Here is a 54,052-nt window from a genome sequence, read left to right as displayed (position 1 = left end):
ATTTTTCAGCGAAAATCCGCGCTATCTGCGGGAAATAATTGCGCAGCTAACGGTAAAATAATCTTTACCCCAGGCAAACAGTAAATGAAACAAATACCTATAAGTTTTCAAGTATTGAATCGATAATTAAAAGGGTTTCACGCAGATTTCGCAGATCTACACAGTATTTTTCAGCGAAAATCCGCGCTATCTGCGGGAAATAATTGCGCAGCTAACGGTAAAAATATCTTTACCCCAGGCAAACAGTAAATGAAACAAATACCTATAAGTTTTCAAGTATTGAATCGATAATTAAAAGGGTTTCACGCAGATTTCGCAGATGTACGCAGAATTTTTCAGCGGAAATTAGCGCAATCCCGAAAAGCCGGGACAAGTTCTGCGGGATACCAACCGTTGACTTGACATCAGAGCGAAACCATCTAAGTGATTTTTTGCTTTTTTTTACATCATGTAGCGAAAACATTTCAAAATCCTGCTTTTTCGATCCCTATCCTGGGGCAAACCTTTCAAAAACTGATACCGAATTGAGATCTCGTGCGCCCCGTGAGTTTCCATACCCAAACGTGAAATCATATAGTCGAAACTGTAACCTATCAATAAACCACTTTCAAGGCTTACTCCTACCAATGCGATAATTGAATCTCGGTTTGGAAGATCCCCAGAGCTCGGTATTCCCCTAAAACCTACACCCATAACCAGCGAATTGTAAATCAACTGGGTTGACAAGTCCAGTTGCCGGAATGGACCCTGTTGCTTATAATTCGCAGCTAAAAATACCAGGTTATCCCCGTCACCCTCATAAACCGAAAGCCCGGATCGAAAGGGCAACTGAAGTCCTGCGTGGGCATTCCATTTCACCGCTATCCGGTCACCGGAGGCGCTGCTATAAAAACTCAAATTCGGCCTGTTTACATGATATGCACTTGCTCCAAGCCAGTAATTTTCTCCGGTAAATATAGTCCCAAATCCAAGATCCAAAAAGCTATAGGGCTCAAAAGGAGGGAGGTCCTCTAGGGTAACAGGAGCCACAGTTTTGGAAAAAACATCTATCTGATCGCCCAGTAAAAGATGGTCCATGGCAGAACTCCTCCTTCCAATCCCAGCTTGGACGCCAAACCTCAAGCTGTGGGTTTCAGAAAGGAATAACTGGTAGGAATAATACCCCGAAAAGTCCATAAGTTTTAGGCCCAAGTTAGACTCTTCAAAAGCATTGAGGGAAATTCCAAATCCACTTTTCAGATCAAAGCTATAATGATCCAAAAAGGCTGAATATCCCTGAAAATCATAATTTAGGCCTGGCCACTGTTTGCGGTAATTGAAGCCCATTCGGGTTAATTCCGTCATTCCTGTCAGTGCGGGGTTTAGGTAGAGGGGCGCAGCGTAAAATTGGGAGTACTGTAGGTCCTGGGCAGAAGACGTTTTAATTAGTGCAAATAAAACCAGAAACAAGATCGCTTTTTTCATCTGATTATAGTTTGTTTTTCAGTGGTCAGATGGAATCTCACATGGTTTATAATCATCCCAGTTTTTGCCGCTTGCATTATGCTCGATTTCATATCATCTAATCAAAACGAAAACATTTGTTTCTTCTTTGACTCTACCATCCGGAGTCGTATATCTCAGTTTATATACATAGTTTCCGGCAGGCGCCATATCTCCCCTAAATGTACCGTCCCAACCTGGACCATTTCGGTCGGAACTGTGATAGATGGCCTCTCCCCATTTATTGAAAACCCATAATTCCAATTCGGTTATATAGTTAAACCTTGGAAAAAAATGATCATTCATTCCATTTGCATTTGGGGTAAATCCGTTTGGCATAAGGATAAATGCCTCTTCGATGTTGATGTCATAAACCTGGCTCAATTGGCAACCATGAACATCAGTAATAGTAAGTTGCACGGGGTATACACCCTCTTCTGTAAAGGTATGAGTAGGGCGCTGTTCTTGGCTACTTTCCCCGTCTCCAAAACTCCATTCGTAAGCAATTACATCGCCGACGGTGATAGGCGTAAATTGAATCGCATAATTTACCAGGTTGGATGAATATTCCGAAAAAGAAGCAGATACAAATTCGAAATCCACATCCAAAGGGCTTGGATTAACAATCTCAGTAGAGGTTGCGAGACAGCCGTCACTATCTGTTACCTGCACGACATATTCACCAGGAATGGAAGTAACCATCACCGAGCCGTTTTGCTCTTCTTTTCCTCCACTCCAAGATATCCCGTAGGGTGGAAATCCACCGGATACTTCAACAAAAAATGTGGTTTTCAGACCTCTAGTCCCGCAAGTAACTTCTTCGGTGCGTGAAACCGATAGAGTTAAAGGTAATTGTTCTTCCAGTTCATACACTTCACTTGCCACGCAGCCATTCCTGTCAGTGACAAAAACGGTATAGGTGCCTGCAGATACGTTTTCCAAGATAGACTGCGATGGACCATGCTCCCACCTGTAAGTAAAGGGTGCTTCCCCGCCCACGGGGATAACCTCAATTCTCCCTGAATTGGCTACCTGGCAATCAACCGCATTGGAGGTGCTGCCTGTCAAATAATAGGGATCGGGCGAATTAATGGAAAAGGAAACCTCTTCCATACATCCGTTGGCATCTTTTACCTCGGCCACATATTCTCCGGGAGAAAGGTTGTTAAAGACAATATCTCTAACGTCTTGCGTTATTGATATGACCCCAGATAGAGCTCCGACATCATTCTGCTGAAATAGATTGCCGGTAAGAGGCAATAACCCGCCTGCTACATCAATGACATAAACACCATCGGACTGTCCAAAACAGGAAATTGCAAGAGAACTTCTGCCAGGATTTGGATTTAAAACAAGAAGTTCGGGTTCATCCACTGTGACCTCTGCACTTGCTTGGCAGCCTTTGGAATCCGTCACAGTAACGCTGTAAGTACCCGGAGCGAGATTTTCCAAAGTTTCTATAGTGCTATTATTCTCATCATCCCAACGTATTGAGTATGGGGGATTGTTACTGATAATCTCCACCGACACTGAAGCATCAGCAGCTCCAAAGCATGAGATAGCGGCACCGTTATAATTTGACGTAACCGATGCGGTAATGGTAATTGGTTCGTGGTTAATCGAAAATTTTTGAAAACAATCATTTTCTCCCCGTAATACCGCAAAGTAATCTGTCTTACCATCTAACACAGGTATAGGGTTTCTGGCCGTATATTCAACACTAGTGAATGTAATAGGAAACTCATTGAAAAAGCGGGTATCGGGAGGAAATACAGCTGATATCTCTTCAATCGGCAGGAAGGGTTCCTCATAATTGCAAAAATCAAACACCTGTGCAGTTTCCTCTTCAATACAATCTTCTATGGAAAGTGCTTCTGGGTCTATGGTAAAGAGATAGGGATCTATTATCGGGCTGCTGCTACATTCAGAGGTATTCAAATAGCCCTGAATAATTTTTATTCCGGAAAAAGGAGCTTGTGTTTGGAAATTTATACCACTAATCTCCCCTGCTAGACTCACGGTTGGGTCACAGGAAAAACCGGAGAATGCAGCACAATTTTCAACGGCATTCAAGGTATATTCCATCTTTGCAAGGAGGAGTTCAGGGTCTTGGCTAATGGGAAGGTCACCAATCTCCCAAACTATTGAACCCCCCGCCCCCAAAGTTTCGTCGTAGTAAGGCTGATTTACATTATTAGGCGTAAAAAATGCCTCCATGGTTACCTCTTCAAAAGTAGCTGCTAGGGGAATGGGTATTACTACTTTACCCGCTGTGATACCTTCACTTCCTTTATTTCTGATTTCCAGCGTAAACTTCAATTCCTCACCGGGAGAAATAAAAAAGGTCGTTTCGTCTTCGGACAATGGATGAGAGCTTTCCAGTTGGTGCAAGCCCTCCACCATAGGGCGATCCGCATCTATGGCAAAGGTAATATTAAAAATCGCATAGGTATCAATCGTCGCCCCATACTTAAACCGGGTGGACGTTTGCCCGTTACCTATGACACTGTTATCAGGATTAGGTACCGTAAACATGGCTAAATCAATCCCCGTGTTATTTTCTAAAAATGGATCTCTATCATTTCCGGCTGTATTAATGCTTGCATTAAAGAAATTGTCCGGCTGATTTAGGGTGTGGGATAATCGCAAAAAATCATTTGTCATTACACCTCTTTCAATCTCAAAGTAATCACCGACACCCCCCCGATCTCCTTCCCCCGCCATAATTCCCATTTTGAGATTTACATTTCCGGCTTCCATGGCGGAAAAACCGTCAAGTGATAGAAAGTATTCTTCGTCGAGATATGAGGCAACAAATGCAAAGCCATCGAAAACCACTACATCCCTTTGTTTCATCAGGTAATTTTCATAGACGACTACCATTCCCCATCCCCCATAATAACCGACAGGACCGCCTTGTCCCTCCGTTAAAGCAATATCTGCTATAGTGTAGGAACCTGGCCCGGAAGCTTTTACATAATCAGTTATTTCAACAAACCCGGCAAACATGCCATATTGGTCCTCCATTGTGGTGGGATACCAAATGTCATTGGGAGAAGCTCTCAACTGTAGATACTCCGTCTGTCCCGGGCCTTTTATTTTTACTTCCTGTTTATGAAAAGTCTTAGTGATACCATCCTTTTCCACTTCAAAAGACTGCTCAGCGAACGACCTCCCACTCCAGTATAATCCGGCAAACAAAATATTGGTACAGGCGGGTTCAGCACTGTTTTCAGTTGAAAATTCCAATGTGGCTGATGAAGAATTAAAGGTAGTTGGGTCATCATCAATATCCACATAAATCATGGGCATGTTGTTTTGAAGATCCAGGGAATAATTTTCCAGGACTAGGCTAGTGTTTCCCAACATGGTAAAGTCCCCGTTGATATTATAAATCAACCTATTAGGAGAATTGGCCGACGATTTGGGAACAAAGGGCCTAAGTACCTGCCCGGATACCTGTGTAAAAAAAGTACCTGTAACAAGTAGTAGTAAAAGAATTGTTTTCCTGTAATCCCTCATCGAAGTCTTATACGAGAAAAACAAAGCAAGTAACATGATTTGACAATAAGTTCTTTCAACATTAGGAAAAATATCTTAATTTTCTACTATCAAATTTGAAGTTTATGGTCGGCAAATTGCTTTTTAACAAAATTTAGCCACCTATTAACTGCAAGTTCTGATATCTTTACCATTTATTTTCTAAGAGCTTTTATTTCACTTTTTGGCAGGGCTTTAATGATCCTACCCCCTTTACCACTCATATCCTCAGCGGCAAACAAAGCATTGATTATTGCCTCCTCAGTTGCCTCTATTGTAGCCAGAAAAAGCGCGGACATGTCGTCATTAGGTAAAGGTCTCTCCGATTGTGAAGTTTTGTCTGAGTTTTTGTGGGAAACACGCATCGCATCATGAGTTGAGAATGAAATTACATAATCACCACTACCGTTAGACGCTATTCCGCCAGTCTTGGCCAAGCCCATCATAGCCCGCTTTGCGATGCGTTCCAGATTACGGGCATCCAACGGAGCATCCGTCGCCACTACCATCATGCAGGATCCATCTACAGATTCTAGATTCTGTCGGAAACTATATTGATTCAATATCTTTCCAATAGGAAGACCGTCTATTTGAAGAACTCCGCCGAAATTTGCCTGTACTAGCACTCCCACAGTGTATCCGCCTAGAGATTCGGGAAGAACGCGAGAAGCTGTTCCAATTCCTGCCTTAAACCCAAAGGCTACTGTTCCGGTACCGGCACCGACATTTCCTTCATCCACTTCTCCAGAGGCTGCGTTTTGAATAGCCTCTAGTACATGTGCTGCCTTTACATGACGACCTCGGATATCATTTAAACCACCGTCGTTAGTTTCCCCTACTATTGCATTTACAGATTGCACATTGGCATTTTCAGGAAATAGAAACGTGTAGTCGATGATACCTTCGATTCCGGCAGCCACACTCAATGTGTTTGTCAGTATGATGGGACTTTCAATATTTCCCAATTCGATCACTTGTGTACTTCCCACCAACTTGCCGAAACCATTTCCGACATAAATGGCCCCCGAAACTTTATCCTGAAAAATATTTCCATCGTGGGGCAGGATTGCCGTGACGCCGGTTCGTATATCCGTCCCTTCGATTAAGGTTAGGTGGCCAACTTTTACACCGGATACATCCGTGATTGCATTCCATTTTCCCGTGGACAAGACCCCGAAAATGAAACCATATTCTCTGGCTCTCTCCTGTGCGTGTAGACTACCAACTAGGCAGATGCACAGTAAACCGGCAAATATTCTCTTCATTATTATTGATTGTTAGTGGTTTGAGATTGTGTTATCCTTCTGGAAAAAGAATTTTCTCCAAATTAGCAGGGGAATAATCGATTGATTTCAAGGTTTTCCGGTCGTCTTTTCTATATACCAAGTATTTGTTTCCATCCTTTTCGTAAAAGCATTCAACGCCTTGTCTTTGGTAATGGGCGACGGTTTTTTCTGCCTCGGTGAGATCCTCACATGCTTTGCTCATGTTGGATCGCTGCACTTCATCGAAGAGTGCTTTGAAGTGCCCTCCCAAACCAAATTCTAATATCGCTCCGGAGAGTACATATTGGAGATCGCAGAATGCATCTGCTATTTCCACCATATCCCCGTCAGCTATAGCCTGCTCGAGTTCTTTAAGTTCCTCTGTCAAGAGAGAAAGCCTTAATGAGGCCCGTTTTGCTGGTGGTATCGTAGGTTTATCAAGTATTGGGTGTTTGAACGTCTCGTGAAATTCGGCGACGGACGATAAGCTTTTGGGATCAGTCATTCTAGTTTCTTAAAGGCAATAAAACATATAAATTTCAAGACAAAAAATATCAAAAATGGCCCGGAGTAACCCCGAGCCATTGTTTTTTTCCAATTCAATTTTTAAAATCAGCTTTTAATAGTGTCGTATCGCTCCGACACTTTCGCCCAATCAAGCACATTCCACCAGCTTGAAATGTATCGTGGCCGTTCATTTTGATATTTGAGGTAATAGGCGTGTTCCCATACATCTATACCCATGAGCGGAGATCCTTTTAGGTCTGAAATATCCATAAGCGGGTTATCCTGATTGGGAGTTGAGCCTACTTTAAGGGTATTACCATCTAACACCAACCACGCCCATCCTGATCCAAACCTTGTTTTGGCGGCAGTTTCGAATTCTTCAACGAAAGCATCATAACTACCGAAATCATTGTTTATAGCATCTGCCAATGCACCTGAAGGTTGTCCGCCACCTTCTGCAGACATGATACTCCAAAATAACTCATGGTTGTAGTGGCCGCCGGCATTGTTTCTCATTTTAGTAGAATATTTGGAAATATTTCCAAGTACCTCTTCCAGCGGATTGCTTGTATCAACATCTTCTTCTCCTGCCGCTTCGGTCACGTTGTTAGCGTACCCCGCAGCGTGCTTGGTGTAATGGATTTCCATTGTCCTCGCATCAATATGCGGCTCTAAGGCAGAATAATCGTATGGCAAGGGTTTTTGAGAAAACCCGGTGATGATTGGTTCCTTTTTGGTTTCTTCGGTTGCACATGAGGACAATAAAGCCGAGCCTATCAAGCTGCCTCCAAATCCTACGGAAAGGGATACTTTGGTGCTTTGTGTAAGAAATGTTCTTCTAGATCTATTAAGAGTTGGTTTTTTCATCGTATTGGTTAAATTTAGTGTGTTTTTTTTTAGCTAACTGAATATTAAATAGCTAGCGCAATGCTAAATTAGCCAATAAATCCCTAAATCGTATAGCCAACCACAGAATAAGTAGTCAAAAATAATTTTCACATTACCTATTCCGTATTTTATCTGCTTATTATTTGGATTGTCTTTAATTATACTTGCTATTGCCACTTTTAAAAAGGCTGTGGTCTATAACCAAAGGGCGAATAGGCCTAATTATTGTTAATAATAGCGGTAGGGTAGCAGGTATTAATACAGGTTTAGGCCATATATTCAGCCAAGTTGCTTATTTTTGTGGATCGGGCACCATTTAACCCTGGACCGATTGTCTTCAAACGAACAAATAAATGGAAAATGACTACATCCTTCTATAAATATCAAGGCACAGGAAATGACTTTGTCATGATTGATGATAGGAGTCTTTCCTTCGAAGCTGACAATTTGTCCTTAATTCAGGCCCTTTGTCACCGAAGACTGGGGGTGGGTTCAGATGGATTAATACTTCTCAGAACACGGGAAGGCTACGATTTCGAAATGGTATATTTCAACGCGGACGGTTCCCAAAGCATGTGCGGTAACGGTGCCCGATGTGCCGTTTCATTTGCGGCATTTTTGGGCATGTGTAAGAACGAATGCCATTTTATGGCAGTAGACGGACCCCACAAAGCGTCCATCAGAGGCAATATAGTTGAATTAGAGATGGGTCCCGTACGGGAATTTCTCCAAATAGATGAAGATCATTTTATAAACACCGGTGCTCCCCATCACATCCGTTTTGTGGAAAACCTCATCCATTATCCCGTCGTCACGGAGGGAGCCAAAGTCAGATATAACAAAGAGCTGTACCCGCAGGGAACAAATGTAAATTTTGTGACGGAACTCCGTGAGGGTACACTTCAGGTGCGAACCTACGAGCGGGGCGTGGAAGACGAAACGCTTTCCTGTGGAACTGGTGTTACAGCTTGCGCGCTTTTATACGGCAAGCTGAAAGAATTGGAAGAAGTTTCCGTTGAGACAAAAGGCGGTAGGTTGAAAGTTCGTTTCAATTCAGATGGAAATGGGGGCTATACCAATATCCGATTAATAGGGCCTGCCGAGCAGGTTTTTCAGGGAATCATACACATACCTCAAGAAGCTTTAGCTTCAAATTGAACGTTAAATAAAGACAATTATTCATTCTATTTATGTTAGATTTTATTGCAAAAGGACTATCGAAGGTATTTGGTACCAAATCAGATAGAGATATTAAGCTGCTAAACCCCATGGTGGATAGCATTAAGGAAGCGTACGCAAAACTTCAGGTTTTGACTGACGATGAATTAAGGCTGCAGACCCAACAAATAAAGGACATTATCGATTCCGACTTAAAAAGTTTTGATGATAAAATCCTTGAAATAAAAGCGAAAATCGAAGGTCTTTCTCCAGTGGAAGTTCAAGCTAAGGATGCGCTTTTCAATGAAATCGACATTACTGAAAAAGCGCGTAACGAGGAGTTGGAAAAAACCTTGGAAAAAGTCCTTCCTCAGGCATTTGCTGTAGTAAAAGAGACAGCTAGACGGCTAAAGGAGAACGGAAAACTTGAAGTCACTGCCAATATAAGAGACATGGAATTGGCGGCGGTGAAGAGTTATGTCACCATTAACGAAGATACCGCTACTTGGGGAAATACTTGGAATGCGGCCGGGGTAGAAGTTACCTGGGACATGTTGCACTATGATGTTCAGTTGCTAGGTGGTGTTGCCTTGCATAAAGGAAATATAGCTGAAATGACTACGGGTGAAGGTAAAACGCTGGTTTCTACTTTGCCTGCCTATCTGAATGCCTTATCCGGCCGGGGTGTACATATCGTAACGGTAAATGATTATCTTGCTAAACGGGATTCCGAATGGAACGCACCTCTTTTTGAGTTTCACGGCTTAAAAGTTGATTGTATCGACAAATATCCGCCAAATTCAGAAGCTAGAAGAAATGCATATGCCTGTGACATCGTCTATGGCACAAACAATGAATTTGGATTTGACTACCTCCGGGATAATATGGCCCGTGATTCGCGGGATTTAGTCCAGGGTAAGCACCATTTTGCCATGATCGATGAAGTCGATTCAGTACTGATAGATGATGCACGTACCCCATTGATTATTTCGGGTCCTATTCCCAAAGGAGATGTACATGAATTTTATGATATGAAACCTCGGGTTTCTACATTGGTAGATGAGCAGCGCAAATTGGTGCAAGGCTATCTAACCGACGCCAAAAGACTTCTCAAAGAAGGGAATGATAAAGAAGGGGGACTTGCACTCTTTAGGGTGTTCCGAGGACTTCCGAAATACAAACCATTAATCAAATATCTTTCCGAACCAGGAATCAGGGTTATTTTGCAAAAAACAGAAAATTTTTACCTGCAGGATAATAAACGCATGATGCCTGAAGCTGATGAGCCGCTTCTTTTTACGATTGATGAAAAAACAAACTCCGTAGACCTAACGGACAATGGCATCGAGACCATTACCCGCAAAAACGAGAATCCGGACTTTTTTATCCTACCTGATATAGGGATGGAGATTGCGGATATGGAAAAGACCGTCGAACTGGATGACAAGGAAAAGCTAATCCGGAAAGAAGAGCTAATTAAGGATTACGGGGTAAAAGCCCAGCGTATACATACGGTAAACCAATTGCTCAAAGCCTATTGCATGTTCGAAAAAGACACCGAATACATCCTGGTAGACGGTAAAGTAAAAATAGTGGATGAGCAAACTGGACGGGTGATGGAAGGGCGAAGGTATTCGGATGGACTTCATCAGGCCATAGAAGCTAAGGAAAACGTAAAAGTAGAAGATGCTACTCAGACATACGCTACCATTACGCTACAGAATTATTTCAGAATGTACCATAAGCTCGCCGGTATGACTGGTACGGCAGAAACCGAGGCTGGGGAATTTTGGGAAATATATAAGCTAGATGTAATCGTTATTCCCACAAACAAACCCATACAACGGGCCGACCGGGAGGACATGGTTTTTAAGACAGTCAGGGAAAAATTCAATGCGGTCGTGGATGAAATCAACGCCCTTACCGAAGCTAACCGTCCTGTCTTAGTAGGTACTACTTCTGTGGAGATTTCCGAATTGCTAAGTAGAATGCTTACTTTAAGGAAAATAAAACATCAGGTATTGAATGCCAAACAACATGCCCGTGAAGCAGACGTGATAGCCGAGGCAGGTAAACCTAAAACGGTAACTATCGCCACCAACATGGCTGGTAGAGGTACGGATATTAAACTTACGCCCGAATCAAAAGCGGCGGGAGGATTGGCTATAATCGGTACCGAAAGACATGAATCCCGTCGTGTGGACAGACAGCTAAGAGGTAGATCCGGCCGACAGGGTGATCCCGGTTCTTCCCAGTTTTTCGTTTCCTTGGAAGATAACCTGATGCGTCTCTTCGGTTCAGAAAGGATCGCTAAATTGATGGACCGAATGGGTCTTGAAGAGGGCGAGGTAATCCAACATTCCATGATTACCAAATCTATCGAACGGGCACAAAGAAAAGTGGAAGAAAACAACTTCGGCGTGCGTAAGCGACTTCTCGAATATGATGATGTCATGAACAGTCAACGGGAAGTGGTCTATCGACGAAGAAAAAATGCTCTACTTGGAGACCGTTTGGAGCTGGATATTTTAAATATTCTCTACGATGTATCGGAGGGAATCATCGAGATGGCCAAGAGTACGGAAGATATAGAAAATCTACGGATGAATATCTTTAGCTCTTTGGGAATCGATTATACTATATCTGCTACGGATCTTAAAGAGAAAGATACTACAGTACTTACTAGGCAACTGTTTGACGCCGCGTATAAAAACTATGTCAGCAAAAATAACGGCATTCTTCAAAAAGCGATGCCCATTTTACACGATGTCTATAAAAAACGCGGTGCCACGGTAAAAGAAATCATGGTGCCCATTTCTGATGGCATCAAACAAATTGGTGTGGTTATCAATTTGGAGTCTACCATCGAGAATGAGGGACGGGATTTGATTCGGGCTGTTGAAAAAACGGTGACACTTGCCATTATTGACCAGAACTGGAAAGAGCACCTTAGGGACATGGATGATCTGAAACAATCCGTGCAAAATGCGGTCTATGAACAAAAAGATCCGCTCCTGATTTACAAATTTGAAGCGTTTGAGATGTTCAAACGATTTGTGGGTAGATTGAATGATGACGTTAGCACATTCATTTCCAAATCTGATCTTCCCAAGCAGGATCCAGATCAAGTTAAAGCAGCCCAATCCACCAAGTCCGCTGAACCTACCGGCACGGCTACCAAAGAAGAAGTTGGTAGTACGCTGGGAGGAAATTCATCCGGACAACGAGCTGCTGCTGCGCAACAAACCAGAGTCAGCAGAGAACCTGTACAGCCCAGAAAGTCAGATAAGGTCTATGGACGAAATGATCGGGTAACTGTACAATATGTAGACGGTAAGCTGGTAAAAGACGTCAAATATAAAAGTGTGGAGCAGGATATTGAAAGTGCCAAATGCGTGGTAATCGACAGTTAAATACAAAGAAACCATGATAAAACGGATTTTGTTTGCCTCAGTATGGCTCGCCATAACTTCAAGCTGCGGCTTTATAAGTGTGAGTAAGACCGGTGGATCCGCTGAAAGGTATAGTGGGTATACTGAAAACCTGGAAAACACCCTACCGCCCTTCGAAGCTTTTCCGGCCTCCGCTGTTTCAGTGCGTAGTAAAGAAACGGTAAAACCGGTTGATGATGATCTTTCCATTGCAGTACAACGTCTGATCTCAAAGAATGAAGAGGAAATGTATATCAGTGGATTTACTATTCTAGTATATAGTGGAGTAGATCGGGAAGAGGCCTTCAAAACTAGGAATACTCTCTATTCTGAATACCCTGATGTCCTCACGTTCATGCAGTACCAACAACCCCGATATCTCGTTAAAGTAGGTCGGTATATCAACCGGATAGAAGCTTTGGCATGGTATGAGAAAATTAATGATGAATTTCCTTCCGCAAGGATCATTCAAGATCGGTTCGAACGGTCAAGGTTTAGTGAAAAGTCAGATACAATAGAGGATGCTCAAGAATAAAATAAAAAAACTTGCACTGGAAATTAAAGCAGAGGCAATAGAAAATCGCAGATACCTACATCAAAATCCGGAACTATCCTTTGAAGAATACAAAACTGTAGCTTTTGTTGAAAGTAGATTACGCCAGATTGGTATCGAAAAAATCGAAAAAAAAGCCGTCACTGGGCTTACTGCTCTAATAGAAGGTAGAAATCCTGAAAAGAAAGTTATTGCCCTTCGTGCCGATATGGATGCATTGCCCATTTTCGAGCAAAACGACGTGCCCTACAAATCCACCAAAGAAGGTGTAATGCATGCCTGTGGTCACGATGTCCATACATCTTCCCTATTGGGTACTGCCAAAATTCTGCATCAGTTAAAGAATGAATTTGAAGGAACTGTCAAGCTTATCTTCCAGCCAGGCGAAGAAAAGGCACCCGGGGGGGCCTCATTTATGATCAAGGACAAAGCGTTGGAAAATCCAAAACCGAAGGCAATTTTTGGCCAACATGTGATGCCCTTGATACCTGTAGGCAAGATAGGCTTCAGGTCTGGGATGTATATGGCAAGTGCTGATGAGATTTACTTGACTGTAAAAGGTAAAGGAGGGCACGGAGCCATGCCAGAAACGTTAATTGACCCCGTTCTTATTGCCTCCCATATTATTGTCGCACTTCAGCAAATAATCAGTAGAAATTCAGATCCCAAAATTCCTTCTGTGCTTTCGTTTGGAAAGGTGATCGCAAACGGAGCTACCAATGTAATTCCCAATGAGGTAACGCTTGAAGGAACTTTTAGAACGTTAGATGAAACTTGGAGGCAGAAAGCCAAAGAACTGATAGCCAAAATGGCGACAGGCATAGCCGAGGCAATGGGTGGCTCGGTAGACGTGAATATAATGCACGGCTACCCCTTTTTGAAGAATGATCCTGACTTGACAAGTAGAGCCTCCGTTGCCGCTAAGGAGTATATGGGGGAGGAAAACGTTGTCGATCTGGATTTATGGATGGCTGCGGAAGATTTTTCATATTACACCCACGAGATGGCCGGGTGCTTTTATCGGTTAGGAACTAGAAACGAGCAGAGAGGAATTACTTCAGGAGTACATACGCCCACCTTTGATATTGATGAGGATGCGTTGGAAATTGGTTCAGGTCTTATGGCTTGGCTCGCTTTAAAGGAACTTGAAACAGTCACTATCCAAAATTGATTTCATTATGAAAAAGTTGTTTTCAGTTTTGTTTATTTATCAGCTGGTTGTTATTCAATCCTTTGGGTGGGGACTTACCGGTCATCGGGTAGTAGGTCAATTGGCCGAATGGCATCTAAATAAGAAAGCCAAAAAACAGATAGAGAGGATTTTAGGACCTGAGTCGCTGGCCATGGTTGCTAACTGGATGGATGATGTAAGATCAGACGGAAACTATGATCATCTAAATACGTGGCACTACCTGACGATAGAAGATGGCAAAACCTTCGACCCAATAATACAGGAAGCAGAAGGTGACGCTTTCAGCAAAACGAAAATGATTATAGCACTCTTGAAAAAAGGGGGGCTGAGTGTACTAGAGGAACAGGAATACCTTAAAATGTTGGTTCATCTCGTTGGTGACCTACATCAACCACTCCATGTAGGAAGGGGAGATGATAGGGGAGGCAATGATGTACAGGTCACTTTTTTCAACCAGAATACTAATCTACATCGGGTATGGGATAGCCAAATCATTGATGGAAAACAGCTTAGTTATACTGAAATGGCCACTTATCTACATCGAAGGGCAGATGAACAAGCAATCAAAAAGCTCCAAAGTGGCGGATTAGAAAAATGGTTAGCTGATGCAATAGATCTTCGATCTGTAATTTATGATTTACCTGATGACAAACGGTTATCCTATCCATATGTTTACAAGACATTTCCTTTGATTGAAGATCAACTCTTGGCTGGCGGTATCAGATTGGCTGGCATCCTTAACGAAATCTACGGTTAAGCCTTTCCTGCGGCGATAACAGCTAAATCTAGTCTATCTGGATTGGCGGTATGGATCACATTCGCACAGGCGGCTAACGTAGCTCCCGTTGTCATTACATCATCTACCAGTAAAATGCGCCTACCGTTAATGGACGTAGCTTCCATCAGCTCAAATACGTCTGACACGTTTTCCCAACGCTGAATACGTGATTTGCGGGTTTGTGTTGATGTATTGGTGTTTCTCCTTAACGCATATATTTGCGGAATAGATAGAGATTCAGCTATTCCCTCTGCGAAACACTCACTTTGATTGTACCCTCTTCTCCGTAGTTTTTCCCGGTGTAATGGGACCGCAATGATCCCCTGCCAGCGGTCCTTATAGCCGTTTTCAGCGAGCAGCCTACCATATAGACGGCCCAATACCTTACCTAATCCCGGCTTATTTTTATATTTCAACTGGTGCAATAGAATTTGACTAACTCCCTTTTTGGAGTACTTTAGATAGGCCATTACATTATCCACTTCCGCCAGACCCAAAATTTTTGTTTTTAAGTCGTTCGATTCAGGAATTAGGTGGTAGGAGGTGACAGGTAAGTTTGCCTCACATTTACGGCACAGATGATCTTCAAACGCATACAGACTACGTTTGCAAACAGCACAGGTGAGAGGAAAAACCAGTGCCAAAAAATCTTCTAATAGATTGAAACGCATATCGAAAAAGGGTTGTTAGGTATCTAGTACGCTTAAAACTGTTATATTTGTCGGTGGCAGTAACAATATCAAAGTAATTTAGAATAATTTAGCCAAACGGTCAACTATGTTTAAAAAAGACTTGGACTTGGAAATTCGGTGGGGGAAGCTATTGGCGGGTTTGACCGGGTTGTTTCAAAAAAAACCTGCTGACCTAAACGCCGTATTATTCATCATTGGCGTGCAAGAATTGGGAAAAGGTATCTGCGTATTTAGCAAGGAAGAAAAGCAGGACCTGATGCACATTGCGGTTTGCAAAGTCCTAAGTCTTTCTGGGTTTTATGAGCTGGATTTTATCGATCAAGATGGCTGGCCCCATTGGAAATTAACAAAGGAACTTCCGCATTTGAATGCCGCTGAACAAGAAAAAATGTTAAAATTACATGTTTTGGAATATTTTGAAAAAGAGTTTGAAACACAGATAGATTAAATGATTTTAGTTTCCTATAATGTAAATGGTATCCGGGCAGCGCTTAAAAAAGATTTCATCGGGTGGCTTAAAGCCTGCAATCCTGACGTAGTAGGACTGCAAGAAGTAAAGGCTTCACCCTCACAGGTTGATCTGAGCATGTTTGAAGATTTGGGATATGAGGTTTATTGGCATGAGGCGGTAAAAAAAGGATACAGCGGGGTAGCAACATTAACTAAACAAAAACCTAATGCGATCCACTATGGTATGGATATGCAAAAATACGACGATGAAGGACGAATCCTTCGTTTGGATTTTGATGGTTTTTCGTTCGTGAATACCTATTTCCCCTCAGGAACAACGGGAGATGTGCGTCAAGCGTTTAAATACGAATTTCTTGATGATATCTATGGCTTTTCTCAAGATTTGCGAATTAGGCATCCTGAGTTGATATGGAGTGGAGATTATAACATTTGCCACAAGCCAATCGACATCCACGATCCCATATCAAATAAGAAATCGTCAGGATTCCTGCCAGAGGAAAGAGCATGGATGGATAAATTCACGGAGTCTGGGTTTGACGACAGCTTCCGATTAATTAATCCAGACCTTGCCCACCAATACACCTGGTGGAGTTACCGCGCAAATTCACGTTCCAAAAATAAAGGATGGCGGATTGACTACCATATGACAACACCGGGACTTAAGGACCATATAACTAAAGCCACCATTCATTCGGATGCTTTACACTCCGATCATTGTCCGATTCTAATAGAGATCGATTAAAAAATAATGAAAATTATTCTGAATTTAATAGAAATAAATTAATGAAATCGATCAAAATTTCAATTCCATCTTTGATTGAAAACATTACAATCATAGAAAGCTTCATCGATAATGCAAAGGAAAAATTCCATATATCGGATGACATATATGGCAATATCATGATATCCGTCACAGAATGTGTCAGCAATGCTATCATTCATGGAAACAAAGAAAATCCAAAGAAAACGGTTAAATTAGAACTTAAATTTTATGAGGATCAAATTAAGTTCATCATAGAAGATGAGGGAGATGGTTATGATTATAATCATTTGAGTGATCCAACTTCTCCTGAAAATTTAGAAAAATCCGGTGGCAGGGGTGTTTTCCTAATGAAGCATTTGTGCGATGACTTGTCATTCGAAGATAATGGAAGGAAAACCTATCTCACTTTTTATATGAATTGATATGGCAATACGGTTTTTTGAGGAAGAAATAAAATTCAAGTTACCAAATCGAAATAAGTATAAGAGGTGGCTAAAAAGTTTAGCCTTTGAAGAAGGATTCTCTATAGAAGATCTCAATTATATCTTTTGTACTGACGAATATTTACACAAGATTAATCTGGAGTATTTACAGCACGACACTTATACTGATATTATTACTTTCGATCAAAGTGAGTTCCCAAAAAGGATCTCCGGTGAGATTTACATCAGCATAGATAGGGTTGTTGAAAACGCTAAATCCTTGCAGGTGACGTTTGAGAAAGAAATAAACCGAGTCATTAGCCACGGCTTATTACATTTATGCGGATATACCGATAAAAATAAATCGGACGAATTGAATATGCGGATAAAAGAAGAAGCCGCTCTAGGTGTATTCGAAAATATTAAATAGCAAGTGTTCCACGTGGAACACTTGTAAACACCATCTCCGAAAATTATCTTAACTGTTCCACGTGGAACATGTACAGCTTTAAATTATGTTTCCAATATATGATGTTATTGTAGTAGGGGCGGGACATGCCGGGTGTGAGGCAGCACATGCTGCGGCCAAGATGGGTTCCAAAGTACTCCTATGTACTATGAACATGAATACTATCGCCCAAATGTCTTGTAACCCTGCTATGGGAGGGATTGCCAAAGGACAAATTATTAGAGAAATCGATGCGCTTGGCGGTATGTCTGGGATCATATCGGACAAGTCGATGATTCAATTTCGTATGTTAAACCGTTCAAAAGGTCCGGCAATGTGGTCACCAAGAAGTCAAAATGACCGAATGCGGTTTGCTGAGGAATGGAGATTAGCTCTTGAACAAACACCGAATGTGGATTTTTGGCAGGAAATGATAACTGGACTACTTGTTAAAGACGGTGTAGTGACAGGAGTAAGGACTGGAATTGGAATTGAGATACAGAGTAAATCTGTCGTTCTCACCAATGGAACATTTCTGAATGGTATCATACATATTGGAGAAAAACAAATGGGAGGGGGCAGAACGGGCGAATCAGCATCAAAGGGAATTACCGAAGATTTGATCGCTTTAGGATTCGAGTCTGGCAGAATGAAGACTGGAACACCACCAAGAGTAGACGGTCGATCATTAGACTATACAAAAATGGAAGTCCAATATGGAGATCCCATCCCTGAAAAATTTTCTTACTTACCTTCAACCACATCTCTCAAAGAACAGAAAACATGTTGGATCACTTATACCAATAAAGATGTTCACGAATCCTTGGAAGAAGGTTTTGATAGATCTCCAATGTTTAATGGGAGGATCAAAGGGTTGGGTCCAAGATATTGCCCATCAATTGAAGATAAGATCAATCGTTTTGCTGAAAGAGAGCGCCACCAAATCTTTGTCGAACCAGAAGGTTGGAATACAGTGGAAATCTATGTAAATGGCTTTTCAACGTCTCTACCTGAAGATATCCAATATAAAGCATTGCGAAAAATACCTGGCTTTGAACAAGCTAAAATGTTTAGACCCGGCTACGCAATTGAATACGACTTCTTCCCACCAACTCAATTAAAGTTAAGCTTAGAAACGCAACTAGTAAGTAACCTGTTTTTTGCCGGACAAATTAACGGTACTACAGGATATGAAGAGGCGGCTGCCCAAGGGCTGATAGCAGGGATGAACGCACATAATAAGGTTAAAGAAAAAGAATCAATCTTACTTAAAAGATCGGAGGCTTATATTGGAGTTCTCATTGACGACCTGGTTAATAAAGGTACAGAGGAACCATATAGAATGTTTACTTCGAGGGCTGAATTCCGACTATTATTGCGCCAGGATAATGCAGACCTGCGATTAACGGAAATAGGTTTCAAACAAGGATTGGCCTCAGCAGACCGCATGATCCTAGTTAATAGCAAGAAAGAAGAAACAAAACGACTCATTAGTGAGTTGAAACAAATAAAACTGGACCCAGGATCCTACAATGAGAAATTACTAAGTTTAGATACAGCGGAAATTAAAGAAAAAATAAGCGCGGATAAACTTATTCGTAGACCTCACTTAGGCATTAAAGAAATATGCTCCCTAGATGAATCAATTGCTAGAAGGCTAGAACACTATTCAAAAGACGTTTTAGAGCAAGCAGAAATTCAATTAAAATACGAAAGTTACATCAATAAAGAAAAGGCAATGGCTGATAAGATGATTCAACTTGAAAACTACCGTATTCCTTTAGCTTTTAACTACTCCGGAATTACCGCTCTTTCAGCCGAAGCAAGACAAAAACTAAGTAGCGTAAAACCAGAAACGTTGGGACAGGCTTCAAGAATAAGTGGCGTGACGCCAGCGGATGTTTCTATACTAACAGTTTTTCTAGAAAGATAACATGTACGAAAGGTTAACCAATTGTCCGCTGTGTAATAGCGGACATTTTCTTAATCAGCTAGTGGTTAAGGACCATGCACATACTCAGGAGTCTTTTACAATCTGTCGTTGCACGAAGTGTGAACTGTGGTTTACCAATCCACGTCCAACTTTGTCTGAAATACACAAGTATTATGACACGGAAACATATATCTCACACAAGAATAAAAGTAATACACTAGTCAATTTTTTGTACAAACAAGTAAGAAAACTGACCATAAGGAAAAAACTAAATTGGCTGAAGCAACGAAATAAAATACCAGGAAGACTACTGGATTTTGGCTGCGGTACAGGACATTTTCTTTACTCAGCCAAACAAAAAGGATGGATAGTAACAGGAGTCGAACCGAATGATGAAGCTCGAAATATCGCTATTTCTAAACATCAGTTGATAATTCACAAAAGTCTTGATGAAACCAAAAAAGAAAAAAAATACGATGCCATCACCCTTTTTCATGTATTAGAACACGTCCACGATTTAAAAGGAACAATAAGATCCTTACTAGAATTACTAAAGAAAAGAGGAACGCTTTATATTGCTGTGCCCAACAGAGATGCCCCAGATTACCATTATTATAAGGAAAATTGGGCTGCGTTGGATGTTCCTAGACATCTATATCATTTTAATAGACAGTCGATGAAATTCCTCGCAGAAAAATATTCTCTTAAAATTATTGAGGAGAAACCAATGCTTTTTGATTCATTTTACGTTTCCTTGTTATCAGACAAATATCAACCAATCAAAAGCTCCTTTGTTTCATCGATTGCCAAAGGCCTTAAATTCAACAAAGCTGCCGCAAGAGATAAAAAAAACTATTCCAGTATCCTTTTTATATTAAAAAAGAAATGAAATCCATCAGGAATCTATTTTTTGCATCCATCATCATAATAACTTGGTTCTCCTGCGCAAAGCAAAGTTCACCTATGGGAGGACCAAAGGATGAGGATCCTCCAATTCTGTTGGAAACGGATCCGGAAGATAATTCTATTAACGTAAAGCCTCGGGAAATTAATTTAATTTTCAATGAGTATGTTGCGCTGGAAAACCCAAACAAACAAATTATCATCACACCGAGAATTAAGGTAGATGAAGTCGAATTTCTAGCAATAAAAAATAGAGTAAATATTAAATTAAACCAGGAGTTGGAAGATGAAACTACATATGTTTTCAATTTTCAAAAGAGCGTTCAAGATATAACAGAGAAAAATCCTGCTGAAAGTTTGAAACTAGTGTTTTCAACAGGCAGTACAATTGATAGTATATCAATATCGGGTAAAATTGCTTACATATTTCCCCAGAAAGAAAAGCTATTAAAGGACATCCTAGTCGGGTTATACGAAGAAAATGACACTACCGATTTATTTACTTCTCCACCTTATTATATAAGCCAAGCGGATACTGCCGGAAACTTCTCTATTACAAATATTAAATCGGGAATTTTTAGATTATATGCATGGCATGATGAAAACAATTCACTAAAAGCAGAATATCGAAACGAAGCCTATGGCTTCTATTCCGAACCCATTGACATCAGTTCAGATATTTCTGATATTCATATTAACTTATACAAGGGCGATCTTTCAGATTTAAAGATCAACCGATCCAGCCCAACAGGCAGAAACTATGATATTGTTCTAAGCAAATCCCCAATAAGTTATGAGATAATACATGAAGACATAGGCACGGATATGTTTTATAGACTCAATGACAAAACCATTAGAATTTACCATAATACCATACAAAACGACAGTACCGAAATTCAGGTCGTACTTAGAGACTCAGTCGGCTATTCAATAGATACTACATTATATGCAAAATTTGAACCAAGCGATAGGAGGGATGAAAACTTGGAAATTTCAGTAAATTCTGGCTTAGCATTTTTAAACAATATTCGTTCCGAATGGACTTTTAATAAACCAGTGAACTTTATCAATTATGATTCCCTATTCATCACATATGACACAGCAGGAGTAATACCAATCACCCCAGAAAACATCTATTTTTTAGATAGCAGTAAACGGACGAAGCTAATTATGGAATTGTTTGTGCCTGATTCACTCACTTATGAAACATATACCATCTATGCTGGTGATTCCTCTATTCGGGATATTCAGGGAGTTTATAACAATGAACCAATAAAAGCCAACTACAGAAAGCTAAAACAAGACCGTCTTGCTGATGGTATTTCCGGCACTGTACATACAGAAGAACGACCCATACTCTTACAATTGATTAATAAAAAAAATGAAATTGTAGAGCAATTGTATCTGGAAGATACCAATACTTATCAATTTTCTAGGATAGAGGCCGGAGACTATAGAATACGAGCGATTATTGATAGAAACAAAAATAGAAAGTGGGATCCGGGTAATTACTTTGAAAACAGACAGCCAGAACCTCTATATTTTTATTATGATACCGAAAAAAATACGGATGAATTTATCCTAAAAGGCGGTTGGCTTCTTACCGATGTCGACATTTTCCCAAGACCAGATACAGGAATATACCAATCCATAGAAATGTTAGAACAAGAAGAGGATCTAATAGAGCAAGAACCCGATAAAATCGATGATTCGGTAAATTAAGTTGTCTTTGTGGATCTCGTGTTGATAACACCACGAAATCACCCAACAACTGTCGTCTTGCTAACATTTCAACGAAAAGCTTTGCAGCCATTAAATAACTTTGGGGGTAACCCCATAGTTCTCCCCACTAATGCACCAGCTCTTTAACAAAATATTATTAACAATGCAATATTGGGGATAAAATCAACCTAAAATAGAATATATCTATAAATATCTCATTAACAGTAATTTATAGAAGTTATAGATGTGGATAACTAGTTATTCTATCCTAATTAGACGTTCATTTCAGTGTTAGTAAATATGAATAGAAAGGTTACCAACATATCCACACCATAATAGATACTACAGTTTTCTTAATTCATAAAAATCTTATTTATAATAAGGTGTGTATAACTTTATCTATTTGGCTAAATGCATTAATCGTTGCGGTTACCCCAATAATTCAAAACAAATTAAATTTACAACGAATTTTTCCGATAAAAATAGCTTCTAAGCCGATTCTACCATAAAACCACGCAAAAAAAAATAACATATAGTATGCATGCATAACTTTTTTTATTATATTTAGCTATTCGGCATGATAAATACGTATACTGTAATAGATGAAAAAAGAAGAGACTATTGATTTTCACATTAAATCCTGTTGGCATTCTATCTCCAGGATGTATAATCAAAAGGCTATTCAAGAGGGAATTACGACATCCATAGGATTTGTTTTGATCAATATAAATTCAAAAGAAGGCACTCCTGCTACGAAAATTGCTCCGATGATGGGACTTGAATCTAGAAGTCTTACTAGGGTCTTGAAGACAATGGAGGATAAGGGATTGATTTCAAAAAAAGCCGATACGCTTGATAAGCGTTCAGTTAGAGTTTTTTTAACTGAAGAAGGTAAGAGAAAAAAGGCTGTTTCGGTTGAGACGATAATGGATTTTAATGAGAAAGTAAAAAATTCACTAAGCTCAGAGGAATGGGATACTTTTTTTGAGGTATTCAATAAAATTAATAAAGTAATTAGTTACGAACAGAATAAGATATAAACCTTGAACGACTTATGAGAAAAGCAATTCAAAAAGTAGCCATTTTAGGTTCCGGAATTATGGGATCCAGAATTGCCTGCCATTTTGCCAATATTGGTGTGCAGGTACTCTTATTGGATATTATACCCCGCGAACTAAATGAAGATGAAAATAAAAAAGGTCTTACTTTAGAAGATAGGGAAGTAAGAAACAGATTTGTAAATAAGTCTCTCCAAGATACTTTAAAGTCTAAACCATCGCCAATTTATGATTCAGAGTTTGCATCACGCATTAAAACGGGCAACTTCGATGACGATTTAGAAAAGGTCAAATCTGTAGATTGGATTATTGAAGTTATTGTAGAAAAATTGGAAATCAAGAAGTCTCTCTTTGAAAAGGTGGAGAAATTCAGGACTCCAGGAACATTAATAACATCCAATACCTCAGGGATACCCATTCAAATGATGTCAGAAGGTAGAAGCGAGGACTTTCAGTTACATTTTGCCGGAAGCCACTTCTTCAACCCCCCAAGATACTTGAGACTATTAGAAATCATACCTGGTCCTAAGACCAAACCAGAGATAATAGATTTTCTCATGGACTACGGAGATAGGTATTTAGGTAAAGAAACGGTTCTGTGTAAAGATACGCCCGCATTTATTGCTAATAGGATAGGTGTTTATTCGATTATATCGGCTATACATACCATTGAAAAAATGGGGATGGGCGTCTCTGAAGTGGATAAGCTTACCGGAACGGTAATAGGCAGGGCTAAATCAGCTACCTTCCGGACGATGGACGTAGTTGGTTTGGACACTACGGTAAATGTAGCTACTAATCTTGCCAAGGTATTGGAGCATGATGAATCAAAAGCCATGTTTGAGTTGCCCAATAGCATGAAAGTCCTTCACGAAAATAAGTGGCTGGGAGATAAAACGGGTCAGGGATATTTCAAAATGATCCGTCACAAAGACGGTACCAAGGATCTGAAGGAAATAGATCTTCAGACTATGGAATATAAAGATGTGGAAAAGCCGAAGTTTAAATCCCTCGACGACGCCAAATCCATTGAAAATATAAAAGAAAGAATAAAATTCCTTGTCAACTATCAGGATAAATCGGGAGAGTTTTTTAGAGCCACTTTTTACGACCTGTTCCGATATTGTTCGTTTCGAATTCCGGAAATAGCAGATGAATTATACCGGATCGACCAGGCGGTATCTGCGGGTTTTGGATGGGAATATGGACCCTTTGAGAACTGGGATATTCTTGGAGTAAAAGATACGGTGGAAAAGATGGAAGCAGGCGGAGAAAAGCCGGCCGCTTGGGTCTATGAGATGCTGGATGCAGGCAAATCCAGTTTTTACAAGGTAGAAAATGGAAAGACTCACTATTATGATATACCTACCAAATCATATGTAGTTATACCCGGTCAAGGGGATTATATACTTCTAGATACACTGAAAGCTGCCAATAAGAAGATTTGGGGAAATGCAGGTGCATCCGTTTATGATTTAGGTGATGAAGTAATTGGACTTGAGTTTCATACCAAAATGAATTCACTGGGTGCCGAAGTGGTTGAAGGAATCAATACAGCCATAGCCATGGCAGAAAAATCATACAAAGGATTGGTCATTGGAAATGAAGGAGCTAATTTTTCCGCAGGCGCCAATCTGGCTATGTTGTACATGTTTGCGGGAGATCAGGAATTTGACGAAATCAACCTAATGATTGCCCAGTTTCAGAATACCATGATGCGGGTTAGATATTCCTCCATACCTGTGGTAGTTGCTCCGCATAATATGGCCTTGGGTGGCGGGTGTGAGATGTCTTTGCATGCAGATGCTATTCAGGCTCATGCGGAGCTTTATATGGGCCTTGTAGAGGTAGGGGTAGGCCTTATTCCTGCTGGTGGTGGAACCAAAGAGATGACACGGCGCTTCGCTAATGAAATAGTTCCAGGTGATGTTGAATTAAACCGTTTGCAGGAAACATTTATGAATATAGCCATGGCGAAAGTTTCAACATCGGCGGAGGAAGCCAGGGGTCTGGGATATTTGGAGGCTAAAGACGCTATTACATTGAACCGTAAAAGGCAGCTTGCTGAAGCAAAGGCAAAAGTGCTCGCGCTCTATGATGCCGGTTATACCCAGCCATCACAACAGACAAATATAAAGGTGTTGGGAAAAACATCTTTAGCGATGTTTGAAGCAGGAATATCAGGCATGAGGTACGGTGCATACATTTCTTCGCATGATGCCAAGATAGCCCGCAAACTGGCTTGGGTAATGAGTGGTGGAGACCTATCTGCTGCTACGGAAGTCAGTGAACAATACCTTCTTGATTTGGAACGGGAAGCATTCCTTAGTTTAACTGGAGAACACAAGACTTTGGAGCGGATTAACAGCATTTTGTTCAAAGGGAAACCGTTGAGAAACTAAAGTTAATATGAAGATTCCGACTCTTCGTTTTCTAAATGCTGCTCCGATCAATAGTGACAGCGACAAAGTCAACAATAACCTAAATTATTAATCAACATGGAAGCATATATTGTAAATGGATATAGATCAGCAATCGGAAAGGCTAAAAAAGGAGGTTTTCGCTTTTACAGACCTGACGACCTGGCAGCTGATGTCATCAAATTTTTAATGGAAAAAGTGCCACAGGTATCCCCAAAGATGGTGGATGACCTTATTGTGGGAAATGCCATTCCAGAGGCGGAACAGGGTATGCAGATGGGACGTATGATTGCATTGCTTGCCTTGGGTAAAGATGTGCCTGGATTTATAATAAACAGATATTGCGGATCCGGGATTGAGGCCATTGCTTTGGCTACGGCAAAAATCCGATCCGGAATGGCAGAGTGTATCATTGCAGGTGGCACAGAGTCCATGTCCCTTGTTCCCATGATGGGCTACAAAACAGCGCTTAACTGGAACATCGCTTCTAAAAATCCGGATTATTACCTTAATATGGGTCTAACGGCTGAAGAGCTTTCAAAAGAATACGATATCACCAGGGAAGATTCGGATTCATTTTCGGTACTATCCCACGAAAAGGCTTTAAAGGCCATCGCAGAAGGACGTTTTAAGGATGAGATAGTTCCGGTCGAAGTTGAGGAAACGTATTTGGATGAAAATAACAAAAGGAAGATCCGAAAATATACCGTTGATACGGATGAGGGACCCCGACCGGGCACTACCTTGGAGGTGTTGTCAAACCTTAAGCCGGCTTTTAAGCAGGGTGGACAAGTGACTGCCGGGAACTCATCCCAGACCTCTGACGGAGCAGCCTTTGTAATGGTTATGTCTGAAAGAATGGTAAAGGAGCTTAACTTGGAACCGGTGGCCCGCTTGGTATCCTACAGTGTAGCTGGAGTGGAACCTCGAATAATGGGCATTGGACCTAAAGAGGCTGTACCAAAGGCTCTGAAGCAGGCTGGATTAACTTTGCAAGATATGGAATTGATAGAGTTAAATGAAGCTTTCGCCGCCCAAGCCTTGGCTGTCATCAAAGCCTTGGATATGAATCCAGAAATTGTTAATGTCAATGGAGGTGCTGTGGCCTTGGGTCATCCATTGGGTTGTACCGGAGGCAAACTAACTGTGCAAATCATCAATGAACTTAAAAAGCGAAACGGAAAATACGGACTTGTGACCGCATGTGTTGGTGGGGGACAGGGTGTTGCAGGAGTAATTGAAGTGTTTTAGGTAAACAATAACTCATAAGCTTTAAGGAACTGAGTTTTCATGCATTCCACGACTGACTGTTCAATAGATTATTAGAAAAAAACCATTTCCAAGTTTTCGCAAAGTGTATTGAGAAATGGTCCGCCAGATAGCAGTCAAGTGTAACCAATGATACCTAGTAGTTAATATTCGGGCATTTTACTATTTTACAACATTTGAAATATGGAAACAAAAAATAATTCAATTAATGGAGGGGAATACCTCATAGCGGATACTGAGTCCAGCCAGGTATTTATCCCCGAAGAATTCAGTGAGGAACAGCTTATGATGGCACAGGCCTGCCAGGATTTTGTGGATACCGAAATCGAGCCTCATAAAGAAGCAATTGACAGCATGAAGCAACCTGATCTCGTGCCTGAAATTCTGAGGAAAGCTGGCGAACTAGGCTTGCTTGGTATAGCTGTTCCGGAGGAGTATGGAGGCTTGGGTATGAGTTTCAATACATCCATGTTAATTGCGGATATCATCGGTTCCGCAGGCTCATTTTCTACTACCTATGGGGCCCATTCAGGCATTGGAACATTGCCAATTTTGTATTATGGGACTGAGGAGCAAAAGCAAAAATACCTACCCAAACTTGTGAATGCGGAATGGGCAGCGTGCTATTGTCTTACTGAACCAGATGCAGGCTCGGACGCTAACAGTGGTAAGACAAAAGCCACACTCAGCGAAGACGGATCCCACTATCTGATTACCGGCCAAAAAATGTGGATTTCGAACGGGGGATTTGCGGATTTGCTTATTGTATTCGCCAGAATTGAAGATGACAAATATCTCTCAGCATTTATTGTGGAAAAGTCCTTTGGTGGCATTACCATGAATGAGGAGGAGAAAAAAATGGGAATTAAAGGGTCCTCTACGCGTCAGGTTTTTTTCAATGACTGCAAAGTACCAGTGGAAAACATGCTATCAGAGCGAGGTAATGGTTTTAAAATTGCCGTAAATATCCTCAATATAGGGCGAGTGAAATTGGGTGCTGGAGTTTTGGGAGGTTGCCGAAAGGTCTTGGCTGATGCCATCCAATATGCCGGAGAACGTAAGCAATTTGGAGTTTCTATAAACAGCTTTGGTGCTATCAAGCAAAAGCTTGCTGAGATGGCCATCCGTACCTATGCCTGTGAATCGCTATGCTACCGTGCAGGTCAGGATATCGAGGACCGAATAGAAACATTAACCAATGATGGTATGGATGCTACTTTGGCTAAATTAAAGGGAGTAGAAGAGTTTGCTATTGAGTGTGCTATTGCCAAGGTACACGGTTCCGAGGTGCTTGATTATGTAGTCGATCAAGGTGTGCAGATATATGGCGGAATGGGTTATTCCGCCGATGCACCGATGGAGAGGGCATACCGTGACGCGAGAATTTCACGCATCTATGAAGGAACCAATGAAATTAACCGTATTCTCATGGTTGGCATGGTGTTGAAAAGGGCGATGAAGGGGGAAATCAATCTAATGGGACCGGCTTTAGCAGTTGGAGAAGAACTGAAAGCCGTACCCAGTTTTGATAGTCCGGATACTTCCCAGCCTTTGGCGACCGAGAAGGAAGTCCTGAGGAAACTCAAAAAGGTTTTCCTTATGCTAGGTGGTCGTGCTTCCCAAGTTTTGGGTACTAAACTTGAGAGTGAGCAGGAAATCATGATGAACCTAGCCGACATTATGATAGAGATCTATGCAGCAGAATCCGCTATCTTGCGAACCGAAAAGCTAATTTCGAAAAACGGCACCGAAGAATCAGCAATACAGCTTGCCGCAACGCAGGTCTATCTTTTTGAAGCGGTCGATAAAATTCAAAGTGCGGGAAAAGAAACTATTCATTCATTTCTAAGCGGGGATGAACAGAAAGTGATGCTAATGGGCCTTAAGCGCTTTACTAAAATGGATGCCGTAAATACCAAGGAGTTGAGAAGACAGATTGCGGATGCTTTAATTGCAAAAGGAAAGTATCTGTTTTTCCAAGGTTAATAGCGCAACAAGTAATGTCTACATTAGAAAGATCCTCGGGAACAAATCCCGGGGATCTTTTATTATAGAGGCAAACTGGTTCATAGATAATATTGAGCCATTTATTTTTTGGAATCATTTAAGCGTAGATAAGGCTGGAAGGACTATTCAAGTTGTTTTAATTGATTTCAGCACATGCGTGCTTTAAAAGAAAATCAAATGTAGGATCTATTCTTTAACTGAGTACCTTAAAATATTATTTTGGATTAGACTCGGAATGTGCCAAGCAGAAGCATACAAAACGTGTACACAAGTTGCGACACTTATTTGAAATTATTAACCGTTATTTTTAACTAATTTTCAAGATATTTTTAATTAATCTATAAAAACACGTTCCCAGATGTAGCTATTTTTGTGTAGTTAAGAAAACAATTACACAAAAATAAAGTTTTGAAAATATGGGTAAAAGCCTTGCAATGTATGGTTTCGTTTATTTTTCACTTAAATCACCGTAATTTGATGTAGTGTTTAATTTCGTATTTTAATTAAAAATTAGAATAAAAAGAAATAAAAGTAACCTTTTTGCATACAGAAAGAAAAAATATTAGTCTGTATTATATTTTTTATTTGATCTGGATAGTGTAAAAATATATTATAAAACCTAAATTATTAAACTTAGTTGGAAATAAAGCGTTTTAAGGTAATATAAAACTGATATTAATCTATAATTTAATTTTATAGACTTTAATTGAATGCTAAATTGAGTAATTTTCAATTTTTTATTCTGTTTGACGGGTAAAGGAGTAAATTTCAATTTATTGTATATATAAACTAATTACCTGAATATTGCAGTTATAATTTAATTAATGTTAAAAAACCTTAATTTATAAACCTATGAAAAAAGTTTTACTATGCCTTGTGCTTACCATAATGACCGCTTATACGGTGATGGCGCAAAGCAGAACTATCACTGGGCAGGTTACTTCTTCCGATGAACCGGAAGGAATTCCCGGTGCTAGTATCAGTATTAAAGGGACGACAACAGGAACTGTCACAGATATTGATGGGCGCTACTCAATCAATGTCCCAGGAGAGTCAGGCGTCTTGGTATTTAGTTTTGTTGGATTTGAGACGGAGGAAATCACCGTCGGAAACCGCACGACAATTGACGTTGTACTCCGACAGGATGTCCGGGTATTGTCAGAAGTGGTCGTAACCGCCCAGAACATTGAACGGAATGAAAAATCACTGGGCTACACGGTACAGTCTGTAAAAGGAGATGTGATCTCCCAAAGATCCGAGCCAAATGTTTTAAATACTCTTCAGGGTAGAGTCGCCGGTGTAAACATCGGAAGTGCGTCAGGTTCACCGGGAGCATCCACCAATATCAATATCAGAGGGATTACTTCATTTACTGGTAGTAATCAGCCTCTAATAGTAGTAGATGGGATCATTTTCAGCAACAACACCGATAACACGCAAAACACGTTGTTTGGCTCTCAACCGGGAAACAGGCTGAATGACATTGCGCCTGAAACGATTGAGTCTATTAACATTCTTAAAGGTCCAGCTGCATCTGTGCTGTATGGATCTAGGGCGTCTGCCGGGGCGATTATCATAACTACCAAATCTGGTAGTGGCATGGAGGGGAAGACTGAAGTTACCATAACTTCTTCATTCAATATGCAGGATCCGATTAATTACGCTCCGCTACAAAACAATTACGGCCAAGGAACAACAAACAATTTTGTCCCTACAGCAACAACTTCCTGGGGTCCGAGATTTGGAACACCTGGATTCAATACTGTAACAAACACGCAAGGGGAAACGGTACCCTATCAATTGTATCCCAATCATTTTGATCTCTTTTTCCAACAGGGGACATTATTGCAAAACGGGGTCAGCATAGCTTCCGGAACGGCCGATGATAACTTTATATTATCCATCAACTCCACCAATCAAGAGGGTATTATACCAGAAACTGGTTTTGACAGATATAACGTACAGATAGGGGGGAATAAAAAACTCCAAAACGGGATTGATGTAGGAGGAAGTATGACTTATGTGAAGTCCAAACAACGAAGTGGAACAGCAGGAAACGGCGGATCGGCGATGGGACAAATAACCAGAATTCCCCGCTCGTACGATTTTGGAGGAACTCCATTCCGGAATGAATTGGGAGCACCTATCTATTACAACCCACCAAATACCCATCCGCTTTGGAGTACTCAAAATGAGACGTTCGACTCTAATATTGACAGGATGTTCGGTAACCTGACCATTGGATATGACTTTGCGGATTGGCTTAATGTAACCTACCGCGTCACCGCAGATACCTATACAGATAGAAGAAAGCAAATTCTTCGTATTGGGGCATCTAGAAGCCCACAAGGATCGCTTGGAGATGACATGGTTTTCAGGTCAGAGCTAAACGGGGATCTTCTTATCAGCATGAATAAGAATGACCTTTTCTTTGTAGAGGGGTTCAATGCCAATATGCTTTTGGGACAAAATATTAACCAGAGAGATTTCCAAAATACCCGGGTTGTGGGAGATGGCCTGAATATTTTTGGATTTGATAACGTAAGTAATGCGGATGTTTTTACCAATTCGTTGGAGACGAGTAGCCGACGAAGGTTGATAGGTCATTATGCCCAGCTAAACTTGGATTACAAGGATTATTTATTTTTGGAGCTATCGGGACGGGTAGATCAATCATCCACCCTGCCTGCCAATAACAATACCTACTTTTATCCATCTGTGGCGTTGAGTTTCGTTCCGACAGATCTCTTCGATCTGCAATCAGATATTCTATCGCAGATAAAAATCAAAGCCAATGCCGCACGAGTGGGCAGGGATGCTGATCCTTATCTCCTAACTAGCTTATTTTCGCAAGCTTCTTATGGAAACAATCTGGCTCAAATTAATTTTCCACTTTCTGTTGGTGGAGCAAGCGTTCCAGGATTCTTTCCTCAAAACAGAATCGGAAGTATGGATTTGGCTCCTGAATTTGTGACGAACTACGAAGTAGGGGCTGTTTTCAGTTTATTTGACTATCGTGTAGAATTGGATGTATTATACTTCAACACGTTAAGCACCAATCAAATATTTGATGTAGCAATCTCCCCTTCTTCCGGATTTGATAATAGAACCACAAATATAGGTGAAATGGTGAATCAGGGGATTGAAGCTACGTTGCGGGCTTTAGTAGTTGAATCAGGCCAGTTCACTTGGGAAAGTGAGTTGAATTTTACCAGAATTCGAAACGAAGTCAAGTCTATTGCCGAGGGGGTGGAAAATTCTACCATTCCGGGAAACAGCTTCTTGGGAATAGCGCCTTCCATTGCGGTTGGATATCCTTATGGCGTAATTATATCAACCAAAAACCCTCGCAATGATGCGGGAGAATTGTTGATAAATCCCGCCACAGGAGGCTTCGCTCCGGGAGTTCCAGGGCAGGTGATTGCGAATCAGCAACCTGATTGGATTGCAGGTCTATCCAACACCTTTAGATATAGAAATTTTACGCTTTCGACCTTGTTTGATGCCCGAGTAGGGGGTGAATTGTATTCCTTTGGACAAGTGGATTTGAGAAGTGGTGGGCATATTGACTACACAGGTGTTGACCGACATATGCCGAGGATTTTGCCAGGTGTAATTGACAACGGAGATGGTACCTACCGACCTAACAACATTCAGATTCCAGCTCAGACCTATTTTGGATCTCTGGGAGGATTGGCCTCAGAAGGAGCCGTATTTGACGCAACAGTTTACCGACTTAGGGAATTGGCATTAAATTACAACTTACCGGCTTCATTGTTGAATAATACTCCATTTGGCCAGGCTTCTATTGGCGTGAGTGCCAGAAACCTGTTGTTTTTTGCTCCAGGTTTCCCCGCAGACCCTGAGGTTAACACCCAAGGAGCGGGAAATATCCAAGGTATGGACTTAAGTGGTCCTCCTCAGGTGAGGAATTATGGTGTTAATTTGAGATTCACTCTGTAATGAAAAAGATAATGAAAAAGATAATTAATTATATATTAACTGGTGTATTGCTTGCAGCAACCTCTTGTTCGGACTTTTTGGATATCAATGATTCTCCAAATGCCCCAGCAAGTGTGACACCGAACGTATTGCTTCCGGCAGCTTTGGCCGGTACTGCATTTGCCAATAACAATGAATTGAACCGTTTTGGCTCAACCATTACCAGTGTGACAGCTGGAGCTGCCAATTCTCCTGCTGCATATGACATATATAACCTTGACGGGGCAAATTTCAATAACCAGTGGAGATTTGAAATCTATAACGGATCTTTGATTACCTATAAAACGCTTATGGGAGTTTCAGAAGAAATTGGTTCTCGGTCTTATCAAGGTATTGCGAAAATTATGTCGGCATATACCTTTTCTATAGCTACAGATTATTGGGGTGATATTCCCTATTCTCAGGCACTCCAAGGGGAAGAAAATACAGCTCCTGAGTTAGATACTCAAGAGCAAATTTACTTAGGCGGCGATGGTGTTCAGAGTTTGTTTGATTTGGTAAAGGAAGGATTAGCGGATTTAGAATCAGCTTCAACTATCAACCCCGGCTCAGATGACCTTATTTATGGTGGAGATCTAGACAATTGGAAGAAAGCGGGAAACTCGTTGTTGCTTAAGTTTGCGAACACGATTTCTAGAGTTGCTCCTGAACGGGCTACTCAGGAAATTCAAGCGGTAATATCAGGGAACAACTTCATTGCCAACAATAGTGAAAACATGAATTTCACGTTTGGTTCAGCGGTGGGAAGCCGTGCCCCGGTTTATGAATACACCAATGTGACCGCATTTAGAAATGATATGATGATCAGTACCCGATTTTTAAATTTATTGCAAGGAAAGAACGATCCCCGTCTTCCAATTTTTGTTACCGCCCCTACAGGCAGTTATGTGACCATTGATAATGGATTTAGAGGAGCATTACCTACCCCAAACACATCGTGGTCGAGATTTAGTGAGTACGTTACTGGAGATGGAGAGGGACCGGTACGGTTTATGACAAACGCTCAAACTCAATTTATTTTGGCAGAGTCCGCTTTGATGTTGGGAACTCCCGGAGATCCTGAGGAATACTTCCAAGCTGGGATAAGGGCTTCAATGGCATTAGCTGGCTTGTCCTCTACGGAGATTGATGCGTATTTTGCAGCAAATCCAGACGAAGTAACCTTAAACGGATCGGAAGACGAAAACCATGAGAAGATCATGACACAAAAATACATTTCACTGTATGGAAATGGGGTGGAGCAATGGAATGATTACAGAAGGACGGGTTATCCCGTACTTGCCGATCATCAAAATGCGGTGGGTGTAGATGGTACCAGACCGGTTCGAGCGCAGTATGTAAATGAGGAAATCGCCAGAAATACCAATTTCGAGGTTATTCTTCCTAATGTAAGAGTGTGGTGGGACATTGATTAACTATAAAGCTAAAAGAAAATGAAATATATATTAAATATCGCATTATCCTTATTCGTACTTGTGGGCTTCGTTTCCTGCGAAGAGGATTTCGGGACCTTTAACAGGGATAACCGTCCTGAGGTCCCACTGATGTTTACCAATGCTACTACATTTGGACACGACCCATTTGTGGAAGTATCCCAGAATGAAACGATTGAGTTCGTCATGGAAATTCCCGAAAATTCTGGGAGAACCATAACCGAAATTCGAAAAGTTGCCGCTGGCGGTACAGCTATCAACATAGCTACGCTAAATAGCTCCGGCGATTATGTGGATGCGCCGATTCCTGGAAACGGAAACAGGGTGGTGTTCACTACAACGTTGGAAGAGTTTAGAGAAAAAAGGCCAGGAACTACGGTAACGGTGCCTAGCTCCGGATTTACTGAAATTGCATTCCTGTTTGAAGTGATTTTAGACAACAACGAAAGCATAGTGTCAATGAGGGCCAGAGCAAGAATTTCGCAGTAGTGAACTATCATTAAATTTGAAAAAGCCCAGAGGATTTAAGTCCTTTGGGCTTTTTTTGCTTTCCAAAATTTTTATCCAAGCTCAGGACAATTTGCGAATTACCTAGCGATTAATTTTTCACTAAATCGAGCTTTCTCATTTCTTTGAAATTAGAAATGGCTTCCTCCAACATATCCAGTTCGGCGGTTAGCGCTGCTTCAAACGCTAACCACGAGGTACCAGTGTAGTTTACCGACTCCCTGACTTTTGACTTTAATTCGAGATGTTTCTTATTCAATTGGAAAACTTCGCCTCCAACAGTAAGGGTCAGATTTTTCCTGTCAGTATTAAACTCGCTATTGATTTGATCTAAGTGGTGTTCAATTTCATTTAATCTATATGTGGATATACCCAGGAATTTTCTTAACTCGAGCAATGAATCGGATTCGATCGGATTACCTGTCCCATACTCCTCCAAACCAGAGGTCGTATCCACAGGTACATCATTTTTATGGTCTCCATTAATTTCACTTGGTTGGGCACAATAACTGAGTGCAAACAATAAAATTGATGAGGGTAAACCTCTATAAAAAACAGGGATGAACTTCATTTTGACAGTTTGAATAGGAATACATCTAAAAACGGGAATTTGTTTCATTAAGTATCTTTAAAAATGGTTACCGAATAAGTTTTATTTGAAACCTTAAATGCGCATACCTTCCAGGTTTCACCCGTTTAATCTGAACAAACAACTGATTATCAACTATACCTGAAAGGTTTTTCTTAACATAAACCACGCTATTTTTCACTATCGTCAAATCGGATTTCTCTAACCCGCTTGTAATAGGAAGGAGTGAGTCCGGTGATTTTTTTAAATTGATTGGATAGATGGGATACGCTACTGTAACTCAGTCTATAAGCGATCTCTGTCAAATTGAGCTCATCATATAGCAACATATCTTTAACCCTTTCAATTTTGTGAATAATTATAAATTGTTGGATGGTAATTCCTTTTACCTCTGAAAAAATGTTGGAAAGGTATGTGTAGTCATATCCCAGCTTTTCACTAATGTAATCGGAATAATTACTTTTCGGAAGCTCCTCATGGTAATATACCATTTTGATGATAACATTTTTGATTTTTTCAATCAGTATGCTTCTTTTATCTTCCAAGATATCGAGCCCGACACGTTTGAGGCACAAGTTTAGATCAATATACTGTTGATCGGAAATTGGGTCTTTGGTTTCTACCATACCAAGTTCGACAGAAAAATAAGGGATGCCTAATTTTTCCAACTCCTGTTGGACAATGAGTTTACAGCGGATATTAACCATATATTTGATATATATCTTCAAAACCTCTAATATAAAGTCAAAACCAATATTAAAAATCGAAATTGCCTCTAGATGAAAAAGTGGTAGTGAGTAGGAAATATACTGATATTAGAGATCATTTTAAAGCTATCCAATTGTTTTTTAACAAAGAAGGCACAGGATGTTAACTTCCTGTGCCTTCGGCTTCTAATTTCATTTTTAGTGGCAAGTTACAAATTTCCAGATTTAACCTGGATTATGGTTTAAGTTTCGTTACGGGGACTAAAATCGCATTAAAACCAGTCATTTCGGTGAGTGAGGCGTAGTTACCCCTACGAAGAACTCGAAATGTGAAGTGAGGCGACTGATTTTAAAGCGTTTTAAGTCCGCATTAGAAATTCTTGTGTATAATCCGGGTTAAATTATTCCGCCATTAAAGAAGTAAAATCAAGAGTACAATTACAACTAAAAGGGCACCTACTGACAGGTAGACACCACCTCCATTTTTCTTAAGTTCTTTTTTGATTTCACGAACCTCGGACCTCAGCTCTTTTTTTTCAGTTTTGTCCAATGTAGACATATCAAGTTCTTTTATTTCTTGCAAACGCAAGACCATAGCTTGGGCCGTAGCATCAGGCACAGAAGATGTTTTGTTTGACATATCCTTTCCAACGGCTTGAAAGGGAGCAGTTGAAAAAGAACTTACAATCAACACAGTTAAAATAAGAATGCGGGTTTTTCTAATCATCTCTTTTTTTTTGAACAAGTAAATTCATAATATTGAACAGAAAGTTTGTTACATATTTATTGAAAAAAGTTGCAGATTTTACAGATTTTTAGTTGTTTACCAGTGTCAATTGGCTTTTGGTTTCTCATTAGATTTTTTGAGGGATCTACTTGCCAAAAGATGGCTTGATTTTTTTTGTAAATGGCCCATGCCCACCAATTTAAATTCTCCCCCATCATGTGTATATGCATGTTGATACTGATGTAGATTTTCCATGACGGTATGGTCTACCAAATTGGAATTGGTAAAATCAAGGACGATGACCTTGCGTCTGGGAATAGTGTCAAGAAATTTTTTCAGCTTGATGTAGTTACTAAATACTGCCGAATGGTAGATTGAAACGGTGTATTCTCCTTTTTCACTTTCTGCGCGAACAGTAAAAAGTGGTTTAAAGACATATTTTATAGGAAGCCCGCTTAACAGATGTAGGATAAGCTTGGTCAGGATACCCAATCCAATTCCCAGAAGTAGATCAGTGGCCAATGTGGCTACAATCGTTACCAGAAAAATGAGCAACTGTTCTGATCCAATGTTATAAGTGGTTTGGAATTCCTTTGGAGATGCCAGTTTAAATCCCGTGTAGACAAGCATGGCGGCTAGTGCTGCCAATGGAATCTGGTGAATCAGTAACGGGACAAAGGCAACAAAAATCAGTAAAAAAATCCCATGAAAAAAATTGGACCAGACTGTTTTTCCTCCATTGTTGATATTGGCGGAACTTCGCACGATCTCCGAAATCATGGGTAAGCCTCCAATCATCCCCGCAAGGGTATTGCCTATTCCTATTCCCATCAGGTCTTTGTTCATATTGGATTTCCTTTTATAGGGATCCAAGGTGTCAATTGCCTTGGTGCTTAGCAACGATTCCAAACTTCCTACCAAAGCAAACATGATGATATATTTAAAGGAAGTCAAAGAAAGAAGCTGCGAAAAGTCCGGGAACGTTATTGCCGATAGCAGGTTATCAGGGAGTGTCACCAAAAATTTCGGTCCGATAGTATATTCGTGCCCGTCGAGAAAGAGATATTTATGCTCATGTTCCAGATCAAAATAGATTCCCAGAGGAATAGCCACGAGAATAACAACCAAAGGAGCCGGTAGCATTTTCAAAAACTTGTTTTTAAACAAAGGAAATAAAAACATGATCAACAAGCTAAGACCACCTATGATGGCAATATCGGGGTTGATTTCCTTGAAGGCATGAGGCAATTCGGCAAACAGCTCTAGAGTCTCGCTGGCCTCCGGCCTTACTCCTATCATAGTGAACAGTTGCTTGGCGATGATAATGATCCCGATTGCTGCAAGCATTCCGTGGACGGCGGCGGAAGGGAAGAAATCGGCCAAAACCCCCGACCGAATCCATCCGAATAGGATCTGAAGTATGCCAGCGGCTACGATTATGGCCAGCGTCATTCTATATCCAACTAGTGCGTCGCCTTTTCCCAATTCGTTCACAGCCCCCAATGCGATGATGATCAACCCGGCTGCAGGACCTTTGATAGTGAGCTGAGAACCACCGAGAAAGGTGACCACCAAGCCGCCTATGATGGCTGTGAAAATCCCGGCAACGGGGGGAAAACCAGAAGCCATGGAAATCCCAAGGCATAGTGGCAAGGCTATCAGAAATACTAAAAATCCTGCAATCAGGTCGGATTTCCAATGCTGGCGAAGCCCCGCAAGTTCCGCTTGGGGTACTTCTGATTTTTGTTTGTCCATAATTTTAGATCTTAGGAAGTCTTTAATGCAGTTGGATGATAGTTTTTTACATGGGGCCCGAGGAACAGCCGGGCATAAATCCGAATTAGGGCAATACCACCGAAAACAAAACTGATGGCGTCAAATGCAGCCAAAAAATACTGATCCTCATGGATATGGCTGAACAATAAGTCTACACCGACAAAGGTGGGAGTAATAGGAAATCCCATCACGCCTAAAGCGGCGATCAGAAATACGAGGGCCAATTTGGGATATTCGTAAACATGGCCATGATATTTATTCAAGTCAAAGTGGTTGGGTTCATTTTTTCTAAGTGAATTCAACGCCCAATAGCCAATAACTCCGGCGACTATTACCCCGCTGAGATAGATTTGGGTTTGGGCATAATCGAAACGTTCATTAAATGACACAGCTAGGGCTATCCAAAAATGGTTGGCCATCACCAGCATCAAAGCAAGTCGCGGGTAGGTCCTTTCCGAGAAAGCCTTGAAAACAAGTAACATTCCCAAAAACCCGAAAAGGGCCGGCATATAAGGAAGCACTTCCATCGGAATATATTCTTGATTGAAATAAAGAAGTAGACCGAAAGCATAGACTGGAAGAAAGATAAACATAAGATTGCGGGGAGTAAGAAAGTCAAGCTTCCTACCCACTCTTTTGACAGGACCAAACACCCATTTATTAAAGAAGTGATCCAGGTTCCATTCTTTCAGAGAGAGCATGTAAAGGCTATACTCCAGTTTTTTGGGAAAAGTGTCTTCAAGTGTTATCTCTCTGGGTTTGAAATGGTAAAATTTATCCCGAATCATATAGGCCACTACAGAGGGAGATACCAATAGCTGGTAGGTTCTCAGAAAGGCGTTTCCCGCAAAGTGAATTAACACTAAGGTTTCCAGTCCGAGTGCCACTTCGATAAACATGATACCTATCTGTGCGATGGAGGCATAGGCAATTTGGGTTTTTATAGTGGACTGGACCCGGGCTATGGGATATGCAATCAGTGCCGTGATCAGCCCAGTCAGTCCGATAAGGATTCTCGCGATGAGCTGATGTTCCCAAAAAGGGTAGGTCCTTAGTAGCAAAAATACGCCAAAGTGTACCGACAGTGACCCGTAGAAAATCGCAGAAGAGGGGGTAGGTCCTTCCATTGCTCTGGGAAGCCAAGATGAAAAGGGAAGCTGGGCGGATTTAGCAGCAGCTGCTACTAACAAGCATACGGCAATAAATAGCCCGGTTCCCTCATGAGCTACTAAGTGATGCGCCACTAACTTCTCATCCAAGAAGGAGATAAAAGCAATGTTCTCATGCCAAAGGTGATGGCTTGCCCACATCGCCAGAATTATCCCAATGTCACCGATCCGGTAAATGGAAAAGACTTTTACCGCATTTCGTACTGGCAAATACCGGTCTCTGTAGAATGCAATCAGCAGAAACGAGGAGATTCCCAGCATTTCCCAACCAAAAAACAAGGTTTCGAAATTTCCCGCCAATACAGTCAAGCTATATGCCAAGTAGAAAAAGAGCAGCGTATTAAAAAACCGTTTGTAACCGCTTTCTAAGTGCATATAAAATCGACTGTAGCGTGTAATAAGAAAGGTAATGAAAGACCCAACCCACAGGTAAACTGCCGCAATGCTATCAAAATAAAGGTCCAACAAAAACCGATAGTCTCCATTGTTATAAAGCTCCAATTCTGGAATGTCGATTGGGATGCTTCCTGAAAGCATCCAATATCCTATATATCCCGTCACGGTAAGCAGCTGTAAGCTAATCATCCCAAAGGCAACCATGGAAAAACCGGATTCCTTGCTTTTTGGTAGTAAAAGGGAAATTACAAATGCAAGCAAGGGCAGGATTACGAATGAACTAATAGTTAGCTGATGTATCATAGCTTATGCAATTAGAAAGACAGGGAGATTTTCACCGGTTGATTCCAATAGGCCGTCCAAATCATGTACTGACCGAATAGTCTGGGTAATGGGTTCATAGACTTCAAACCTCTCATCGCGAAAAACCAAGGCTTGCTTGGACTCTGGATTAATACAAACTAGTTTCACCCAATCATTGGCAAACCATTCGTAGGTACTTTGACTGGTTTGTATCGCTTTAAGAATCACTTCAGGAAAGTGCTCTACCGTAATTAGAATACGCAATGGATCGTGTATATCTACCATTTGTTGGGGCAGGCCTGTTCTTAGGTCTCCACCCATGCCGTTAGCAACACCGATTAGCCCTATCACGTTGTGTGGGAGCTTACTACCAGCACCAAGTCGCTGGTTATCCACTTTGGAAAAATAATATTCCAAATTGATTCCTCCGCAGACAGGTGCCACGGCTTTAAGGATACCGAATAGATGAGTCCCTTCCGGATCAATACGGTAGTCGTACGAATTCAAAAAAGCTCTCTTGTCCAAAAAGAGATGGCGGTTGTTTTCCCTCCTGCCAACTATGCAAAGGGCATTCGTGGCATGATTCCACTCCGGCCGAGGTTCGAAGAGAGACAGGGCACGGAGCTTCACTTGGTCATGTACCTTCTTCACAGCCTGTTTGGAATTAATAGTTTGAAATCTCCTGGACCGTTCCTTTGCATTATAGTCCAATGCTGTTTCAAAAACCTGTAAATTCTGCTCATGGAGGACCCGGTTCACGCCAGAAAGCACCTTTAAGTCAAAAAATACCATTTCGTCCCTAGTAGTATCATGCAACCCTCCGACAAACTGGGTAGTATGGGGGATTTGAATTCCCCTTTCTCCAAGTATTATTCGTACCTCAGGGTTATTACCAATTTGGGCGGCTACCCGCGCATTTACAGAACCAGAGCGTCCACTGCATGCTCCACAATCATAGCCGGCATAATGGGTATTGTTCACCGAACTCGCCCCATGACCCATTATATAGACTAATGGGGCAAAATCAGCTACCAATCCGATGCTTTTTAATAGTCCCTCCATAGCTGCTGCCATTTCGCTTACCGTAAATCCAATTTGAAGTCCATGATGTTTGTGGTCGGGATTTTTACATGATACGGTCAGTTTGCCATTGGGATCCATGTGATGAAAGGAAGAAACCATGGCCGGAGTTTCTGATGGCAAGAATATACTTTTGGCAAGCTTTAGGGCCGACCAGAACCCCATCGTTTGAGAGATGGCCCACCCACCAAAGATCCCCTTGGTATGCTTGCTGAAATGTGCATCCTTCTGATGGCGTAATTTGGATTCGCTTTCCTTGATGACGTGTAGGGGTGTGACTGGAGCGGGACATACCTTGGTCATAAACTTCCCATGCTCAGGTTGGAAATAAAAGGGAAGGTTGAAGAATCCAGCGGTTCCGAAAGTGCTTGCGTTCGGAGCAAATCGCTCCACGTACCTGCGGATCGAACAGGACCGGTCATCGATACAGAAAAGTGCCTGAAACGGGGGAGTAGTTGTAGGTTTTTCTTCTTTCTCGGGCCCTAGCTGTAGTCCTTTGATCACCTGATCGTAGTATGTCCATTCCATGGCTTCTTGCCACAATTTATGAATTTCAATTATTTCTGAATAGATCGGTGCATCCAATATACCGGGCAGATGGTCCGGGATATAGGCCGCCAACGCACTCCAATTGCTTCCCCGTCTTCGGTCAAGTGCATCAATTTCTAGGATGCATTCCAAAAAAATTAAGTCCTTTAAGGTGATGACCCGTTTGTCCAGTAAAGACTCCGGATGATTTTCAAGGACGGATACCATTCCCGACCATCCGGGATGGGCAAACTGTTGGTCGAAAAGGTATTGGGCGTACCTATCGGTGTTACCCACCAAGACGTCCAACAAGTCCTCTATTTTAGTTTGATTGTTGAATAATAATTGACGGGCTCTTTTACTTTTTATAAAGGAGCTGAAACTGTTTTTCTCCAACGTCCGTATACCAGCTACTAGACCTTTGGACTCAACTGGGAAATTCCAAATCGAAATTCCTTGATCCAAATAGGCACTAATAATTCGGAAGAGGTTTTGATGGACCTCTTTATCTAGATTCAGATTAAAGTGCTTTTTCCATAGTATTCTCAGCTGACCAATTTTAGGTTCGGAGAACTCTGCTAAAGGACTGTGAAGAAGAAGATGTCTCCAGCGCGAAAGTTCATCCGCACTTTTATGGGAAATAATGATCCTGTCGAGTATCTCAGGATTTATCTTGTTTCGGTGATATAATTCCCTGTATTTTTCAAGATTCCAGTACACGGTGTAACCGAAATTTTCGGAAGCCGTCTGAACGGCCTTATGAAATGGAAGACGCTGAAAGGCGTGGAGTGTATTGTGATGGACAAAGTCCTTAAGTGGTGCCTGTGCAGGCAGGTAATGACCCAATTCATGCAAAGTATGCTGCAGGTCAAATGACACAGGATGCGCCATAGTGAAATGTGTTTATAGTGAATTTAATACGTAATAAAATGCCGATGCTTATAGCTTTCGGTTGAGTTAATCAGAAAAAGGGAATTCTCAAACTTCGGTATAATATATATAAAGGAATTTCCAGCATAGGGTTAATCCTATTTTCTGCTGAAAAACCTTCCTTAAAAAAAAGATGATTATTTGCCGTAATAAAAGAAGGTGAGCAAAAGATGAACGAATGGGTAGATCCCTCATGTCGTTCCTCTTTGGATTCCTCAACTTCTTCCACTTCCAATGCTACCATGAAGAGAGAATTGAATATGGAAATATCTGGAGTAGGAGATTGAATTTTTTCCTGCCCTTCGAATTCCGGAGTGGCAATTATCTTCGAAATAAAAGTTGAGGATGCAAAAGAGGAAACCGTTAAAAATATAATGGCCACACCAATCAATCGCAAAAACCCATTTACGGTTTTGCACAACTTATTTTTGGCATGAATACTTCCTAGTCGCATGACGTTTTATTCCAGTACAAATGTACGACTTGTTTTTCTGAAATGTAATTCCTTTTTTTAAAAAAATTAGCGGTTGAAACCAGTAGACTGCTTAAATTTTTTTTCAAACTATTTCTTATGCCAAGTGGATTGCTTAATCTTGTGTCTATACCGTATCCCGTTCGCCGCGAGACAGCATGAAAATCCTTTTTACCCAAATTAGTTTCTTTTTGAAGAATAAGCCTGAACAGCGAAATCTGCTTCTATTGATAAAGCTTTCTGCTGTTCTTTTGGCGATAATTATTTTTTTTACCATCTGTTTTCATCTCTTGATGCTTCGGGAGGGAAAGGAGTTTTCTTGGATTACGGGATTTTACTGGACGCTAACCGTAATGTCGACCTTGGGATTTGGTGATATTACTTTCGATGGGGATTTGGGAAGAACATTTAGTATCATCGTACTGATGACGGGGATGCTGTTTTTGTTAATTCTGTTTCCTTTTACTTTTATTAATTTTTTCTATTCCCCTTGGATGAAGGCACAAGAACAAGCTCGGGTACCAAGGAAATTACCAGATAGTATAAAGGGTCATGTGGTGCTTACGAAATTTGATCCGGTAGCGGAGGCATTGATCAAAAAACTGAAAAGGATAAACTTTCCCTACGTGGTATTGGTGAGGGATTATGCCGAAGGATTACGGCTTCGGGAAATGGATATTGAGGTAATGCTGGGGGATCTTGATGATCCGGAGACTTATAGAGCGTTGCATGTGCAGCAGGCTGCATTAGTGGCAACTACTGCCTCAGATGTTGTGAATACTGGGGTTGCATTTACCGTCAGGGAAGTTAGCTTAAAAGTTCCCATTATAGCCACCTGCAATGTTGAGGCTTCTGAGGACATTCTGCAGTTGGCTGGTTGTACACACGTTATCAGGCTGGGTGAAATTATGGGTATTTATCTTGCTAGAAGAGCGAGTGGAGGAGATGCCTCCGCTCAGATTATCGGGGAATTTGGAGCGCTAAAAATTGCCGAAGCCTCCGTAAAGGGTTCTTCTTTAGTTGGAAAGCAGCTACGTGAAACCGGGCTAAGGGCCATTGTGGGCGTAAATGTTTTGGGTGTGTGGGAACGGGGGAAATTTAAAGCGGCACAGCCTGAATCGGTAATCAACAAAAATACAGTGTTAGTTTTGGCGGGTTCATCAAAACAGATCGAGTTGTATAACAAAAACTTCTGTATCAAAAAAACCAAAACAGCACCATTACTTATCATTGGCGGCGGCAGGGTAGGAAGGGCTACCGGAAGGGCATTGTTGGAGAGAGGCTTGGACTATCGGATCGTCGAGAAATTGCCGGATAGAATTCTTAATGATGAAAAATATATTTTTGGGGATGCGGCAGAATACGAAGTGTTGCTGAAAGCAGGCATTGATAAGGCACCCTGTGCTATTATCTCTACCCATGACGATGATGTAAACGTGTACTTGACTGTTTATTGCCGTAAGTTACGTCCTGATATGCAGGTGATTTCCCGATCTACGTTGGAGAGAAACTTGGCCACTATGCACCGGGCCGGGGCGGATTTTGTCCTTTCCTATGCATCCATGGGAGCCAATGCAATACTTAACCTACTTAAAAGAAGCGACACCTTAATGGTGGCAGAGGGATTGGATTTGATAAAGGTAAAAGCTCCCGAGCAATTGGTAGGCAAAAGTATTGCCGAGAGCAATATCCGCAAAGAAACGGGCTGTACCATCATTGCAATCAAAAGCGAAACAGGCATGAAAATAAACCCCGAACCAACAGACATCATTTCCGAAGGAGTAGAGCTAATTTTGATTGGTACAGTTGAGGCGGAGAATAATTTTTTTAAAGAATTTGGAACCTGATAGTGGGAATATCCCCTACTTTAGGAAATATCCTGGCCTTTAAACTATTTGGAGTGGAGGGATTGATTTAGTGGTTTATCTTCCTGCCGCCCAAATCGCCGATGGATTGGAAATAGCATGAACTTGAAGGATTTTCGGCGTAAGTTCCATCCTATCCACACCATTGACCTCCAGCAATACTTCGTAGTACTCCGGAACTTCTCCCAGCGTTTTTACCATTTCAGCCTTCAATGATTCCAGCAAACGGGGATCTGTAAAGCACTTGAGACTTTGGGTAGCACCTGTGTCCCAGATTCCACCGAACAGATACACGGTGTTGTTATTGGGACCGGGAAATTTAGCCATCACGGCATAGTCCGTATGGTAGGCATCCGGATCCCCGGATGGTTTATACACAGTTCCCTCTCCATCTGTGGAGGTTTTCAAAACCAAAGCATCATCATCGATATCGTATCTGAACGCCGAATTGGCAAAATAGGAACGAAAGATCCCAAGCGTTTTGATCATTCCGACAACCATTATATCGTAGTCTTGCAGTTCTTTCGGATTAAAGCGGGAAACCATACGTATGGTATAATCCTTTTTTGCAGCATGGAAGATCTCCGTCAGCCGCTTAATCCACAAGGCACTTGACTGGATAAGCAACCCATAGGACAATGTTCCAAGTTCACTGGCGATGTCTGGGTGTTGTTCCCGATAGCTATCAAATTCTTGTCGTGAATTGATACGTGTGTCCCGTAGAATTCGGGTTGTGCCCAAAGCTGAATCAAATGCGGTATAAATAAACAAATCCCCAAGCAGCAACATGGTAGGTTGATCCCCAGACAGTAAATCCTGCCAAAGAGGTTCTTTGCTAAAAGAATGCCTGCTATCTTTTTCCAGAAAAAGCAAGTATCCGAGCGTGATAACAGCAAAAGCTAGCAGTGCGATGAGAACTGTTCTCTTTGAGAAAGAAGTTGCGCTTTTGGAAAAAGTTGGTTGCGATTCAGTTGAGGTAAACTCAATCCGGTAGCTGCCCGTTGGTATATGTAATACAACGGGATCTTCGGCTCCTTCTTGGGAATAGTATTTTTTCAGTTTCTTCCGAAGATTATAAAGATATACCCGGACCAAGGTACTTTGGGAGGGATCAAATCCGGTCTTGCCAAAGATTTCAGCTGCAATTGTTGCCTCCTTGGGAACCCGATCCTCCAAGGAACAAGTCATCAGGTATCTGAGTAGATTGGCATACGTATCCGACCGTCCAAACGAACGGCTTTCGATAATTTTTTCTACAAGTGCCAAATAATCATGTCCTTCCATCTTCCGGAAAATTCATTTTCTTAAATATAATCATTACTTTTAACAGTTAACAAAACAGTTTTTTAACGTCATTTCTTAAAAACTATTCCTGTATATTTGGAAATAGTATCCAAACGTAATAAAACAAATCGCTTTGATGATAAACCCGAGGTATTTTCTTTTAGTAGCGATAGCTGCTTTCACCCTTTCTGGATGTGGTTGGACTCCCCCCGAAGAAATTGCCGAAGTGTACGATGACCTGCCGGAAGCGATCGACTTCAATTACCACGTCAAGCCCATCCTCTCTGACAAATGTTTTGCCTGCCACGGGCCTGATGCCGCGAACCAACAAGCCAATCTCAGGCTTGATTTGGAAGATTTTGCTTTTGCCTCACTGGAATCCAGTTCCGGTAAATACGCTTTTGTACCCGGCAAGCCTGGAAAGAGTGATGCTGTCTTGCGTATGCTTTCCAAAGATGAAGACTATATGATGCCCCCACCGGAATCGCATCTAATTTTGGAGCCCAGAGAAATTGCCATAATAACCAAATGGGTGGAACAGGGGGCAGCGTATAAACCACATTGGTCCTTTTTGAAGCCTGTAAAAAATGAGCCCCCCAAGACACAGTTCGATACTTGGGCTACAAGTGAAATTGATCAGTTTGTCGGGAAAAAACTAGAAGAACAGGGACTTACCCCTTCCGATCCGGCATCGAAGGAAACCCTTATCCGAAGACTGAGCTTCGACCTTACAGGTTTGCCTCCCACCATGGAGGAGATAAATGCATTCGTTTCCGATAATTCGCCAACGGCCTACGAGAAACTCGTCGACATATTACTTGCTTCGCCTGCTTATGGAGAACGTATGGCTGCCGACTGGATGGATGTGGCCCGTTTTGCGGATTCTGATGGGTACTTGGACGATAAGCATCGGGATTTTAGCCCCTACAGGGACTGGGTGATCAAGGCATTTAATGAAAATATGTCCTATCGGCAGTTTATCACCTGGCAATTGGCTGGCGATCTGGTGGAAAACCCAACGCAGGAAAGTATCTTGGCAACTGCCTTTAACCGACTGCACAAGCGGAATTCAGAAGCAGGGATCGTTTTTGAAGAATACCGCATGGAGTATGTAGCGGACCGCACCCAGACAGTGGGGAAAGCCATATTGGGTTTATCCATGGAATGTGCCCGCTGCCATGACCATAAGTATGACCCGATCAGCCAAAAGGAATATTACGAGTTGTCTGCCTTTTTCAACAGTACCAATGAAATCGGAACAGCGGTCTATGGACCGGGGCAGGTGCCGGGTCCTTCCTTACTCCTCACGGACGAGGAACAGGAAAAAATGCTAACCTACCTTGACGCTCAAATTCAATCCGAGGAAAAACAAGTTGTTGCGTCCTCTTCTGTAGCTGATGCTTCCTTTGAATCATGGATCTCCAATAAGACACAAATTACTGCTGCGTTACAACAACAGCTCGAAAAAGGATTAGTAAGCTATTATTCCTTGGACAAACTTGAGGCCAATGGTGGAATTTACGATAGCCCCAATGCCGTTCCGGGCGGAAAGCCCATAAAGATCAAAGAACCCGATGTCGCAGACGGAGCGAAAAACCAGAGCATTTTTCTGAACGATTATACCACATTGACCCTTCCGGAAAGAGTAGGTTGGTTTGACCATTCGGATCCATTCTCTTTATCACTTTCTGTATATCCAGACAAGGTGTACGAAGAAGCGGGCCTCCTTTATCACTGCGAGGATATCCGCTTGGGATTAAAGGGTTATTCCTTGTATGTGGAGGACAATAGGATAAAATTTATTATGGCCTATTCCTGGCCTACAAATGCAATCCAAGTAGAAACGGTAGATCCAATCCCCGCCAAGGAGTGGACAAATATCACCATTTCCTACGATGGCCAAGGAAAAGCAGGAGGTGTAGGAATATATCTGAATGGGGAGAAAGTACCCGTTTTGGTAAAAGCAGACCATTTGTATAAATCCATTCTTTTCAAACCCGATATTCATACCTATGGATTTCGAGGTCTAACCTTGGGTATGAGGGATAAAATGAAAACGTTCCTCAAAGGAGGATTGGATGAAATAGCCGTTTACAATCGGGAACTTACGGGCCTCGAAGTGATGCAACTGCAGCGAAAGGAGGCAGTAAGTGACCTTTTGGCACAGCCCAATCTGCCGGATAGCAAAGACCTACTACTGGAATTTTACAAAAAAAGGGTACTTCAAGCTGGATTAAAATCGGAGCATCGGCTTAGAGAATTAAAGAAGCAGAAAATGGACGTGGTGGAAGATATCCCTGAAATTATGGTAATGGGGGATACAGAAACGCCCCGACCGACATTTATTCTAGACAGGGGTATGTACAATGCGCCTACCGAAGAGGTTTTCCCAGATATTCCCTCGATGGTGCTTCCTTTCCCTGAGGATCTACCTAAAAACCGGTTGGGTTTGGCAGAATGGTTTTTTGACCCAGAGCATCCACTTACGGCCAGGGTTTTTGTAAACCGGCTTTGGCAGATGCACTATGGAAAAGGGCTTGTAGCCTCATCGGGAGACTTCGGTAACCAAGGCAACCTGCCGACACACCCTGAACTGTTGGATTGGTTGGCGGTGACGTTTCAGGAATCTGGCTGGGATATCAAAAAAATGCACAAGCTGATGGTGATGTCGTCTACTTACCAACAGTCCTCCAAAACCAATCCCACCTTATTGGAAAAGGATCCGGAGAACAACATGTTGGCCCGTGGGCCAAGCTATAGAATGACGGCCGAGATGGTTCGGGACAATGCCTTGGCCATAAGTGGCCTCTTGGCTAACCGGATGGGTGGACCCAGTGCCTACCCGTATCAGCCGGAAGGACTTTGGGACGAGTTGACCACCAAATCCTGGCGTTACATATACCAACAGGAACCGGGAGAAGGACTTTATCGCAGGAGCCTTTACACCGTATGGAAAAGAACATCCGGGCCACCCTCCATGCTGATCTTTGATGTGGGGGATCGCAATGAATGTTCGGTAAGGCGGCGGCAGACCAGCACCCCTTTACAAGCATTGGTGTTGCTCAATGATCCTCAATACTTGGAAGCTGCCCGAGTGATGGCTGAAAATTTATTAGCTGAAAAGCAGGGAGCCGAAGAACTGTTGGAGACAGCATTCCGGCTGAGTGTAGGAAGAACCCCAGACCAAAAAGAACTATCTCTGGTGAGGAAATACCACCAGGAAGAAAAGGAAAAATTTACACAAAATCAATCCGATGCCCTTGCCTATGTGGAAACTGGCAGTATGAAGTTGAGGGCTGAATCAGATCCAGTACAAGTAGCTGCATTGGCTACGGTTATTAATGGATTAATGAACACAACGGACGGATATACAATAAGATAAGAATTATGCAAGACCCATCGAACATATTTGCGGAAAGCCGCCGTGGATTTTTGAAGAAAGCATCTTTAGGCTTCGGTTCCATTGCATTAGCCTCCCTCTTGGGAAAGACAGGATCTTTCGCGGCTGACCAACTGATGGCCAAATCCGCCGAAGGTATTTCTGGAGGAATGTTGAATGGCACTCATTTTCCCGCAAAGGCCAAACGGGTCATTTACCTTTTTCAAAGTGGAGGCCCCTCACAAATTGAAACCTTCGACTATAAACCCGAATTGGTAAAGTGGCACGGAAAGGAAATACCACCTTCTGTCCAAGGAACACAGCGTAATTCAGGAATGGTGTCCGAGCAATCTACATTCCCTTTGGTCAAATCAATTTACGATTTTAAGCAATACGGACAGTCCGGAGCGTGGGTAAGTGAGCTATTTCCCTACACCGCACAGGTGGTGGATGATCTCTGTATCGTAAAGTCAATGATTACCGACGCAATTAACCACGAGCCGGCAGTGATGTTTATGCAGACAGGCAGTCAGCTTAGCGGGAGGCCTTCCATCGGTTCTTGGCTAAGTTACGGTCTAGGCAGCGACAACGACAATTTGCCCAACTTTGTGGTCTTGCTTTCCAAAAGTATGGGAGACCAACCCCTAAATTCGAATGCATGGAGTAATGGGTTCTTACCTTCCCATCATCAGGGGATACAGTTCCGTTCCGGCAAGGACCCGGTGCTTTATCTCAACAATCCCCATGGTGTCCACGATCATGACCGCCGAAGAGCACTGGATTTTATTTCCGAATTGAATACCCATCAATTTGATCTTTGGAGTGATCCCGAGATACAGTCCAAAATCAGCCAGTACGAAATGGCCTATAGGATGCAAAACTCTGTCCCCGATGCCGTGGATATGTCGAATGAGCCTGACCATATTTATCACTTGTATGGAGAGGATGCACGAATTCCGGGCACTTATGCCGCCAATTGTCTCCAGGCCAGAAGATTGGTAGAGCGGGATGTCAAGTTTATTCAGCTTTACCACATGGGTTGGGATCAGCATGGCAATTTGCCCAAAGGAATAAAACAACAGGCACTTAGCACCGATCAGGCTACGGCTGGTCTGATTATGGATTTGAAGCAGCGGGGTTTGTTGGAAGATACACTCGTTGTATGGGGAGGGGAGTTTGGCCGTACCAGCTTTTCCCAAGGAAGGCTCACTGCCGACAATTATGGCAGAGACCATCATCCGGGTTGCTTTACCATGTGGATGGCGGGAGCCGGCGTAAAGCCGGGCATGGTTTACGGAGAAACGGACGAATTTAGTTATAATGTATCGGACAAGCCGGTGCATGTGCATGATTTTCAAGCCACGCTTTTATATCTCTTGGGTGTTGACCATGAGCGGCTAACCTTTAAACACCAAGGGCGAAGGTATCGGTTGACCGATGTTCATGGGCATGTGGTTAAAGATATTTTAACGTAAAAAGATGACTTCCAGAAGAAAATTTCTCAAGAATACCATCTTGGGAAGTGGAGCGGTAATGACTGCTTCTGTTTTTCCCTTTTATATCAAACCCTCCAAACCTCGGATTGAACCGGAAATACTGGGGCATGGAGATTTTACCTATCGCATCGAGCGGGAATGGGGCAACTTGAATCCGAGTAACTATCCAGTAAACAATTGCCATGAAATGGTCATGGATAGAAAGGGCCGTTTGATCATGTTGACAGACCATCCCAAAAATAATGTGCTCATTTACGATACGGCCGGAAAACTGATGGAGTCATGGACCCTGGAACTGCCGGGAGCACATGGGCTGAGCATTGTCGATGAAGGTGGGACAGAAATTCTTTTTATAACTGATCCCGGGCAGGGAAGGGTTTTGAAAACCACCTTGGACGGTCGATTGATTATGGAATTGGATCATCCTTCTACAATAGGCGCCTACGACAAAAACAACGCTTACCGTCCTACTGAAACAGCCATTGCACCCAATGGGGATATCTATGTAGCTGACGGATACGGATCCCAGTTTATTTTGCAATATGATGCGCAAGGGAAGTTTATCCGAAAATTTGGAGGAGACAGTTTTTTGCAACTTGATAAATTCAAGCAGGTTCACGGGGTAGCTATCGACTACCGGGACCCATCCAATCCCACCTTGATTTGTTCTGCCCGGATCAAAAATACCTTTAAGCGGTTTAGTTTGGATGGGAAGCATTTGGAGGATTTTTATCTGCCGGGAGCGTTTATAAGCCGTCCGGTGTTGGATGGGGAAAATCTGTATTGCGGAGTCTGTTTTGGGATGACGGAGGGAAACTATAATATGCAGCTTAACAGGGGCTTTGTTACGATTCTTGATAAAAACAACAAAGTAGTCTCCAACCCGGGAGGCACCGCTCCGGAGTATATTGACGGTAAACTACAGCTAATGATGCAGGAAAAACCAATTTTCAAACATTGCCATGATGTATGTGTGGACGGGGATAAGAACCTCTATGTATGTCAGTGGAATGCTGGGGGAATTTATCCGTATAAGTTGCATAGAGTTTAGAAATGATATTGATTGATATTGGATACCATGGATATTAATAGATATTGGATAACTTGTCCCGATTTTTCGAGATTGCTTTTTGGATGCATAGAAATATGGTGGAAATTCGGTAGAAATATGGCCTACGGCCGAAATAAGTTGATTTGATATTGGTGGATACTGGATATTGATTGATATTTGGAGTAACTAGATATTAGTTGGTAAAGACTCAAAAATTAACGTTTTGGAGGGATTGTATAGCGCGGAGGCTAGTCGGGACCTTAATGTTAAAAAAGTATTTAAATTATAATTTGTGGCTTTTATTTATGACTTTTATACCTAGTCAAATTACTAGACATGGGATATAAGACCAAGGTTCAAGGTTATCAAAAGGTTGAAAAGCGAACAGTACTATGTCAATTTCCCGGCGGCCGTGGCGCAGGCAATTGAATTCACTGCCGGCGAAGACGTGGAATGGCTCATTGACGACCATCAAAACATGGTGTTGAGAAGAAGTGACTCCGCCGTGGCGGCACTTAAAAATAAACTAAAAACGAAGTCGACCTAAATTCATCAAAGGCTGGTCATTAATACCTATAAATATCTGTTCTAAGGATTTTTTTTACCAGATTCACACCCAATAATTCTCGTCAGAATATTTGAGCGAATCGAGGGTAAAGTTCAACCCTTTCAGGGTTGGAATAAACTATTTCCAGTAAATACCCGAGGTTGCGCCTCTGAAGAGTTCGACAGCTTCACTGTCGGTCATTCGATATAAACCTGCTTCAACATTAAAATTTCCTTGGTGCACAATCTTTTTCTTTAAACGAGTATTTTTTGAAATAAGACAGATACCGACCCCGAAAGGGGTCAAACTCCTCAATAGCCATGGGTGAAACCCATGGACAAGAAAATCCCACTCTATCACCACGACCCCGAAGCGGGTCGAAAATTCCGCCGCAGAAAGTAAAGTTCATTGATGGATCCAGTGACCGAACCTTGAATCTACCCTCTTCACCCCTCCTAATATAGTAACCCAAACATCCAAAGCGGAATTTTGCTTCCCGCGCCACTTTTGATGCCGTCTGCCGCTATGAAAGCATTGGGAACTCCGGCGATTTGGTGTTTGGTTTTTGCAGGGCCCCCAACTTCGAAAACATACCGATCATCCACCATAAAGTCCCCGAACTTGGGTAAAGTGACTTGATGTTTTACCTGTATTTGATTGAGAAAAAAGGTTTCTCTAATATTTCCTGAGTTAGCATCATTCGAGGATAGCGCTAAGGCAAGGTTTGTATTTTGCAGGTAAATCTTTTCAGGCTTTTGGAGATAGGAGATTCCCTGGGTTGAAGCTCGAAGGAGGCTGAGGATTTGGGCTTGTTCCAGTAGGTCCAATGTTTTCAACACTGTGTTTCTCGAACCCTCCAATTTCTCTGCAAGCTTACTGATGTTGGGAATAAATGGAACAGATTCGCTG

At 41.8% G+C, this 54,052-nt stretch carries 39 protein-coding genes (1 of these 39 only partly in view); 24 read left to right on the top strand and 15 right to left on the bottom strand.

Annotation, left to right across the window (positions count from 1 at the left end):
* Nucleotides 1-441: 441 nt before the first annotated feature.
* From FQ608_RS02905 to FQ608_RS02885, 5 genes are all read right to left on the bottom strand, one after another.
* Nucleotides 442-1,464 (bottom strand): PorP/SprF family type IX secretion system membrane protein, encoded by a 1,023-nt coding sequence (locus FQ608_RS02905; protein ID WP_158856282.1) that lies wholly within the window; start codon nt 1,462-1,464, stop codon nt 442-444.
* Nucleotides 1,465-1,557: 93 nt separating this feature from the next.
* Complete coding sequence (locus FQ608_RS02900; protein WP_158856281.1) at nt 1,558-5,040, bottom strand: PKD domain-containing protein; 3,483 nt, start codon at nt 5,038-5,040, stop codon at nt 1,558-1,560.
* A gap of 137 nt (nt 5,041-5,177) precedes the next feature.
* Nucleotides 5,178-6,287 (bottom strand): DmpA family aminopeptidase, encoded by a 1,110-nt coding sequence (locus FQ608_RS02895; RefSeq protein ID WP_158856280.1) that lies wholly within the window; start codon nt 6,285-6,287, stop codon nt 5,178-5,180.
* A gap of 31 nt (nt 6,288-6,318) precedes the next feature.
* Nucleotides 6,319-6,792: a pyrophosphohydrolase domain-containing protein gene (locus FQ608_RS02890; protein WP_158856279.1), complete on the bottom strand. Its 474-nt coding sequence runs from the start codon at nt 6,790-6,792 to the stop codon at nt 6,319-6,321.
* A gap of 107 nt (nt 6,793-6,899) precedes the next feature.
* A complete protein-coding gene (locus tag FQ608_RS02885) occupies nt 6,900-7,661 on the bottom strand; it encodes a superoxide dismutase (protein WP_158856278.1) in 762 nt (253 codons plus the stop codon).
* A gap of 381 nt (nt 7,662-8,042) precedes the next feature.
* Between FQ608_RS02885 and dapF the strand changes: the two genes are divergently transcribed.
* Genes dapF through FQ608_RS02860 form a run of 5 tightly spaced genes read left to right on the top strand, consistent with a single transcriptional unit; the run spans nt 8,043 to nt 14,773 of the window.
* Complete coding sequence (gene dapF / locus FQ608_RS02880; protein WP_158856277.1) at nt 8,043-8,840, top strand: diaminopimelate epimerase; 798 nt, start codon at nt 8,043-8,045, stop codon at nt 8,838-8,840.
* A 32-nt stretch (nt 8,841-8,872) separates the two neighbouring features.
* The gene (gene secA, locus FQ608_RS02875) at nt 8,873-12,253 is read left to right on the top strand and encodes a preprotein translocase subunit SecA (RefSeq protein ID WP_158856276.1); all 3,381 of its coding nucleotides are present in this window, start codon (nt 8,873-8,875) and stop codon (nt 12,251-12,253) included.
* Between the two features lie 13 nt (nt 12,254-12,266).
* The gene (locus FQ608_RS02870; protein WP_158856275.1) at nt 12,267-12,806 is read left to right on the top strand and encodes a hypothetical protein; all 540 of its coding nucleotides are present in this window, start codon (nt 12,267-12,269) and stop codon (nt 12,804-12,806) included.
* On the top strand, nt 12,793-13,995 hold the full coding sequence (locus FQ608_RS02865; RefSeq protein WP_158856274.1) for a M20 metallopeptidase family protein: 1,203 nt from the start codon (nt 12,793-12,795) through the stop codon (nt 13,993-13,995). Before FQ608_RS02870 ends, FQ608_RS02865 begins: the two co-directional genes overlap by 14 nt.
* 7 nt (nt 13,996-14,002) lie before the next feature.
* Nucleotides 14,003-14,773 carry a S1/P1 nuclease gene (locus FQ608_RS02860; RefSeq protein WP_158856273.1) on the top strand — a complete coding sequence of 257 codons (771 nt, stop codon included), beginning with the start codon at nt 14,003-14,005 and terminating at the stop codon, nt 14,771-14,773.
* On the opposite strand, the gene FQ608_RS02855 is transcribed toward FQ608_RS02860, so the two are convergent.
* The gene (locus FQ608_RS02855) at nt 14,770-15,465 is read right to left on the bottom strand and encodes a ComF family protein (RefSeq protein WP_158856272.1); all 696 of its coding nucleotides are present in this window, start codon (nt 15,463-15,465) and stop codon (nt 14,770-14,772) included. The two genes, FQ608_RS02860 and FQ608_RS02855, sit on opposite strands and share 4 nt — an antisense overlap.
* A gap of 106 nt (nt 15,466-15,571) precedes the next feature.
* Between FQ608_RS02855 and FQ608_RS02850 the strand changes: the two genes are divergently transcribed.
* The 14 genes from FQ608_RS02850 to FQ608_RS02785 all read left to right on the top strand — a co-directional run bounded on the left by FQ608_RS02850 (nt 15,572) and on the right by FQ608_RS02785 (nt 34,826).
* The gene (locus tag FQ608_RS02850; RefSeq protein ID WP_158856271.1) at nt 15,572-15,934 is read left to right on the top strand and encodes a hypothetical protein; all 363 of its coding nucleotides are present in this window, start codon (nt 15,572-15,574) and stop codon (nt 15,932-15,934) included.
* Entirely contained in the window at nt 15,935-16,699 is a 765-nt protein-coding gene (locus FQ608_RS02845; protein WP_158856270.1) for an exodeoxyribonuclease III, read from the top strand.
* A gap of 41 nt (nt 16,700-16,740) precedes the next feature.
* A complete protein-coding gene (locus FQ608_RS02840; protein ID WP_158856269.1) occupies nt 16,741-17,142 on the top strand; it encodes an ATP-binding protein in 402 nt (133 codons plus the stop codon).
* Between the two features lies 1 nt (nt 17,143).
* Nucleotides 17,144-17,572, top strand: a complete 429-nt coding sequence (gene ybeY, locus FQ608_RS02835) for an rRNA maturation RNase YbeY (protein ID WP_158856268.1) — start codon at nt 17,144-17,146, stop codon at nt 17,570-17,572.
* 85 nt (nt 17,573-17,657) lie between these two features.
* Entirely contained in the window at nt 17,658-19,523 is a 1,866-nt protein-coding gene (gene mnmG / locus FQ608_RS02830; RefSeq protein WP_158856267.1) for a tRNA uridine-5-carboxymethylaminomethyl(34) synthesis enzyme MnmG, read from the top strand.
* Between the two features lie 229 nt (nt 19,524-19,752).
* On the top strand, nt 19,753-20,412 hold the full coding sequence (locus FQ608_RS02825; RefSeq protein ID WP_317168881.1) for a class I SAM-dependent methyltransferase: 660 nt from the start codon (nt 19,753-19,755) through the stop codon (nt 20,410-20,412).
* On the top strand, nt 20,409-22,148 hold the full coding sequence (locus FQ608_RS02820; protein WP_262885465.1) for an Ig-like domain-containing domain: 1,740 nt from the start codon (nt 20,409-20,411) through the stop codon (nt 22,146-22,148). The genes FQ608_RS02825 and FQ608_RS02820 overlap by 4 nt, the downstream gene beginning before the upstream one ends.
* A 602-nt stretch (nt 22,149-22,750) precedes the next feature.
* Complete coding sequence (locus FQ608_RS02815; RefSeq protein ID WP_158856265.1) at nt 22,751-23,188, top strand: MarR family winged helix-turn-helix transcriptional regulator; 438 nt, start codon at nt 22,751-22,753, stop codon at nt 23,186-23,188.
* Between the two features lie 14 nt (nt 23,189-23,202).
* Nucleotides 23,203-25,608, top strand: a complete 2,406-nt coding sequence (locus FQ608_RS02810) for a 3-hydroxyacyl-CoA dehydrogenase/enoyl-CoA hydratase family protein (RefSeq protein WP_158856264.1) — start codon at nt 23,203-23,205, stop codon at nt 25,606-25,608.
* Nucleotides 25,609-25,704: 96 nt separating this feature from the next.
* On the top strand, nt 25,705-26,877 hold the full coding sequence (locus FQ608_RS02805; protein WP_158856263.1) for a thiolase family protein: 1,173 nt from the start codon (nt 25,705-25,707) through the stop codon (nt 26,875-26,877).
* A 201-nt stretch (nt 26,878-27,078) separates the two neighbouring features.
* The gene (locus tag FQ608_RS02800) at nt 27,079-28,881 is read left to right on the top strand and encodes an acyl-CoA dehydrogenase family protein (protein ID WP_158856262.1); all 1,803 of its coding nucleotides are present in this window, start codon (nt 27,079-27,081) and stop codon (nt 28,879-28,881) included.
* Between the two features lie 873 nt (nt 28,882-29,754).
* Nucleotides 29,755-32,865, top strand: a complete 3,111-nt coding sequence (locus FQ608_RS02795) for a SusC/RagA family TonB-linked outer membrane protein (RefSeq protein ID WP_158856261.1) — start codon at nt 29,755-29,757, stop codon at nt 32,863-32,865.
* An 11-nt stretch (nt 32,866-32,876) separates the two neighbouring features.
* Nucleotides 32,877-34,319 carry a SusD/RagB family nutrient-binding outer membrane lipoprotein gene (locus tag FQ608_RS02790; protein WP_234364021.1) on the top strand — a complete coding sequence of 481 codons (1,443 nt, stop codon included), beginning with the start codon at nt 32,877-32,879 and terminating at the stop codon, nt 34,317-34,319.
* 18 nt (nt 34,320-34,337) lie between these two features.
* Nucleotides 34,338-34,826 carry a hypothetical protein gene (locus FQ608_RS02785; protein ID WP_158856259.1) on the top strand — a complete coding sequence of 163 codons (489 nt, stop codon included), beginning with the start codon at nt 34,338-34,340 and terminating at the stop codon, nt 34,824-34,826.
* A gap of 109 nt (nt 34,827-34,935) precedes the next feature.
* Here FQ608_RS02785 and FQ608_RS02780 read toward each other — a convergent pair whose 3' ends face one another.
* The 7 genes from FQ608_RS02780 to FQ608_RS02750 all read right to left on the bottom strand — a co-directional run bounded on the left by FQ608_RS02780 (nt 34,936) and on the right by FQ608_RS02750 (nt 43,503).
* Entirely contained in the window at nt 34,936-35,415 is a 480-nt protein-coding gene (locus FQ608_RS02780; RefSeq protein WP_158856258.1) for a hypothetical protein, read from the bottom strand.
* Between the two features lie 188 nt (nt 35,416-35,603).
* The gene (locus tag FQ608_RS02775; RefSeq protein ID WP_158856257.1) at nt 35,604-36,140 is read right to left on the bottom strand and encodes a helix-turn-helix domain-containing protein; all 537 of its coding nucleotides are present in this window, start codon (nt 36,138-36,140) and stop codon (nt 35,604-35,606) included.
* A 412-nt stretch (nt 36,141-36,552) separates the two neighbouring features.
* A complete protein-coding gene (locus FQ608_RS02770; RefSeq protein WP_158856256.1) occupies nt 36,553-36,867 on the bottom strand; it encodes a hypothetical protein in 315 nt (104 codons plus the stop codon).
* A 105-nt stretch (nt 36,868-36,972) separates the two neighbouring features.
* Nucleotides 36,973-38,622: a SulP family inorganic anion transporter gene (locus FQ608_RS02765; RefSeq protein ID WP_158856255.1), complete on the bottom strand. Its 1,650-nt coding sequence runs from the start codon at nt 38,620-38,622 to the stop codon at nt 36,973-36,975.
* An 11-nt stretch (nt 38,623-38,633) separates the two neighbouring features.
* Complete coding sequence (locus tag FQ608_RS02760; RefSeq protein ID WP_158856254.1) at nt 38,634-40,511, bottom strand: proton-conducting transporter transmembrane domain-containing protein; 1,878 nt, start codon at nt 40,509-40,511, stop codon at nt 38,634-38,636.
* 3 nt (nt 40,512-40,514) lie between these two features.
* On the bottom strand, nt 40,515-43,010 hold the full coding sequence (locus tag FQ608_RS02755) for a YbcC family protein (RefSeq protein ID WP_158856253.1): 2,496 nt from the start codon (nt 43,008-43,010) through the stop codon (nt 40,515-40,517).
* 70 nt (nt 43,011-43,080) lie between these two features.
* Nucleotides 43,081-43,503, bottom strand: coding sequence for a hypothetical protein (locus tag FQ608_RS02750; RefSeq protein ID WP_158856252.1), 423 nt, complete (start codon nt 43,501-43,503; stop codon nt 43,081-43,083).
* Nucleotides 43,504-43,712: 209 nt separating this feature from the next.
* Between FQ608_RS02750 and FQ608_RS02745 the strand changes: the two genes are divergently transcribed.
* A complete protein-coding gene (locus FQ608_RS02745) occupies nt 43,713-45,368 on the top strand; it encodes a potassium channel family protein (protein ID WP_234364020.1) in 1,656 nt (551 codons plus the stop codon).
* Between the two features lie 75 nt (nt 45,369-45,443).
* Here the strand turns inward: FQ608_RS02745 and FQ608_RS02740 are convergent, their stop codons facing one another.
* Nucleotides 45,444-46,670, bottom strand: coding sequence for a hypothetical protein (locus tag FQ608_RS02740; RefSeq protein ID WP_158856250.1), 1,227 nt, complete (start codon nt 46,668-46,670; stop codon nt 45,444-45,446).
* Between the two features lie 136 nt (nt 46,671-46,806).
* On the opposite strand from FQ608_RS02740, the gene FQ608_RS02735 reads away from it, so the two are divergent.
* From FQ608_RS02735 to FQ608_RS02720, 4 genes are all read left to right on the top strand, one after another.
* Entirely contained in the window at nt 46,807-50,052 is a 3,246-nt protein-coding gene (locus tag FQ608_RS02735) for a DUF1553 domain-containing protein (RefSeq protein WP_158856249.1), read from the top strand.
* Between the two features lie 5 nt (nt 50,053-50,057).
* Nucleotides 50,058-51,524: a DUF1501 domain-containing protein gene (locus FQ608_RS02730; RefSeq protein ID WP_158856248.1), complete on the top strand. Its 1,467-nt coding sequence runs from the start codon at nt 50,058-50,060 to the stop codon at nt 51,522-51,524.
* Between the two features lie 4 nt (nt 51,525-51,528).
* Nucleotides 51,529-52,596, top strand: coding sequence for an NHL repeat-containing protein (locus FQ608_RS02725; RefSeq protein WP_158856247.1), 1,068 nt, complete (start codon nt 51,529-51,531; stop codon nt 52,594-52,596).
* 373 nt (nt 52,597-52,969) lie between these two features.
* The gene (locus FQ608_RS02720) at nt 52,970-53,143 is read left to right on the top strand and encodes a hypothetical protein (protein ID WP_234364019.1); all 174 of its coding nucleotides are present in this window, start codon (nt 52,970-52,972) and stop codon (nt 53,141-53,143) included.
* Between the two features lie 455 nt (nt 53,144-53,598).
* Here the strand turns inward: FQ608_RS02720 and FQ608_RS02715 are convergent, their stop codons facing one another.
* Nucleotides 53,599-54,052: the final stretch of an ATP-binding protein gene (locus tag FQ608_RS02715; protein ID WP_158856246.1), read on the bottom strand. It continues 731 nt past the right edge of the window; 454 of the gene's 1,185 nt are visible here — the last part of the coding sequence; its start codon lies beyond the right edge, outside the window; its stop codon occupies nt 53,599-53,601.

Source organism: Lunatibacter salilacus, assembly GCF_009797935.1.
GTDB lineage: Bacteria > Bacteroidota > Bacteroidia > Cytophagales > Cyclobacteriaceae > Lunatibacter > Lunatibacter salilacus.
Note: the sequence above shows the minus strand (reverse complement) of the source record. Positions and strands in the feature narration are given on the sequence as shown.

Excerpts from the sequence above, each read along its gene's own strand:
- FQ608_RS02810 (WP_158856264.1), top strand. The coding sequence starts at position 23,203 with ATGAGAAAAGCAATTCAAAAAGTAGCCATTTTAGGTTCCGGAATTATG.
- FQ608_RS02885 (WP_158856278.1), bottom strand. The coding sequence starts at position 7,661 with ATGAAAAAACCAACTCTTAATAGATCTAGAAGAACATTTCTTACACAA.
- FQ608_RS02805 (WP_158856263.1), top strand. The coding sequence starts at position 25,705 with ATGGAAGCATATATTGTAAATGGATATAGATCAGCAATCGGAAAGGCT.
- FQ608_RS02750 (WP_158856252.1), bottom strand. The coding sequence starts at position 43,503 with ATGCGACTAGGAAGTATTCATGCCAAAAATAAGTTGTGCAAAACCGTA.
- FQ608_RS02900 (WP_158856281.1), bottom strand. The coding sequence starts at position 5,040 with ATGTTACTTGCTTTGTTTTTCTCGTATAAGACTTCGATGAGGGATTAC.
- FQ608_RS02865 (WP_158856274.1), top strand. The coding sequence starts at position 12,793 with ATGCTCAAGAATAAAATAAAAAAACTTGCACTGGAAATTAAAGCAGAG.
- FQ608_RS02890 (WP_158856279.1), bottom strand. The coding sequence starts at position 6,792 with ATGACTGATCCCAAAAGCTTATCGTCCGTCGCCGAATTTCACGAGACG.
- mnmG (WP_158856267.1), top strand. The coding sequence starts at position 17,658 with ATGTTTCCAATATATGATGTTATTGTAGTAGGGGCGGGACATGCCGGG.
- FQ608_RS02895 (WP_158856280.1), bottom strand. The coding sequence starts at position 6,287 with ATGAAGAGAATATTTGCCGGTTTACTGTGCATCTGCCTAGTTGGTAGT.
- FQ608_RS02820 (WP_262885465.1), top strand. The coding sequence starts at position 20,409 with ATGAAATCCATCAGGAATCTATTTTTTGCATCCATCATCATAATAACT.
- FQ608_RS02855 (WP_158856272.1), bottom strand. The coding sequence starts at position 15,465 with ATGCGTTTCAATCTATTAGAAGATTTTTTGGCACTGGTTTTTCCTCTC.
- FQ608_RS02815 (WP_158856265.1), top strand. The coding sequence starts at position 22,751 with ATGAAAAAAGAAGAGACTATTGATTTTCACATTAAATCCTGTTGGCAT.
- ybeY (WP_158856268.1), top strand. The coding sequence starts at position 17,144 with ATGGCAATACGGTTTTTTGAGGAAGAAATAAAATTCAAGTTACCAAAT.
- FQ608_RS02780 (WP_158856258.1), bottom strand. The coding sequence starts at position 35,415 with ATGAAGTTCATCCCTGTTTTTTATAGAGGTTTACCCTCATCAATTTTA.
- FQ608_RS02725 (WP_158856247.1), top strand. The coding sequence starts at position 51,529 with ATGACTTCCAGAAGAAAATTTCTCAAGAATACCATCTTGGGAAGTGGA.
- FQ608_RS02730 (WP_158856248.1), top strand. The coding sequence starts at position 50,058 with ATGCAAGACCCATCGAACATATTTGCGGAAAGCCGCCGTGGATTTTTG.
- FQ608_RS02765 (WP_158856255.1), bottom strand. The coding sequence starts at position 38,622 with ATGGACAAACAAAAATCAGAAGTACCCCAAGCGGAACTTGCGGGGCTT.
- FQ608_RS02800 (WP_158856262.1), top strand. The coding sequence starts at position 27,079 with ATGGAAACAAAAAATAATTCAATTAATGGAGGGGAATACCTCATAGCG.
- FQ608_RS02850 (WP_158856271.1), top strand. The coding sequence starts at position 15,572 with ATGTTTAAAAAAGACTTGGACTTGGAAATTCGGTGGGGGAAGCTATTG.
- FQ608_RS02905 (WP_158856282.1), bottom strand. The coding sequence starts at position 1,464 with ATGAAAAAAGCGATCTTGTTTCTGGTTTTATTTGCACTAATTAAAACG.
- FQ608_RS02795 (WP_158856261.1), top strand. The coding sequence starts at position 29,755 with ATGAAAAAAGTTTTACTATGCCTTGTGCTTACCATAATGACCGCTTAT.
- FQ608_RS02760 (WP_158856254.1), bottom strand. The coding sequence starts at position 40,511 with ATGATACATCAGCTAACTATTAGTTCATTCGTAATCCTGCCCTTGCTT.
- secA (WP_158856276.1), top strand. The coding sequence starts at position 8,873 with ATGTTAGATTTTATTGCAAAAGGACTATCGAAGGTATTTGGTACCAAA.
- FQ608_RS02775 (WP_158856257.1), bottom strand. The coding sequence starts at position 36,140 with ATGGTTAATATCCGCTGTAAACTCATTGTCCAACAGGAGTTGGAAAAA.
- FQ608_RS02845 (WP_158856270.1), top strand. The coding sequence starts at position 15,935 with ATGATTTTAGTTTCCTATAATGTAAATGGTATCCGGGCAGCGCTTAAA.
- FQ608_RS02740 (WP_158856250.1), bottom strand. The coding sequence starts at position 46,670 with ATGGAAGGACATGATTATTTGGCACTTGTAGAAAAAATTATCGAAAGC.
- FQ608_RS02735 (WP_158856249.1), top strand. The coding sequence starts at position 46,807 with ATGATAAACCCGAGGTATTTTCTTTTAGTAGCGATAGCTGCTTTCACC.
- dapF (WP_158856277.1), top strand. The coding sequence starts at position 8,043 with ATGACTACATCCTTCTATAAATATCAAGGCACAGGAAATGACTTTGTC.
- FQ608_RS02755 (WP_158856253.1), bottom strand. The coding sequence starts at position 43,010 with ATGGCGCATCCTGTGTCATTTGACCTGCAGCATACTTTGCATGAATTG.
- FQ608_RS02870 (WP_158856275.1), top strand. The coding sequence starts at position 12,267 with ATGATAAAACGGATTTTGTTTGCCTCAGTATGGCTCGCCATAACTTCA.
- FQ608_RS02770 (WP_158856256.1), bottom strand. The coding sequence starts at position 36,867 with ATGATTAGAAAAACCCGCATTCTTATTTTAACTGTGTTGATTGTAAGT.
- FQ608_RS02790 (WP_234364021.1), top strand. The coding sequence starts at position 32,877 with ATGAAAAAGATAATTAATTATATATTAACTGGTGTATTGCTTGCAGCA.
- FQ608_RS02785 (WP_158856259.1), top strand. The coding sequence starts at position 34,338 with ATGAAATATATATTAAATATCGCATTATCCTTATTCGTACTTGTGGGC.
- FQ608_RS02840 (WP_158856269.1), top strand. The coding sequence starts at position 16,741 with ATGAAATCGATCAAAATTTCAATTCCATCTTTGATTGAAAACATTACA.
- FQ608_RS02860 (WP_158856273.1), top strand. The coding sequence starts at position 14,003 with ATGAAAAAGTTGTTTTCAGTTTTGTTTATTTATCAGCTGGTTGTTATT.